Source organism: Rhizobium sullae (assembly GCF_025200715.1).
In the GTDB taxonomy this organism is placed as follows: domain Bacteria; phylum Pseudomonadota; class Alphaproteobacteria; order Rhizobiales; family Rhizobiaceae; genus Rhizobium; species Rhizobium sullae.
Genome location: NZ_CP104144.1, coordinates 567087 through 624622 on the forward strand (window position 1 = coordinate 567087; position 57536 = coordinate 624622).

Genomic DNA, 57536 nt, shown 5'->3' on the forward strand with positions numbered 1-57536 from the left:
ACATGGGCTGGATGCACGACACGCTGCATTATATGCAGGCGGATCCAGTCTACCGCAAATACGATCATGTGGCGATGACGTTTGGCATGATCTATGCTTATTCCGAACGCTTCATGCTGCCGCTTTCCCATGACGAGGTGGTGCACGGCAAGGGTTCGCTGCTCGCAAAGATGCCCGGCGATCATTGGCAGCGGCTTGCCAATCTGCGCGCCTATTACGGGTTCATGTGGGGTCATCCAGGCAAGAAACTCCTTTTCATGGGTTGCGAGCTTGCCCAGGAGAGCGAATGGAGCCACGATGGTTCCGTTCATTGGGACCTGCTCGACAACCCAGCTCATGCAGGTATCCAGCGGTTGATCGGCGACCTCAACAGGCTTTATGCGCGAGAGCCGGCGCTGCAGTTCGGTGACGTTCATGCCTCTGGCTTCGAATGGGCGGCCGCCGACGATGCGGAAAACTCCGTCTACGGCATGCTTCGCAGTTCGCGCGACCGCTCGTCGCTGATGCTGATTATGTCCAATCTCACGCCTGTTCCGCGGGACGGCTATCGTGTCGGCGTGCCGAGGGAGGGGCGCTGGGAGGTGGTGCTCAATACGGATGCGGCAATCTATGGGGGATCCAATCTCGGCCAGACAGAGGTCTGGGCAGAACGCCAGCCAAGAAACGGCAAGGGGTATTCTATCCTTCTCCTACTACCGCCGCTCGCGACGGTCTTCCTGCGGCAGAAGGAGTAGATTGCTTCCGTCTGGCGCTTTGACGTGGCGGCGGACATATAGGCGGCCGGGCTCAGGGGTCATGCCTTGCAGGGATCTTACGGCCGAACGGGTTCATCGCGGTGGTCAGCGGGACTGGGTGGTGAGCGTTCAAGCAAGAGCTTCTCAACGTGGCTGAGTGGCAGAGGTTTTCCGAAGAAATATCCCTGAATTTCAGTGCAACCATGCTCCCTCACTCGATCGAGCTGGTTGGTCGTTTCGACACCTTCTGCCGTGGTCGTAATGCCGAGACTTGATCCTAGATCGACCACCGCCTTCACGATGGCGGCGCAATCCTTGGACTCCCCAAGCTCACGGATGAACGATTGATCGATCTTGATCTTATCAAACGGGAAAAGCCTCAGATAACTCAAGGAAGAATATCCGGTGCCGAAGTCATCCATCGCGATCCGTACGCCAAGTCCCCTTATGTGGTGCAGGGTCGCCAAGGCCGTCTCACTGTCGGTGAGGAGGACGGATTCCGTGATTTCGAGTTCAAGCCGAAAGGCTGACAGGCCGGAATCGGCAAGGGCAGAAATAACAATATGGGTAAGCGACGGGCTTCGGAACTGGAGTGGGGAAAGGTTTACCGCAACCCTCACATCTCCCGGCCAGTTTGCGGCATCCTTGCAGGCCCTGCGCAACACCCATTCGCCGAGCGGCACGATTAAGCCGGTTTCCTCTGCGAGAGGGATGAACTCGGCGGGTGAAACCAATCCCCGCTCAGGATGGTGCCAACGCAAGAGTGCCTCGAAACCGACGATCTCTTCGGTTCCTGCGTTGACCTGCGGCTGATAATAGATTTCGAACTGGTTGCCTGCGATAGCCTGCCGAAGATCGATTTCGAGTTTGCGCCGCTGCTGAATGCCGGCGTCCATCGCAGGCTCAAAGAAGCAATACGTGCTTCTGCCGTTCGATTTTGCCTTGTAGAGAGCGGTATCGGCATTCCTCAAAACACTATCGGCTGTGTCGCCGTCGTCAGGAGCGATCGCAATACCGATGCTGACGCCGATGTGAACAGGCTGCCCCTCTATGTCGAACATTTCGCCGATAGCGTCGACAAGTCTTTGCGCCAGGGCCGAGGCCGTTTCATTCGTTCGAGCGTCCCCGTGAAAGATGACGAATTCGTCACCGCCCAGCCGTGCGATGCTGTCGCCCTCAGCCAGGCAATTCTTCAGTCTGTCCGTCACTGCCTTTAGCAGAAGGTCGCCGACGGCATGCCCCAACGTATCGTTCGCCTCTTTGAAGTGGTCGAGATCGAGGCATAGCAGCGCGCTGCGTTTTCCACCGCTACGAAAGGATAGTTCCTTTTCAAGCTTGTCACGCAAAAGCGTACGATTGGGCAAACCAGTCAACGGATCGTGACCAGCCATATGTTTTATCTGCTCTTCTGCACGCACGGATTCGGTAACGTCTTCATGGGTCGCGACGTAGCCGCCGTTGTCCATTGGATTATGCGTGATTTTTATCACCCTGCCATCCATCAGGACTACATTTTCGCTTGCGGCGGAACCCTTTAGCGCGGCTTCGACGACGACATCGAAATATGCCTCCCGCTGAGCAGGCGCGTTTCCGGCCGTTTGCCGATAGTCGAGGATTTGCCAAAGAGGCGTCCCGGGCCGCGTCAACGATTCGGGCAGCTCGTACAAGCGGCAATAGGCTGCGTTGCAAAGTAATAGTTTTTTCTCGGCATCGAACATGCACAGTCCGTGCGGCATGTTTGCTAGCGCCGCATCGAAGCGCCGGTTCTGATCGGCCAGATCCTTTTTTATGCTGGCGAGCGCGGATATGTCATCACAGCCGATCAACCATCCCCCGTCATCCACTGGCGTGGAGGTCAGTGAAACGATCCGGCCACTGACTGAGATCTCCTGACGCAACAAGGTCGAACGCGTGAGGAGGTGCGTCAGCCAGCTCTCTTGATTGTTGTCGGCTTGCTGCGACTGACCTAGGATCGGAATCTGCGCAGCCATCCTTGTCGCACTGACACCGAATTCGATAGCGCCTTTGGGGGCCTGCAAGAGTTTCCCCATCTGATCGTTGAATATCACAACGCGCAAGTCTGCATCCAGCAGCATGACGCCCTGCTGCATGTTCTCCAGAATACGGAAGGAACTGAGCATATTCCACCTTTGCTAGGCGACGATACACGCAACTGTAGAGTGCGCTCGAGGCGATCACAATACTTTCCTTCCAGGTTCCTCAACCAGATCACATCGGCGGTCGCCTCTGCGCGGGAATGGCCGACGGCGAAACGGTGGGCGCGGGAGCGCCCGGACCGTTAGTGCCGTCTCGCCGGGTGCCGATCAGTGCGTCCGTTTCCAAGTCAGGCCTCGTTACGCAACAACTGACACAAGCGTTAGGCGAGGCCATCATCCGCACACCGCCACGGTTCCAAAGACAACGCTTGAAAGGCCGCCTATTGGCCGTCGATTGTCGCCAGGAGAATGATGATGGTCACCGGACATCGTTCGGGAGCGGCGTAGTGACGCTTGATCGATACTACCGCACTCCGTGCGGGGCAGGATGCGCGCAAAAGCAGGGCGCCGCCGTTTGTGCTGGTGTCCGGCGTTGAACCCTGCGGTCTGATCTCGCTTCCGTAGGCATCAGCGCTCGGGGACGCGCCAAATGTTGTTTTTAATCATGCGCAGTGATAGTATTCGCCAGCGGTGCCGCACTTTTTCAGCGCGGGCTGCGTGCTTTGTCTGTGAGTTGCTTCTGATCAAGCAGAAGAATCTCTCGCGCTTGAGGGACATACTCAGAAGCATATTTTCGTCCGACGCCAACTCAATGGCGCCTCCGCCGGTCTATCTTGAACGCGAACGGAAATACTTGGAGGAAAAAATGACCAAGTGCACGATAAGTCTTACTCTCTTAGGCTGCCTTGCGTTGTCTGGCTGCCAGTCTGCTGCAACGTCGCAAGGAGGACGCAGTAGCGAGTTCGGCTGCATCGCCGGTACGGTTGGCGGCGCGGTCGTCGGCGGTCTGCTCGGCGCGACCATTGGCTCGGGAACCGGGCAATTGTGGGCTGTTGGCGGCGGAGCCACGCTGGGCGCTGCGGGCGGCAATGCCTTGACCTGCTATTGATGCGAAGGGCCGGGATGATGAAAAGAGTAGTCCTACTGACAGGATTCGTTTTTTTCACCGCCATTGCGGCGGCCGCGCAGAATCAGCCGACGGCCCTGAACCAGGGTCAAATGGATCGGCTGGATCGCGACAGGAACGGAGCGGTCGACCGATCCGAATATCAGGCCTTCATGACGACGGCTTTCGTGAGCCTCGACAAGAACAAGGACGGAAGCCTGAACTCCGGCGAAGTTGCCCAAGTTCTGAATGTCCAGCAATTCGCGGCCATCGACGCCAACGGCGACGGCAAGGCCAGCCAGAACGAGTTCCTGAACAGGGTGATGGCGGACTTCAAGACCGCCGACCGCGGCGGTGACGGACGCCTGCAGTAGTGCAAGACGCAGCAGCGATCCGAGCCGCCTTGGCGGCGCGCTTCCGCTCGTCTCTTCTCTACTCGGTGACGACGCCAGGTCAGTTTGTCCTGCTGAATTGCCGGCAGGCTTCCCTTAGGCGACCCTCACATAGCTTATTATGGTTCCTGAGGCTCAAGCATGTGGCAATGGGGCCGTCCAGTTGCCCCGGATTGTCGGCGACGAAGGCGATGCGGGCGCTGGCGTTCGGGAACAGCATCGCTTCGCGCGCATCGGTTATGGCTCAGCGAGGACGTTCAGCGTCGCATGAACTGCGGCTTGGCACCACCCCAATATGGCGAGATATAGGTTCCTGAGCCGAGACGCTCTTTGCAAATCGTCTCCACAAGCTGCTGCAGGTCCTTCGCGCGCGACGAGCCGCTGCAACTCCTCATCGCTGATTGCGTAGTTCGACGAGCATCGCGCCTCGACGTAAGTCCGCGACAACAGTTCGAAGCAGTGGCGGCCAAAGCGTGTGTCGCGTGGCCAGGCGGCAACCAGCCGCGCTCGGCACTTTCGGCTTGCGAGCGCAGCACTTTGGTACGGTGCGACTTCGGGGTCAGTGTAAGTAGAAGGCTATGATAAAGGCGCCTTCGGCGAGCTTGGTGAGATAACTGACGATGCGGGGCTTCCGCAATTCTATAGGCGGTGATCCAGAACCGCCCGACTGTAAATTCCATGATCGGAGGTTTTGTATCAATACCTGGGGTTCTGTCGAAAGCGAGTTTTGGCCGGCTCATCAACCACTCGGCGAGCGTTCGAAGTCGAAAATGTTCTGCGTCGCGAGTGCGGCAGCGCCCCGTGCCCATGAACTCGGGACCCAGTCGGCGACGAGTTCCGGCTTGGTGAAGAATGCGAACTCCTCCAGTGTTTCGCGGATCGGGGCGAGAAGCGCTTCACCGAATTGCACGGCTTCGCCGCCCACGACGATGATCTCCGGGTCGAACAGATTGACCATGTCAGCCAAATGCCGCCCGATCCGCGACCCACAGTCCGAAAGAATGGAGAGCGCCAGGTCATCTTGATGTTCGATGGACCTGGCAAACTCATCACGGCTTATCGCGAAGCCCGTACGGCCTTGCCATTCGTCCAGCATATAGGGCTCGGCTGCATGTGCCATCAGGCATCCACGCCGGCCGCATTCACACAAGCGGCCGTTCGGAACGGAGATCGTATGACCCAGTTTGCCGGCGGCACTGTGGCTTCCGTGATAGACCTCGCCCTTGATCACAAGCGAACAGCCGATACCTGCGCCTATTGCAAGCGCCGCGAAGTTCCGGTGATCGCGGCCGACGCCGAACAGTTTTTGCGCGACAGCGAAAGCGTTTACGTCGTCATCGATCCAGACTGGAACATGGACGCGTTTGGCGAGCAGCTCCGCGAATGGCAGGTTCTTCCAGCCGAAGCGGGGGCTCTGGATGCACATGCCCGTCGATGGATTGATCTCCCCCGGAATCGAAACGCCGATTCCCATGATTTCCCCTTCTCGCCGATTGGCCTGCCCGAGCAGCTTCGCGATCGTGGCGGCAACGGTTTCGATCATGCCCTCCGGGCTCGTGTCGGCGACCTCCGCTTCGAGCGATGCAAGGGGGGTTGTGGCCAGATCGGTCAGCACGCAGTCGATGCTGTATCTGTTGAGCTTGAAACCAAGCGCAAGATGCGCTTCATAGTTGATATCGACCGGTATGGGGCGCCGGCCGGTCGTTCCAGCAACCGTTTCGCGTTCCACGACCAGTGCCGCCTCCATCAATTCCGCGACAACGAACGTGACGGCCGCAGGGCTCAATCCCGTAATTTGCGCCATTTCGGCGCGGGAGATAGGTCCGCGGTTCCTTAGCAAGTTCAAGATAAGGCGCCGGTTCAAGGCTCGTGACGTACTGGCATTTCCTCTCACTTCGCTTCCTCATTAATTTATTTCGTAAATTAACTATTGTCCCGGCTCCAAAGCTAGGCTAACTTCGCACCGTTGGCAATCGAGGAGGAGTTCGCCTGCCGCCAAATCACACTGCATGGCGACGCTTGGTACATTCATAGAACTTGGCCTGCCCGAGCGAACGCGCTCGGCAATGCCGAAGCTTTGTCTCGGGAGGAGAAAATGGCAATGAAAGATCTAACATCGCTGATTTCAGGGGCTGCCCCGTCGCGGCGGCAGTTCATGATCGGTACGGGAACAGCGCTTGCAGGTGTGGCGCTCGGTTGCCCGGCGTTGGCGCAGAGCAAGGAACTGGTGATCATTTCCAATATTGGCAACGCGGCGCAGCGCGAGGTGTTGCAGCGTATTGCCAGCGAATACGAAAAAAACAGCGGCGCAAAAGTCACCATCAACAATATGGATCACGAAGCCCACAAGACCGCGATCCGCAGTTACCTCGTGGTCGGCGCGCCCGATATCTGCTTCTGGTTCTCCGGCAATCGCATGAAGGCCTTTGTTAAGCGCGGCCTGTTCGACGACATTTCGGACCTGTTCGAGCGCGAAAATTACAAGAGCGTGCTTGGTCCTGCGACCGGTGCCGTCACCGTGGACGGCAAGCAGTACGGCCTGCCACTCGGCGGTCTGCTTTGGGGCCTCTTCTATCGCAAGGACGTTTTTGCCGAGAAGGGCTGGACGCCGCCCAAGACGATCGTCGACTTGCTCGCCCTGGGTGAGCACGCGAAATCGGCGGGCATGATTCCTATCAGCATGGGTACCAAGGAGATGTGGCCGGCGGCCGGCTGGTTCGACCACATGAACCTGCGCATCAACGGCCTCGATAAGCATATCGAACTCATGGATGGCAAGATGCCCTACACGGACGCCGCACTGAAACCGGTATTCGACAAATGGGGAGAATTGGTCAAGGCGGATCTCTTCAGTCCGAACCACACGTCTTTCGGGTGGGAGCAGGCATCGGCTGCGCTTGCACAGAAGAAGGCCGCGATGATGGACCTGGCCGGCTTCATCAAATATGGCTTCCCCGAGGACCAGGTCGGTCAGATCGCGTTTTCGCCATTCCCGGAAATCACCGCTGGGATAGGGCGCTACGAAGACTTCGCTTTGAACTCCGTCCACGTACCGAAGAACGCGAAGAACAAGGAAGGGGCGCGCGATTTCCTCGCCTATTTCTATAAGCCCGAAAACCTTTCAGCCTTCCTGGAAACGGAAAGCGCGGTGCCACCGCGCAGCGACTGCCCGCCGAGCAAGGACCCCTTGGTCAACGCTGCTGTCGAGCAGCTCAAGACCGTTGCCGGCTCGGCACAGTATTACGACCGCGACACTGATCCCGACATGGCGCTAGAGGGGCTGAAGGGCTTCCAGGAATTCATGGCCAAGCCGGAACGCCGCGACCAGATTCTGGAGCGCCTCGAGGCGACCCGCAAGCGCATTTTCAAGACGTGACGGTCGGCAGCGGTCGCGGCACCTCCCTAAGCGCACCGCACTCCGGGCGGGAACAGCGACAAGCCTTGGCTCCTGCCCGGAACGATCTTTCGAGAGTATAAAACGATGTCCAGCTTTTGGCGGCGCCACCGGAATTGGATGGCCCCAACTTTCTTTATCCTGCCCGGAGGCCTTTTGTTCGGGATCGTCATCATCATGGCTTCGATTCAGACGATCTGGGTTTCCTTCTTCGATTGGGATGGCGTCGGCGCAATGCAATGGGTGGGGCTGTCGAACTACACCCAGCTTTTCGAAGATCACCAGTTCTATCTCTCTCTCAAAAACAACCTGATCTGGCTGGGCATGTTCATGCTGGCGCCACCCTTGGGACTGGCGCTTGCGCTGTTGCTCAATCAACCGATCAAGGGCATGCGCATCATGAAGTCGCTGTTCTTCGTGCCGCTGGTGCTCGCTTCCGTGACGGTGGGCGTCGTTTTCACCTGGGTCTACGATCCGAGTTTCGGTCTGTTGTCGCTGATCTTCAGCTATTTCGGAGCCACGGCGCCCGCGCTGCTTTCCGACGAACATTTCGTCACCTTCGCCGTCGTCGGCGCAGCACTCTGGCCGCAGATCGCCTTCTGTCTGGTCCTGTTCCTTGCGGGCCTCAACAACCTGAGCGAGGATCTGATCGGCGCTGGCCGCGTGGACGGCGCGCGCGGCTTGCCGATGCTCTGGCACGTCGTGCTGCCGCAATTGCGCGAGGTCAGCTTCATCGCGCTCGCCGTAACCGTGATCGGTGCGCTACGCTCCTTCGACATGGTGGCGGTCATGACGTCCGGGGGTCCGTTCGGCTCGTCCACCGTGCTCGCCTATCAGATGTACGAGCAATCCATCTTTTCCTATCGCTTTGGATATGGAGCAGCCATCGCCACCGTGCTTTTCGTCATCATGGCGCTCTTTATCGTCTGGTACCTGCGCACGCTGCTCAAGCCGGAACAGGAGAGCATCTGATGTATCCGCGTCCGATTTCCGAAGACTCTCCCTGGCGTCGCGCTGCTTATGTCGGCATGACCGCGCTTGTCCTGATCCTCTGGCTCGTGCCGCTGATTGCCGTGATGGCTACCGCCCTGCGGTCTTTCGAGGAAGTAATGGCCGGCAACTACTGGGGCTGGCCGAAGAGCTTCAACTTCGTCGAAAACTACGCCGCCGTCTTCACCCAGACGGCCATGACCCGATACTTCCTCAACAGCCTGATCCTCACCCTGCCGTCGGTGCTAGGTGTGCTTATACTGTCGACACTTACCGGCTACGTGCTGTCGCGTTACCGTTTCCGCGGCGCCAACCTGATATTCGCGCTGTTCGTCGGCGGCAATTTCCTGCCGGCACAGATCATGATGATCCCGGTGCGCAACCTGATGGTATCGATCGGCCTCTATGACACCTACTATGCGCTGATCGTCTTCCACATCGCCTTCCAGACCGGCTTTGCGACGCTCTTCATGCGCAACTTCATCGCCGCGCTGCCTGATGAGCTGTTTCAGGCAGCGCGGGCGGAGGGGGCATCGCCGGGCCAAACGCTGATCCATGTCGTGCTGCCGCTCATCCGCCCGGCACTGGCAGCGCTTGCGATTCTGACCTTCACCTTCGTATGGAACGACTATTTCTGGGCAATCGTGCTGACGCAGAGCGATGCGGTGAAGCCGGTGACGGCGGGCCTCAGCAACCTGCGCGGTGAATGGGTGTCGGCATGGAACCTCGTGGCGGCCGCCACGATCATGGTCGCTGTCCCGCCCGTCGTGATGTTCTTCCTCATGCAACGCCACTTCATCGCCGGCCTCACGGTCGGAGCGGTGAAGGGCTGATGCGAAAGATTAAAAGGATGGTTCGAATGACCAGCGTTGAAATCCAGAATGTTCAGAAACACTATGGCAGCTTCCATGCGCTGAACGATATCAACCTTTCCATCGAAGAGGGCGAGTTCGTCGTCATGGTCGGCCCATCAGGCTGCGGTAAGTCAACGCTTCTGAAGGCGATTGCGGGTCTCGAGTCGGTGACCTCGGGCCAGCTCATGATCAAGGGGCGGGATGTAACCAAGGTGGAGCCTGGTGAGCGCGGTATCGCGATGGTCTTCCAGTCCTATGCGCTTTATCCGCACATGACCGTCGCCCAGAACATGGGCTTCGGTCTCCGCATGGCAGGGCGTTCCAAGGCGGAAATTGATGTGGCAGTTGCGCGTGCGGCAAAGATCCTGCGGCTCGAGGAGCAACTCGGCAAGCGTCCCAAGCAGTTGTCCGGTGGCCAGCGCCAGCGAGTCGCGATTGGCCGGGCCATCACCCGCTCGCCTGACGTCTTCCTGTTTGACGAGCCCCTGTCCAACCTCGATGCCGCGCTGCGTACGCAGATGCGGGTCGAGCTTTCGACGCTGCATGCCCAGCTCGGCTCGACCATGATTTACGTGACACACGACCAGGTCGAGGCAATGACCATGGCGAGCCGCATCGTGGTGCTCAATCGTGGACGCATCGAGCAGGTCGGCGCACCGCTCGACCTCTACAGCAACCCGGCCAATCTGTTCGTCGCTGGCTTCCTAGGTGCGCCGCGCATGAACTTCGTTGCCGGCACGGTCGTGGAGGCGCAGGGCCACGGCGCACGCGTCGCCTGTGCCGCCGGACTGAGCGTGGCATTCGACGATCTCGTTGTGCCGGCTGCCAAGGGCGACATGGTTACACTAGGCATTCGCCCGGAAAAGCTCCGCATCGATGATGCAGTTTCCGCCATCTCCTTCAGCGGGCAGGTGCGGCTGACCGAATATCTCGGCCGCGAGACCATCGTCTATGTCGATGCCGGCGAACTCTCGACCGTCGGCTCCGACAGCGGCACGAGTGTCTTTACTGCCCAGATCGGTGACATCAGACCCTTTCAAGCAGCGTCCACCGTATCGATCACCTTCGACGCGCGCGATGCCTACCTATTTGCCGTCGACGGCCGAACCATCAGCGCCGACAAGCCCGTCGCAAGTCTCTGAACAAGGATAAGTACGACATGAAGCGTAAAGCTCCTGCGCCCCTTTCTGTGTGGCGCACCCTCAATCTTGACGAGTTTCTGCTAGGCGTGCCGCATTATCCGGAGCATGTCGACGAAAGCTACTGGAAGCGCGACGCGGAGCGCATGGCCGCCGCGGGCTTCAACGTCTCGCGGCTGGGCGAATTCGCATGGCACATCATGGAGCCGCGCGAAGGCGTGTTCGATTTCTCGCTATTTGACCAGGCGATCGAGGTGCTTGGCTCCCACGGCATCAAAACGATCTTCTGCACGCCCACCGCCACGCCACCGCGCTGGCTTACGGCCACTTATCCGGAAGTGCTTCGCGTCGATGAAAACGGAAAAACGGCCACCCATGGCTCGCGCCAGCACGCCGACACCAACAGCCCAGTCTATCGCATGCATAGCCGCCGGATCACCCAGGCACTTGCGGAACATTACCGGGACAACAAGCATATCGTCGGCTGGCAGACTGACAATGAGCTCAACACGACCTCGTCGACCTCCCATTCCGAAGCAACCGAGCGCGAGTTCCGCCGCTACCTGCACGATCGCTACCAGACGATCGATGCGCTGAACTTTGCCTGGGGCGGCAATTTCTGGGCGACAGCCTATGACAACTTCGACCAGATCACGGTGCCGCGTGCGCATAATCCCGGGTTTCCGAGCCCGGGCCATTTTCAGGACTATCATCGGTTCCTGGCGCATGCGACGGCGGCCTTCCAGCGTGATCAGGTAGAAATCTTGCGCAGGGCCAATCCGGTCTGGTTCATCTTCCACAATCTCGGCCGTCTGGAAGACATCGACTTTCGCGGCCAATTCGGTCATGACCTCGACTTTCTGGGTTTCGATATCTATCCGATGCTCTACGACGAAATGCGCCGCACTGGCGGGCATGCCGCGACGCAGGCACTGCATTTGGACGTCTGCCGCGCCTATAGCGGCAACTTCATCGTTCCGGAACAGGCATCAGGCTTCGGCAGCCAGCCAGGCTTCTCGACCATGACACCCGAACCTGGCGAAATGCGCCGCATGGCGCTGAGTTCGGTGGCGCGCGGCGCCGATGGACTGATGTTCTTCCGTTGGCGCCCGGCGCATTATGGTGCCGAAATTTACTGGATGGGCATTCTCGACCACGACGACGTGCCGCGGCGCCGCTACCGGGAAGCGATGGAATTTGCCCGCGACATTGCCAAAATCAAGAAGGATTTGCTGGGTACCACTGTTCGGATGGATGTCGCTATCGCCGGCGCCGATTTCGATAATCAGGAAGCCTACAAAGCCTACCCTATGGGGATGCCCAGCCCGGTTGAAGACGCTGTGCATCTGCATCGCTATTGCTATTCCAAGGGCATCGCCTGCGGCTTCATACATCCCGAAGACGACCTTTCGCGGATCAAGTTACTCTATGTGCCGCATTGGGTCATGTGGAAGCCCGAATGGAATGGCAACGTCGAAGCCTTCGTCAAGAACGGCGGCACGCTGGTGATCGGGGCGATGACCGGAACGCGGAACGTGCACAACCATATCCCCACGGTTCTGGCACCCGGGCGAGGCCTCTCCGAGCTCTGCGGCGTTCGCGTCGAGGAATTCGGACGCGTCGCTGAGTCGGGCGCCGATGGCCTGTTCGGCCTGCAGGGAACTGAATTTGGCCTGCACCATCCGGCCAGGCGACTGCCGGCCAGCTCGGCCGCGCGGCGCTACAAGTTCGTGGTCGGCAATCAGGAGCATGAAGCCGCCCATCTTTATGAACTGCTCGACGTGGATGCGGAGGTCGAGGTGATTGGGCGGTGGAACAACCGCTTTACCAGCGGGCGGGCGGCGATTACCAGCCGCAAAGTGGGCAAGGGCAGTGCCATCTACATTGGCACATATCTTACGGGATCCCTGGTCGAAGGCCTGGCTGACCAGCTCTTCGCACACACCGGTATTGCGCCGCTGGTCGCCAACCTTCCCGCGAATGTGGAAGTGACGGTCCGCGAAGCTGCGGGCAGGAAACTCCTGTTCGTGCTCAATACGGAGGAAGATACAGTCGAGGTCTCGTCGCTGCCGACCGGCGTCGACTTGCTCACCGGTAAGGAGGTGAGCGGTTGCCTTTCACTTGGGCCGCATGAAAGTGCGGTCATTCGCTTTTGAGCAATTCACGTCTGACCAGGACGGGCCGGCAAAGATGCATGGCAGCGACAGATTGTTAGGCGGCGCGGATCAAACCGGCTGGTTCATTGCGTCCCGCAGGGTATCGTTGATGCGATCCTGCCAACCCGGACCCTCTGCCTGGAAATATGCCAGAACGTCACTATCGATCTTGATCGAAACCTGTTCTTTTGTGTTCGGGATCGCGGGGCGCTCGACCGCTGGCGCTGCTACCTTCTTGGCCGGCTTGAAAAGCGCTTCTGCCGCGTCAAGGGGATTGACGGATCGACGAGGTGGGCGGTTCATGTTCATCTCCATTGTTCGGACGAGGGATATATCCTCCGCCGGTCTTCGTTGGTCGGGTTGCCGGTCGCACTCTCGTTCTCACCCGGTGATGTGTCTCGTTTGCCTCGAAGCAGGTGACATATCAAGCGGTTTGACCTTCGCCACTTGAAAGCGCCCCTCAAGCGCCACATTTGTCGTCCACTACCCCTATTAATGGAGCCTTGTTATTGGGGTTGAAAGGCCGCTCTCCGAAAAGATCAAGTGCGCTTTCCAATTTCGCGGCTATCGCCAATGCCGTGCTGCAATTGCAATTGTCCTATTGAATACCCATATTTTTAAAGTGTTCCCCAATTTCAACCAAAAGCTTTGGTTTCGTCTGGCGTCTTTTTCAGCCGTCCGCGAGTTGGCGACCGCCTGCCCTCCGGGTATCCCGTGACGGGCAACCCCGCAACAACTGATGATGCCTACCCATTGGGTCGGCAAAGGAAATCTATTGGACAATACACATACCGCCGCCGCGCCCGTGGTGGTGAAGCTGCGTGAGCGCGGTGAGGCCGTAGTGCGGCCCGACAAGAGCTGGAAGCCGTACCCCTGCCTCCTCACACGTCGTGAGCTGCAGGAATTGATCGCCAATCAGCTCGGCTGAGCGGCAACGCCTCCAATAAAAGAACAAGGAGAACAGAATGCAGGTACTCGTCAGAGACAACAATGTCGACCAGGCCCTAAGGGTTCTGAGGAAGAAAATGCAGCGCGAAGGTCTGTTTCGGGAAATGAAGGAGCGGCGCGCCTATGAGAAGCCATCCGAACGCCGCGTTCGTGAAAAGGCGCAGGCCATCAGCCGCCATCGAAAGGCCGCTCGCAAGCAGCTTCAGCGTGAAGGATTGATCGCGGGGCCAAAGCGCGCGGCCCCCGCTCGATAGCCCCGAATGCCGCCGGTACGCCGCGCGTGGCCGATCGGATTCCTACGAAAAGGATGGACGAATGGAAGAGCTAGACAGCATAACGATTTCCGAAGAGCGCCTCGAGGATTGCCGTGACGTCATAGAGCCGGAGTTGCAGGATCTGATTCAGAGCGCGCTTAAATCAGGCTTCTCGCGTGAAGAGATCCTGATCGCCGTTAGCGAACTGGTCGCCGAAGACTTCGCGACCGTGATGAAAACTCCCAGCGTCCATTGAGGCTATCGGAGGGGTCAATTCCTCGCCTCGCTTGAAAGGCGACGACCGGCCGAGCTTTTCGATCCCTTCCGTCTACCACTCTCTGTAAGGGGATGACATTACAGGCACCGGTCAAGATTCAGCCAGTCTGGGAGGGTTGCTTTAACCCATGTAACCTCCTGCGCTTTCGCGGCGCACTGTCGGAGCCGGCAAAGGATGACCCTGAGAACCTTGCCGGGCACCTTCTTTCCGGACAGCCTGGTGGCACGGAACAGCTCGACCTCGAAAAACAGGATCTGCAGAACACGGGCAAGCTCTCGGCGCTTCTTGTCGGCAGATTGGTCGAGATGGTCTGTCGGGGTCACTGCCGCGTCAAAGCCTTCGGTGGGAATCGTATCCATCGTAGCGGCTCGTCGGTTGTTGCGCATATAAACTCATTACGCGCACATTTCTGGACTGCAACCAGTTTTAGCTGGACAGAAAGAGCGCCAAACGAAGGGAGGTCGAGCCAGCGGGCTGTTCTAAAATTGGAGTTCCGCTGGCGGATTCGTGTCCCCGAGCTAATGCAAAAGGCTGAATTGCAATCAGGTGCGATCGGTCGCCTCATTGAGATGGGGAATCTTGAACTTCATCGCCAAGGCGGGTCTGCTTACGGTCCGCTTCCGCGGCTTTGTGGCGGTTTCAGACATGCGCCTGATTGTTGTGAATGACGTTTCCGTTGTCCGGGGTGGTGCCACGAAAGTAGCGATCCAGTGTCTGCAGGCCTGTGTCCGGGCCGTCGTCGATTGCACGTTCTTCGTTGGCGATGACGGGGCCGGCCTGAAGGAGTACGGACTGCACATCCCCACTGTCGCGCTTGGCGAGAAGCCGCTTCGAGATGGGCCAGACATCACCAATATCTTCGACCGTCACTTTAACAAGAGGGCCTATGAGGCGCTGTCGAAGCTGCTGTGGGAATCGTCTGAGGAAACGGTCGTCCATGTGCACGGCTGGAATCAGATCCTCTCGCCATCCATCTTCCATGCGTTGGCACAGAGCCGGGCGCGGGTGATCATCACGGCCCACGACTTTTTTCTGAACTGCCCGAATGGCGGCCGGCTCAACTACAAGAGCGGCGAAATCTGCCCCGTAAAACCGATGTCATTCGAGTGCCTGGCAACCAACTGCGATAAGCGCAACTATCTGCACAAGCTCTGGCGCTTCCGGCGTATGCTCGGGCAGATCGGCGTGGGCAACGCCTTCTGGGAGCGCATCGAGGTGATCCTCGTGCATGAGAAAATGGAGGCCTATCTGACCCCGGGGCCAATCGGGAACTTCCAGACCTTGCGCACACCCACCGAGCCTCTTACGTGGCGGCCAACCGAACCTTGGCGGCGCGAGCGCATCATGTTCCTCGGCCGCATGACCTGGGAAAAGGGCGTGCGTACGCTGGGCGAAGCGCTACGCATGACCGGCGAGCCGGCAACCCTGATCGGCCGCGGGCCGCTTCTCGAAGAAATGCAGGTGATGCTTCCCCATTGCTGGGTACCCGGCTGGCTCGATGATGCAACCGTCTCCGAGCTTGCCGACCAGGCACGAATATTCGTGATGCCGTCTCGGATGCCCGAGCCTTACGGGCTGGTGGCCGCCGAGGCGATCATGAGCGGAATCCCGGTAATCATAAGCAGCAATGCCCTCATTGCTGAGGAGATTGAGGAAAACGGCGCAGGGCTCGTGTTCAAAAGCGGCGATGCCGCCTCACTGGCGGAAGCGCTATTGAAGGTCAAAAACGACGGGCTTGTGCAAAAGCTTGCCGAAGGCGCCCGCGCCTTCGCCGACAAGATTGCGCCCAGCCGCCCAGAATGGGAACGCCGGATGATCGCGATCTATGCAGGGAAGACTGCATTTCTCGCTGCTTAGGAGGGATCATGACCCGTGCACTCGTGACTGACGGATGCGGCTTTGTCGGCCGGCCACTCCGCGACCGGCTTTTGGCCGAGGGCTTCGATGTGGTCTGCGTCGATTTGATGAAACCGGGAACAGGTGCAAGGCCACCTGTTTCAAGCCAGCGCTTGCATCGGCAGTTCACCTTGAATCAGCAGGACTGTCGGGCTTTCTTTGAAAGCTCCATAGTGCACTTCACCTATATGTTTCACCTCACGGCGCGCTTCGGCGGGCGCATGACGCTCGAGAACCAGAGGCCGCTTGTTGCCGAAGATCTGGCCGTCGACGCAGCGCTCTGGCGATGGGCAGGCGAACGCAGCCCCGGAATCGTCGTCTATTTCAGCTCCAGCGCGGCCCATCGCGTGTCACTTCAAACTGAGGCGACGCAGACGAGGTTCTCCGAAGACGTGATTTCTTTCGAGCGCCCGATCGGCGTGCCCGACCTCGGTTACGGCTGGACCAAGCTCACCGGCGAATATCTGATGAAGGTCTACGTCGAGCGCTATGGCGGCCGGGCCGTTGCTACCGGCCGTTCAGCGGTACGGCGAGGACCAGGACCTGGCTTATCCCTTCCCGGCCATCTGCAGCAGACTTCTCAAGGAGCGCGGCGCGCCGGAAGTCTCCGTCTGGGGGTAGCGGACACCAATGCCGCGACTTCATTAACATTTCCGATTGCGTCGATTTCATCGCGGAAACGATCGACGCATTGCGCATCTTCGCGAGCCCCAACCTCTCGATGGGCAAGGCAACCGCTTTCATTGCGCTTGCCGAGCTTGTCAGATGCGGGCTCGGCTGGACACCGCAGGTGCGAGGAACGGAAAGCCGTCCCGAGGGGGGTATCCTTCCGCTGCGGCGACGTCACACTTCAAAAGGCGTTCAGGCTCACGCCGAAGATCAGCCTGCAGGACGGCGTGCGGCGTTCGCTGGAGCATCATTACCGGAGGTGCGATATCGATTACTACCAGTACCATCTATTTCAAGGTCGCGGCCATGGCGATAACCGGCTTCGGCGAAATCGTTCTTCCGGGCACGGTGGGTAAGCTGATGTCGGTCGTGACGGGATGATCGCAGGCATTTCTCTTTTCGTGCGGCTTGCCTAGATCGTCGTCCGTCCCGACAAAAATCACTTTTCCGCGTATGCAAGCGGGCTGCAGCGCCACGAGACCGACGTCATCGACTGCAGCTGGTTGCCCGCTTTCAACATGGAGTTCTTCTGCATGCTCAGCCGGCTAACCAGTCTCTTCGCCGCTGCTCCGCTTGTTGCGTTGCAAGCCCTCAGCAATCCCGCCGTCGCTCAAGAGCGGTGGTTGGCTGGTTTTTATCCGGGCTGGGAATATGAATTTTATCCACCAGAACTCATTGATTTTTCGTCCCTCACTCACGTGGTGATGTTCTCAGTGGTTCCGGAAAATGACGGATCGCTTGATACAAGTTTCTTCATGGACTCGATGACTGGTCCTCGGATCGCGCAGGAGGTTGCTATGCGGGCGCGCGCAGCGGGTCGAAAGGCGCTCCTCGCAGTTGGCGGGGGCGGACTGGTCGACCGAATGCGCCAAGCCTCAAACGACGCCAACAGGCAACGCTTCGTGGCCAATCTCGTGGATTTGGTGAGGCGGTGGAATTACGACGGTCTCGACATCGATTGGGAACCTATAGAGCCTACGGACCAGGCAAATCTGGCGGCCTTGGCCAAGGCGCTTCGCGACCAGATGCCCGACAAATTATTAACGATCGACCTGAGCTGGAAGAATTCGAATTCTTCCATTGAAAATCAGGAAGCTCGATTCTTGATGCAAATCGAGCCAATCTTCGATCGGCTGAACGTGATGACGTACGATATGGCTGATAACTGGGAGGATTGGCTGTCGTGGCACAATTCTCCGCTTTACGGTGACTCCAACAGCACTCCTGCTTCGGTCGCCAGCAGCATCAAGGCTTATATTGGAGTGGGCATCCCCGCCGGGAAGCTTGGTCTTGGCGTGGCATTCTACGGGAGCTGCTGGAACGCGCCGGTTTCGGCTCCGCGGCAGGCTGCTGGAACCGCCCAAGTGATCGCCGGCGATCAAGACATGAGCTATAGGAATATCATGACGTACTATTACGACCCTAGCTACGCCGAGTACGACACAACCGCTCAGGCGCCGTATCTGTCTCCATCGAAGGAGATCGGCCCGTTCGGATGTACGTTCGTTTCATACGAGGACGAGCGTTCTATCGCGGCCAAGGGGGAATTCGCCCGGCAGAATGGCCTGGGTGGGGCAATCATCTGGTCTCTGGGTGAGGGATACATGCCGACGGCGACAAACCCGAGCGGCCTTCTGCAGGCCGCTCGTAAGGCGATTCTCGATTGAGCTGAAGGACAATCGCGGTGCTGGCGGTTCCCCACTTGCGAGGAGTGAGACCGGTTGAGAAGACCGGGCGAAGCGCTCGGGGGTGCTTCGATCGCCTCAACAGGTTCTCAACCATTTCGGCAGGACGCGCCAGCGCGGCGGCAGCGCTTGCAGAGTGCTGGCGACAAGCCCGGGAAAGAACACGGCGACGATCCCGATGTACAGTGCAAGCGATGTCGCGAACGAGGTCACGCTGAACCAGTCGGAGACGAGCGCGCGCCGAAACAGAAAGAGCACTGCAAGCGACACCTCCACCATGGCCACAAGGGCGATCGCCTCGCGGATCAGCTGTGCGTCGACGCGAGCGGATCGGGCAAGAGAGCGCGACCAAAGCATGCCGGCCCCCAGGCATATAGAGAGCACGAAGCCGAAGGATGCCAGCGCGACATCCCACAATGCCCCGATTGCAACCAAGGCTATGCCCGCCAGCAACTGGACCGCAGAACACTGGAGCAGCGTTCGGGCTTGCTGGGTGGCGATCATGAAGGAAGGCACGGAAGCTACGAGGGCCAGGACGGGCAAGGCCAGCGCGAAAATCATCATGATGTCGGCCACCTGGATCCAAGCAGACCCCAACGCAATCCCGACGATCTGGGCTGAGAAAATGGAAAATCCGAACGCCGGGACGCAGAACAGCACGAGGCTTCCAAGCGAGATATTCAGTATAAAGCTCTCGAGCTTTTGGGGGTCGCCGGACATTCGGGCGAATATCGGAAGGAGGCCTGCCGAAATCGGATAGAACAGCACGCTCGTCACCAGATCGAGGAGCGCCTTCGCCGAGCGGAACATGCCCGCAGCAGCCGGTCCTGCAAGGAGCCCTAGCGTGACTTCCGGCAGGCGTTGGCCTGCCGCATCGAGCACGAGCCGACCCATCAGCTTGGCGACGCTTGAGGAAGCGCTCTGCCAGTCCGACTTGGAAAAGCGGGATCTCGGAAAGGCCGGCAGGGCGGCCAAGCACACGAGGGACCCCGTCGCCGCCGCGAGAATGGTCTGCGCAATGATGCTCCAGGCTCCGCCGCCGAAATAGGCAAGGGCGATCGACAGCGCACCTCCCGTGAGGATCGCCAAGGGACGCCGGATCGCCAGCACCGAAAAGGCGAATTTTCTAGCAAGCAGCCCTTCTGAGACCAGTCCGATCCCGGTCAGTGCTGGAGCGAGCGCCGAAGCCCGCATCAGATCGTCGATCAAGGGATCGCCGACGGCGGATGATAGGATCGGTGCGGCTGCGACGATGAGCATCGCCATCAGCAGGCTGCTACCGATCGCGCAGACAAAACACGCGCTCAGATAACCCGGCCCAGCATCCTCCCGCTGTATGACGGTCTGCGTGACCCCCTGCAATGCATGGTTCGCAATCAGCGCTGGAGCAACGGCCATGGCTGCCATGCCCAAGTCGGTCGGGCCGAGCAGTCTCGCAGTAATCAAGAAGACGCTGGCTTGAGTGGCCCGCTCAGCGCAGATTTGCACCAAAGACCACGCAGCACCCCGTATTGCGGTGGCGCGCATCTTATTGCTTGCAAGTTCTTGCGTGGCCGTTGATGCCTGCAGGTTTTGGATTTCGACGCCGGACTCGTTTCGGTTTTCGGGGCTCATTGGTAACCCGTTACCGCCGGGGCGCCGCTGAGGGTCCGGTCCGAAAGCGAGCCTGTCGTGTGGCGTGAGACCTTGATCACGTCTCCCGGTCTGACCGGGCTCGTTTCGGCCGTTACCTCCTCGACCAACTGTCCATCTCGCTCCCTGAGGATCGAATATGTAATCTCGATCTCTTCGTCGTGACCTGCAGCAGGCGCTCCGTCTATCTGCAATTGCTGGATCAAGTCCTCGGCGGTGCCAAGCTTGCCTGTCACGCTCTCGAGTTCGCCGTCCACGCCGTTGAGCTCGACAAGTAACTCACTGCCGTCCGCGTCCTGCAGTCGCCTTATTGAGGCCTCAGTGCTCGCGACGCGCTCGCTAACCTTGAGCATTTCGGTCTGCACCTCTTTGCGCTTGCTGTCGACGGCCAAGGCGGTCCGCTCAAGCGCATATACACGTGCCGAAGGAACCAAGCCCTGGGATTCGAGCTTCCGCACCTGGACAAGTTCGCGGTCTACGCTGCTGCTCTGCGCGTTCTGGGTCTCGATCTGGTTCTGCAAAGTACTCATCTGCCCGCGGAGCAGTGAAAGCTGTTCGTTATAGTTACCTAACTCGCGAGCGCGTGTCTTGCGCCGCTGATCAAAAACGAGCTGCTCTCGCGTAATCACATCTTGGACATTCGGCTCGCTTGCGCGCAGTCTCAGTCTCGCGGGAAATTCGATTTTATCTTTGCCTCCGACTGTCGCTTCCAGCCGGGCACGTCGAGCCTCAAGCCTGTTCCTTTGCGCCCTCAAGACGTTCAGTTCGCCATTGGCCTGAACCATATCGCGTTCGAAACGGGTTTCTCCTAACGCCGGGGCCCTTGCCATGCCACCTGCCACACTGAGCGCATGGATCACTCTCATGCCTGGCCTGAAGGGGTACTCTCCCGGTTTCTCGACCGCACCGATGATGTAGAATGGACGATGTTGCACTATTTCGACGGCAGTGACGGGAGGATTGACCAGCCGCACCTTCGCTTGAAACTGCGATGCGATCGAGGTCGCGAATTTGGAAGCGCTCATCCCGGCCGCCTTGATGTTGCCAAGCAGCGGTATTGCAACGTCGCCTGCCGCATCCACCGTGAATTCGCCATTCAACCGAGGTCGGATCTCGCCGCTCGCCGAAGAGATTTCCGTCACGCTGATCCTGAGTTTATCCTGGGAGCCTAGCATATATTCATCCGATGCATTGCCGGCTGTTGCTCCCGCCGAGAACAGGAGCACCAGCGCCAGTGCGCCATTTTGCGCCGCGCCTGGCACGTTAAGACGAGCCATGATCACACTCCCTCCACCGCTTCTGCCGGACCGCCTGCCCGCGCTAGCTCTTGGAAAATGCTGAGCTTGCCAGCGTTTGAACCAGAGCCCAGCCCACGTCGTGCGCACAAATACACTCTTTTCCATCATTCCATCAGCGTCATCTTCCGCCGGGCAACCTTGTTCAGCACGACTCCGAGTACCTTCAGCCGCTGCGGCTCGAGCATCTTCAATGCTAGGCCGAGAGCAGACTTGTCAGTCTTGTTCCACTCCGCCAATATCACGAGATGATCCAACAAGCTGACCATCGCCAGGGCATCTCCGCATCTGGCCAATGCCGGCATGTCCACGCAAATCCAGTCGAAATCCTTACGATGAGTTGCGATTATGCGGCCGACCCAATCCGGTCGGTTCATGAGCTTCTCGTCCACAGCTGGCCCGAGCAGAGGAGCGAACTTCAGGGCAATGCCGGGAAGGCACCGGACTTCGGAGCTCTCGGCGTCAGCGTCCGACCCGTCTGACGACAAGTACGTCAGTGGGGCAAGCGTCTGGGTAAGCTGCCGGGTCTGAAAATCGGCATCGATGAGCAGGACCTTGTCGCCCGCGCGAGCGAGAAGCTGAGCGAAATTGGCGATCAGCGTCGAACGACCTTCGGATCCACACGCAGAGACAACGCCGACGACGATGGCCCGGTGGCCGCTGGCTGCGACCACCAACTGGGACCTGAGTAGGCGAAGCGCCTCGCAAAACAGGGAGGTCGGGAAGTCCGCCGCATAAGACAGTGCGGAAGACGATAAGGGCTTCCTGTAGGACCTTCGCAACCATCGAGGCAAGAGCCGCGAGAACGGATTGGGCCTCAACGCGCGCACCGATGGAACGAGTCCCAAGCATCGGATGGAAAGTTCGTCCTCGAGATCGCTCCTTTCCCCGACCGTACGCTTCATCACGACACGGGCGGCGGCGGTGCAGATTCCGAACCCCAATCCGGCAAAGAGGCCGAGCACCAGCAGCACCGGCGTCCTAACGCCGGTGCGCTCCACAAGCGGACTTGCCGGCGTCAAGATCCGGGCCAGGGGCGCGCTCTCCCGCTCGGTAGCCTCCATCCTGAATTTCCACTGATGATCCGCATAGGTTCTCGCAATGGCATTCGCGACGAGCGCTGACTTCTCAGAGCTGCTTGCTGTGACTTCGATTTCGGCGACGTACGATCGCGCGGCCCGGCTGGCCCGCATCGCTGACCAAAGTTGTCTGGCGGCGATCTGCCGAAGTTCGTCATCAGGTCTCGCCTCCGCGCTTAACGTCGCGTCCTGCGTCGGCATCCGTGCCTCGAAGATCATTCGTTCAAGGCTCGACCGCCAAGCAGCCAACTTGGAGGAGAGGCCGGATTTGACGGAAACGAATTCGGGATCTTTATGAAGTGCGAGCTCATCAACCACCTCAAGGAGCACGTCATTCGACTCGATAATCTTGATCTGTGTATCGATATAGGCGGAGTCCGCAGAGTCGCTGGGGACCTGCCCGTCAGACACCGGTAAGCGGTAATCGAGAATAATGACCGCCCGCGCCCGATACGTCGGCTCGGCACGCATGGCGTAGGTTCCCGTCAGTGACATACCTATGACGGCCCAAAGTGCGAGCCAAAGCCAGTTGGCCGATAAGAACGACAGAATAGGACCAAGGAGGAGCGGGCGCGGACCATCATCTGAGGTCAATGCCGAGACCTTCGACCAACGTGCTGCTTGGTGATGTTCATAACGCATAAACTTACCCATGATACAGATGAGGACGGCCGTTACTTCTTTCGTTCGCTATTTCCTCTGAAACTATCGTGCTCAAGATCTTTGCCCCATTGTCGATCGTATAGGGGGCGATGCTGGCTTCGCCCTTTTCGCGGAGGAATGCTATTTCGGCCTGGGGCAGGGAAAGAAGCGTTCTCAGGCAGTCTTCTATGTCGCGAACTCGGGGCTCGAAGACGAGACGCGGATCGATCGATCGGGCTAATTCTGCGCTGCCGCACGCTGTGCTGACCGCACATAGGCATCCGCGTTGCAGGGCCTCGTTGACGACCAGTCCCCACGGGTCTGCCAATGACGGAAGGACCATCACGTCGATCGAGCGATAGAATTCCTCCCGCAGCTCGCCGTCAACGTATCCCCACCATCGAATTCGTTCTGCCGCTCCGACGGACATCGGAACCATTCCGGCCATGTGAAGCGACACGTCGGCTTCTCCCAGTGCCGCGAATGCCTCGATGAGGGCCGTCACGTTCTTTCGATTCGAGCCCGCTCCGATATAGCCGAACGATCTGATCGGGCCGCTCCGCCGAACCAAGGGGCCGCTGGCGTCGGGCACAACACAGATCATTCGCTTGGTGGGGATCTCGGTCGGCAAGCTGCGCAGGTATGCCTTGGTCATGTCGGAAAAAACGATCGCTGTGTCGCAAATTGCACACAATATCTTTGAACAAATTCGCTGATAGAGTTGTTTGACGCGTGGCTTGAAATGATCTGGAATGTGCTTTTCCCAAAGCAATAAACGCTTTCCTTCCAATTTTAGAACGAAGGCCCAAAAGAGCATGCAGAGGTTCGTTGGATTGTTGTCCAATAGGACGACGGTCTGCGGTTCCGGTCGAAGCCAGAAGAACACAAGTGGACCGACGGCAAAACTGGGACACCTGACGACTGTGTACGTGGTCTTATGACAGGCGCCGCCCCATCTTCGCCCCTCGTCCTCCGGGCTCTGCAGATAAAAAACTATCAGGTCCGTGCCTGAACGCGCCATTTGCTCAAAGATGGCGTGCTGGTGTGGCGAATAGTAGTTCTGCACAAAGGCAATCGTCCCACTTGCCTTATCCGGCTGTTTGCTTGCTGCCCTCTTGAAGAGGACGTTCTGAGCGTCCGTCATGGTACACCTCTGCTAATGATGGGTTGCCCGCCTAGCGAGGTCACTCGCCAGGATGGCGATGAAACGGGAATTGGTTGTAAGATTGCGCTTCCACAGCTTCCGCGGTTCCAAGCAAAGCCGCCAGGCCCATTCGAGCCCGGCATTCTGTAAGAGGACCGGGGCCCGGGGCAGAAACCCGGCGGCGACATCGAACGCTCCGCCCACGCCCAAGACAGCCGGGATCTGCAAGGCGGAGCGCTGTTGCTCACACCAGATCTCCTTAAACGGCGCGGGCATTGCCACCAAGAGCAGATCTGCGCCGCTGTTGTTGATCTCTGTTGTGATGTCAGCGTACTCGTTCTTCGAGAAGAAGCCGTTTCGCGCGCCGGCAATTCGTATGCCTGGATATCTCGACGCGACGACTTCCATGAACCGTTGCAGTCGCTGCTGGGTCGTCCCGAGCAAATACACGCTCAACCCTTCGGTCGACCCTCTCTCTAATAGTGCTTCCATTAGATCGATTCCGGTCACTCGTTCGGGAACCGGGGTGCCGAGCAACCTACTGGCCCACACCAGGGGCATTCCATCGGTCACGACGAGATCTGCCTTCCCGACAGCCGCCGAAAGCGTCGAATCGGTCCGCATCGTCACAAGAAGAGAAACATTGGCAGTGATTATGATGTGTGTTTGCCGAACAGGTTCGGCCCGCCAATGCAAGACGAGACTTACAACATCGTCAGCAGGTATGGCGTGGAAACGGGTATTCAGAAATTCCACAACTGGAATTTTGTCAAAGCTGTTCATACAATGTGCCTCCCCCTGTTCCCGGCCTGATCGAGGCTGGCTGCATAGAGGCACCATCCCCACTCATAGGGCCGTATCTCGTGATTGATGCATAGTGCCATTGAAGGGGCTGCGCTTCCGCGGTGACGTCCGGCCAGCGCGAGCAGTTTGTTGCCCAAGGATGCGATTGGGGGCTCGCTCCGTTCGATATTCCTCCAGATTGCAGTCGCCTCCTCGTCGATGAGGCTGACACCCAGCTCGTTTTCGAGAACCCAGCGTTGGCTACGTTCGATTGCTTGCGAGTAATCCCCTCCACCCGCTGCCCGCAGGATCATCAAAGCCATCGGCGCCATTGCATGCTGATGAACCGAATAAACGGGATAGCCCTCCGCAACCCGTCCCGAGGACACGTCGTAGTGCCACCACCACTGGCCCTGGCTGCCTTGTAGCTCGGTCAGCCGCCCGGCTATCCGTTCCGCCAACCGAAGGGCTCGCTCGTCGTAGAGCACGATCGCGGCAAAGGCCAAGGCCTGGACGGCGTAAATTTGGTCGGCGAAGTTCGCAAGCTGTCGACGTAGTCGATGTCGGAGCGGGGCTGCGGCACTGGCGTGGCTGACCAAACGAGCGTTCTCGTCATAGCGTGACCACAATACCGAAACAGCCGAACGAGCCAGATCGAACATGCGGGCGTTGCGCACCCGCCCCAGTTCATGAAGCAGGCCGCTGGCAAGCCACGCGACCTCCATCGTGGTCAGCCGATCGGCCCATTCCCGCCGGTCATTCAATGACACGCCGATACGATCGAGGAGGTCTCCCAAGGCAAGGCCGTCGAGGACTGCGTTCGCCCAGATGGCAAGGCCGGTTGCACCAAGCGCTCGCTCTCGGCCGATACGGTCGAGGGCCGCAGATAACGCCTTCTGGGATGGTAGTCCAATCTGACTGGGAGCGATGCCGGCTCTGTCGAGACCTATCAGGCAGATGAGCGTGCTCGTAATATTCTCTGTCCCTCGGGTGGGCTGACCGGATTTGCGGTCCCTGATCTGCAGGTCGAAGAGGCCTGTCTCAGGATTGGCGGCCGCTCGCAAGCCGGAGGCGCAAAGCGGCAACAGACGTGCATATGCGTCAGGAACGGCGGGTGAGAATTCCGGGCCTGTTTCGAAATTTATAATAGTTGGCATCGGAGCCTCTCCATCGTCCCGTGGTGTGTCTGACGCCCATAAAGTCAGCAGATAATCGCCTGCGCTTTCGTCGTACCTGCAACCCTTTCGCGCAGCTTCTCAATCATTCGAGCGCTGGCCAAGCCATCGCCGTAGGGGCTTTTGTGAATGGTCATCGTGGGGAGGCGGCTGGTGCTCAGTGCGCCGATAGCCTCCTCCACAATCCGGGTCCGGTCGGTGCCGATCAGCTTGGCAACCCCTGCTTCGATGCCCTCTGGACGCTCGGTATGCTGCCGGGTGATCAGGACTGGCACACCCAGCGAGGGAGCCTCCTCTTGAATGCCGCCCGAGTCGGTAATGATGAGATGAGCCCTAGCCATCAGATAGACGAAGGAGACATAGTCGACGGGCGCTATCAGATGTATTCGTTCACGCAACTCCGGATGTGCGCACCCGAGAATGGCGTTGACAGGCTCCTGCACGTTTGGATTCAGATGAACTGGATACAGTATCTCGACATCCGACAATTCCCCAACTAAGTCGACGAGCGCTTCACACGTCCTGCGGATAGGGTTGCCAAAGCTTTCGCGGCGATGCCCTGTGACCAAAACTAGGCGTCTGTACGGCTTCAAAAATGAGAATCGATCGTCCAGCTGTTCTCGCAATACACTGTTCGACTTTATAAGATTGATCACCCACACCAACGCATCGATGACGCTGTTCCCGGTCACGAATACCGAATTCTCTGGATGGCCTTCCTGCAGCAAGTTGCCGCTGGCCCAAGAGGTGGGCGCGAAATGGAGGTCCGCTATGGTGCTGATGAAGCGCCGGTTGGCTTCTTCAGGATAAGGAGAATACTTGTCGGATGTGCGAAGCCCGGCTTCCACGTGCGCAATTGAGACCTTTTCGTAAAATGCGGCCAAGCTCGACGCGAACGCCGTTGTCGTATCACCTTGGACGATAACCCACTCCGGTCGCGCCTCCCGGATTACATTCGCGACCTCTACAACAATTCGTGACGTAACCTCGGCAAGGCTCTGCGCGGGTTTCATCAAGTTCAGATCGTAGTCAGGCTTGATGCCGAATACATCGAGCACCTGATCTAACATGAAGCGGTGCTGTCCGGTTACGCAGACCCGAATATCGAATGACGGATCAGCAGCTGCCGCCTTGACAAGAGGAGCAAGTTTTATTGCTTCTGGCCTTGTGCCCAAGACAGCTAATATCGTTGCTCCTGAGGAACTCATTGGCTAAAGACCGCCCATCTATAAATAGTGCAATAGAAATAATGTACGATGGCTATAATAAAACAAGAGATCATAAGGAGTATAATTCGTTGGTATTAGCTAATAAGTCTGGCCCATGACAAACAACTTGCTTGGAAAAGTGCAAGATTTGATCTGGATATGAGAGTTTTTACGATCATGAGTTGTTCGAATGGCGGAGCCTGTGAGGGATCACATGCCCCGTGCGGTCAGATCTGGGGCGCTGGGTGTCTCCAGACGACCGGGTTCACGATCAACTGCGGATCCCAACCAGCTCACGGAAAGGGCAACGGCATTGCGATGATTCCGTTAGCAGTTCCTCCTCGCGGGCGATGCGGCAGCTGAAGTCGTGGATGATACGGCCCAGATAAATTTCCGATACCTGCTGCGCAGGGCGTGCGCATTGCGCGTCTGACGTCTGATCAGCGCCACTTGCCGAGGCGCTGCACGGTTTGGTGCAGTGACGCCCGTCTTTGTCGCAAGCTTCGCTTGCTGCTTCCTGGCCGACGGTGAGCTTCGCTTCGACCGGGAACGTCACGGTTTTTGCTGGAGGGCGGTGTCCGCCCTCACTTGGCGCGTATCCTGCAGCTTCATCGCCGCGGTCTTAACCGCAATTCTGACGCCTTGCTGCATGGAAGCTTGCGTTTGCCGATGGAACTACCTGTCGGGCGAAGGAAAGAGCTCGGTTCTCATTGCGAGGTGGTAAGCCACCAGTCCGATCCATTCATGAGCAGCCAGATCGGCGAGGTACAAACCCATAGAGACGGAACGTGTCGGGCGTCCCACATCGGAGGGCCGAGCCCGATAGCCTACGGGGTATGGGATGACCGGAAAATCGGCCGCGCGAAAGCAGGCGACGGCCCTCGGCATGTGAAAGGCAGATGTGACGAGCAGCCACGACTCCCCCGGCTTGGGACTTGCAACAGCCTTGCTCTCGACCGCATTCTCGCAGGTGTTTCGCGAGCGCCCTTCAAGTTCGATCCGTTTTTCCGGAACACCGATTTCGACAAGAAGGTCGCGCGCGACTGCCGCCTCCGACTTCTCCTCGGCAGACAGTAAATTTGCCGTCCCGCCTGAAAGGAGAATTCTCGCATTGGGGTAGAGCAGGCTGAGCGCGGCCGTCTTGGTGAGCCGCTCGCCTGCATCGGTCAAGGTGATCGTCTGGCGTTCGGTCGAGATATCAGTGTCAATTTCCCCGCCGAGGACAACAATACCCGTCACATTGTCCTGGATGGCAGGTTGCGGGAACCGGTCCTCCAGTACGAGAAGTCCTGCACTTCCAACGGGGAACCACCCGACGATCAGCAAAAGTACGGTTGACACGATGAGGAGAATGCGCGCTGCTCTGAACCGACGCATAGCAAGGGCCACGATCCCTACGAATGCCATCAATCCAATCAGATTCGACAGTACTAGAAATGCTGCCAAAAGCTTCGAAAGAACGAAGAACACTTGCGGCTCCTGAGATCGCTCTGAATATACGTGGAGCAAACAATACACTGCATTTGGAAAGAAGAAGAACCATCCAACGTAGTCCTTTTTGGTCAGCTGACGGGCGGCGAGTTCGACGGCGTACACGGCGCTCGAGGATCGGCGTTGCCTCGAGATGCCCCTTCACCTGCCCGCTTGCCGTTGGCGCTGCTGGCGCCGGCGGCACAATCACGTGAGGAGGGGAGGGGGCTCGTCTGGAAGCTTATCGAGACTCTATGCAGACCTGACCGGGCGTTAAAGCTTGAGGAGCGGATCGTAATGGTGGTGTGCGAGCTCGCCGGGGTTTGGTACGAACTATGCGCGCGTGCTGGCGCTGAAGCTCAAGGGAATCTGCGACATCGAGGCCGAAGGCAAGGCAGCGCGGGAGCTGAAGCGCGGGTCCGGCCCCTGATCACGAGACGTACCGGTCGAAGCGTCGAAGCCGTCGTTCTGCCCGACGTGCCCGAGTTGATCGCGCTGATGATCGATTTGCTACCTGTCCGGCTGCTTGCCTGCTTCACGGCAGACTTTATGCGTGTTCATATCGATTTGGCGCGCAAATCTCGCGAAATCTGCGATGACGGCATGACGCAGCGCCTGCGGTTCCAGCAAATGTTGGATCAGTTGGCGAATGCCAGAGCAGCCAGTGCCGCGCCTAGTGCGCGGCTTGCGGATGCGCTGTTTGCCGACCCGCATCAACCGTCCTGCATCAGGTTCATCTTGATCCATTCTGCGCCGGCATTGGCGTCGTCGTATTCCATGCCGATCACCACCGCGTCGTTGATCAATGTAGACAATGCAACAAAGCCCTTTGCAGTTAGCCATTGGCTGGCGTTCATCGCCTCATTGAGCAGGGACACCAATGCATTAAGCTTCCGCACATGTGTGATCCGCAACGGTGTCACGATCGAATATCGCGGGAAAATGATGGCGGTGATGGCGCCCGCCTGTTCGGATGATCGAACAGGCGGGATGTATTTCACAGTTCGTCCATCCGGACGCCGATACTTAGGAAGGCGGTCCAAGTTCGGAAACCGAGTCCGAAGGAGCTCCCAACTGCCGGGCTTGGCCGCAAAGGCGAAGGCCAGTCCGCGAAGGCCCGGGGGCTGCGCGGTGACAAGAGCAACGTCGTCGGCAATGGCAGACATGCCCGACGCGCTTAGCAGCGCCGCCAGTGTGGTTTTGCCTTGACCGGAAGAGCCGGCCAACGCTATTGCGCCCGACGCGGAGGAAAGGACCGCTGCGTGGAGGGCGATCCAGTCGGGCCTAGGCCCAAGCACGGCATGGAGGACAGCCTCTTTCAGGCCGACAGCGAGAGCCGCTGGATCGCAGAAGCTCGCCCGTTCTCCAGGCTGGTGGGCAATCCAGTAGCCGTCTTCGCATGCTCCCACCGTAATTTCGGTTTCGGCAACGCCGGTATGGTCATGGCGCAGATGACCGGCAAGGTCATTCCAAGCCCGTTTTGCGTTGGAATCTGGGAAAGAGATGGCAATCATTGCGCCAGCGACGCGGTAGATTTCTCTGGTGGCGGAAATTGACTCTGGGCTTTCGTCGCTTCTAGATTTCGGTCGAATGGGTTGGATCAGCTCTTGCTTGAGAAGGGCAAGTTTTTCCCATTCGGCCAGGCAAGACGCGATGTAGTCACTCGCCTCGTCCAGACGACATCCCGTCTCATTGGCGAGGAACCGCGCGATCCTGCTTGGTGGTTCGCCTGCAGAAACGCCAAGCCAAATTGAACCAGATATGGGGCTCAACTGATAGACGCGTTGCTGGGGTTCGGAGAAAAGAGCGTAATCGTCGTCAAGAGCGCAGAGCACAACACCGTCGCCTGGCCATAGTTCCATTGGTCCGGTTCTCGCCGGGTTGTCCGGGTGCAGGCGCCGGGTCATCGTCGATTCGCCGCGACAATTTTAAACGGCTTCCAGATCGCGCGTAGCAAGGAAAGCCCGAAATCGTCCAAATGCTTGTAAGCGGCGTATTCCTGCCGTGCGATTTGACGGCTAAATAGGAGGTCCGGCAGCACCCCTGCGGGGCTGCCGCCGATCTTGACGCCGGCCAGGCGTTGCAGATTCAGGAAGAACAAATCCCGTGCCAGTGCCAGTCGACCTGACGGCAACCTGGCACGGATCGCATCCCAGTCGATGTCGTACCCCAAGTCGAAGATCTCGCGGCAGTCGAGAAGATGCCGCAGTTCGACATCGCCCGTGCGCAGCCGGCTGTCCAATATCATGTCGTGAACGATTAGGTGGACCACCCACTCCACTGGCGTGGGGATACTAATCCGAACCCCCATCACTTCGAGGCGTATGCTGTGGAGCGGTTCGCTCTCTGTGTATAAAATAGCTGGGCCGGGCGGCCTCAGATGCAAGTCCAGGGAACCAACATCGGCAGGCCGATAGAATTTCCCGTATGCGTGTGGACCAGGGTCTTCTGGAAGGGGTTGGTAGCCAATGCCGAGAAGTCGCCCCACGCTTCGCTCGACATTGTTCTCGTCGATCACCAGATCCAGGTCGCTGATCATCCGGCTGCCCAGACGATGTTCTGGCATAATCATCAGGAGGGCCGACCCTTTGATAAGCAACGGTTCGATCCCCGCTTCGTTCAATACACGCAGGGTCTCGACCGACTGTCGGCGCAGTCGTCGATTTCGCTCTTCATTCAAATCATACAAAAAGCGCAGATAGTTTTCGACTTCCCCAGGAATGCTGATAAGTAACCCCCGATGGCGAAGCCATGCATACAATGCGGGGCCAACTAGGTGCCGATTGGCCTCCTGTACGACTTTGTCCCAGTGATCCTCAGCGGTATTGATCCCGTTCAACAACGCTGCCAGCATTTGGAAGCCGGATTCAGAGCCTCCCGATCTCATGCAACCCCTCCCGCAACATTGGTCCTTGCAGCTGACAACAAGAACGGCTTTCAAGCCGTCTTTCGAATGCTGAAGAGCTTGTCGTCTTGTGCAACTGATTGGGGATGCAGGGTGAATAACCTGATTGGACCATCACGACGCCAACAACACTGCGGAACGGTTCACGATGACATTGGTCGAGGGAACTCAGTTCCATGACAGCTGACAACTCAATACCAACGAGCGCTGATGATGACCGATGGGCCCCAGCCTCGGAGACCGTGGACATGATCTTCGACGGCACATCGGCTAGATTGTTTGCCGCGGTAACGGTTTGGTTCAATTCCACCACGTGCGAGGGCGGCGTCGAACAGGACCCGTATGCACATGGTTCTTATTGTTCTTATTGCCGTATCCCCAGCCGGGCCGACCGCCAGAGGCAGCGACAGCGGGCGAGTTCATGGAGAGGTCAAGCAGCACCGTCACTGCGGGGGGCGTCAGGGCAGCGAATTTCCCAAGCCCCTTGATGAAATCACGCCGTTCCATTGTTGGACTTGCATCATTTTGTTCTTTGGTTTCACGCTCCGTTGCCATCGGGTTACCTCACGTGCTCGATTTTATAACTTTATAGCATTAACCTCATGGTGAAAAGTCAGGCATAAGTATTATGCGAGAACTCGAATAACCTGAACGAATACGCGAATCGAGTTTCCTCGGACCCTTTGAAAATCTCGAGAGCGTCGCAATCCTTTCCTAGACACGCCATGGCGCTCTGATGAAGCGGCTCCAGGCGTCGGCCGTGCACGAGCGCAAACCCTTTTGAACGACGAAGCCCTCATAGCTCTATTTGATGACCTTCTAGTGAGATTATCGGAATGACACTCGGCCGGCTCCCTGGTGAATGATGTCTGGCTCTATGAGCCGGGCCTGGAGACGACACATGTGCAGAAGTGTGAGCACTGGCCCGAACCAGTGCCGCGGAGACGCTAAAGCATGCCATGGTTGTGATCGTTTCGGTTGTTGCCCGACGCCACCGCCTTCTGATTGATCTCTCGATACCGATAAACAGTTCGAGACTCGCAGATGAGCCGCTGCGCAACTCGTAGGCACTTGCGATAGAGTTACACGGCAAAGCCGCAGCATAAAACATATTAAAACGGAACAGTAACATTCAGATAACCCGACAATACCTAAATATCATTACTAATATATTCCTTTCAATTTAGTAACTTTGCATATATACATAGATATAGCGAAAGCAATAGCTCTGCGCCGGGGCGGCGGAAGAAATATACGCAATATATATCTTCGTGACGTTTTGAATGTTGGGGGGAGTTATGTCTATATGGTATGCGCACCGTCACATCTCGTCGCTGCACTTTCGCGAGAGCCCAAAATGCGAGCGACTGCCGCTGCACCTCGCCGATCCCGGCCATATAGATGCAGCAGTCGGCCGGTCAACGAGGTATCTTTTCGTCAGGCGCATGTTCGATATCGCGTTTGTCCTGGCGAGTGCGCCGGCTAGCGTCCTGCTGGTAGGCGTCGCCGCGGCGGCAGTGCTGGTAACGATGGGTCGTCCAGTCTTTCTCGCCCAAGAGCGCGTTGGTTACAGGGGACGGACATTCCGAGCACTGAAACTTCGGAGCATGCGCACATCCGATGGCGCTCCCCGGCCAACCAGTCTGGATGATGACAGAATTACGCCTCTCGGTGCGTTCCTCCGACAATCGCATCTCGACGAACTGCCGCAGCTCTGGAATGTCCTCGTCGGCCAGATGAGCCTTATCGGCCCCAGGCCAGAGTGGGTCCCTCTGGCTCGCCGGTACGAATGCGCTTTCCCGGAGTATAAACTGCGCTACTGCGCACCTCCAGGTTTGACGGGCTTGGCCCAAGTCAAGCAAGGATATGTTTCGACAATTGAGGAAGTTAAAGCAAAAGTTGAGTATGATATATACTATATACTAAATATATCAGTCGCCATGGATTTCAAGATACTTCTTCTAACGTCGAAGACAATATTTAACAGTGCGCTATCGCGATAAGAATCAATTGTCGAGTTGCGTCGTACTACGCACTCGATTCTTTGGAAGGGGGATTTGCATTGAGCGATCAGAACAATGTATTGGTCACAGGAGGTTGCGGTTTCTTGGGCCGCCACGTCGTCTCGAGGCTTGCGGCCCAGGGGTGCCATGTAACAATTCTGGACGACTTGTCCGCCGGCACCCCGCTAGACACGGCGGACGCGTCGATCAAATTCGTCAATGGAGACATCGCCGATCCAGGCACCATCCTGGCGGTTCTCGGCGAGCGGCCTTTCGACCATGTCATCCACCTTGCAGCCATACATTTCATTCCTCGCTGTGAAGCGGATCCGGGGGCCGCATTCATGGCGAACGTGGTCGGAACAAGGAATCTGGTTGAAGCGCTCGTACCGTCCTCGTCGCTGAAGTCTTTGGTCTTCGCATCCAGCGTCGCAGTCTACGCGCCATCTGTAGAGGTCCTGTCTGAGGATGCCGATACAGTGCCGATGGATATCTACGGCTGGAGCAAACTTGTCTGCGAAGATCTTGTTCGGAGCGCTTCGGTTCGAGGAGGATGGCGAGCCGTCTGCTGCCGTCTTTCCAACTTGATCGGGCCGGGCGAGACGAATCCGCACCTCTTTCCTGAGATCGGCAGGCAGATTGCAAGAGGAGAAGCGCTGATAGAGGTTGGGAATACCACGCCAAGGAGAAACTATCTGCATGTTATGGACGCAGCCGACCTGTTCGTTCGATGCCTTGGACTGTCAGGAAGCGACGTCCACACGATAAACTTTGGCTCAGGTGAGGAGTACTCGGTCGCGGATATATTGAGCCTGTTCCAGAAAGCCGCGCAGAGACCAATCAAATTCGTTGAAACAGCAGCGCGCAAGCGCAAGGTCGATCGGCCTAGGCTTCAGCCAAACACCACCGTCATGCGGGGGCTAATCGGAGAGCCGCAGCGCTCGGCCGAGGATGCGATCAAGGCCGTTTTGATGGAATTTGCTCTCGAAACACAAACGAAATGGTCAATTACCGGGTAGGGTGGCATGCGCGTCATAATGGCAAATAGATATTTCCTGGGTTATCTCGGAGGGGTCGAGCGCTACATCGCGTCCCTTGCTGCCGAACTGGGGAGGCTGGGCGTAGACGTCGTGGTATGCGCGGCCGGCAGTGACGCGCTCGTCCAGTTCGAGGGGCTCGCAGTCAAGACGGTGCCGTCGCAGGCCCAACTGCGCGCCTTCGTTAACCGTGGAGCCGATGTCGTCCACGCGCACCTGCCGCGCAATCCCTTCTCTTTCGCGGCCATGCGGGCGGGCCACAAGGCTGGCATGCGCACCGTGTTCACGCCGCATGCCTTCTATCCCGATGGATCCGCCCTCAAGAAGCTCGCGAAAGCGGTGACTGACCTCACCATGACGCGCCATACAATGAAGATCTGCGACACCGTCGTGAACTTGACCCCGCAGGATCAGGCAGACTCCATACGCAATGGATTGCACAGGGAAAAGTCGGTCATAATCCCGAACTCTGTATCAATCCGCGAGCTGATTGAACTCGAGGACAAATCGCGTGACATACTTCCTCCATTTGAGCAGCCATATGTCCTGCACGTCGGGCGTTTTCACCGCGTGAAGAACATCCCGTTTCTAGTCAGGGCGCATCGCAGGATCCCCGACCATCATCTGGTCCTCATCGGTCAGGACGACGGTGAGTTGCCCGCCGTCAGAGAACTCGTCTCGCAACTTCAGCTCGAAGGACGGGTCCATATCCTGGAACGTGCTGATCGGGCCCTGGTCATGGCTGCCTATATGAACGCCTCTGCGGTAGTGCTGAGTTCGCGCTGGGAGGGCCTCCCCACAGTTCTGCTCGAGGCGATGTTCTTCGGAAAGCCCTTTGTCGCCTCCGACGTGGGTGGAAACGGCTGGCTGGTAGAACGCGGTGCTCCCGGGATGATATTCAAGCTGGACGATGAAGATGGTTATGTCTCGTCACTTGCTGCCGCCTGCAGGATTCCTGCAAGTGCACTTGCCGGCGGCAGAGCCCTCGTCGCCGATGAATTCTCATGGGAAGTTAATGCCCGGCGCCTCCTGAACATCTACGCTAAGAGTAACTAATCACCTGAATTCGACGTTTGTCATCGACCTCTGACAAAAGCGTTTGACGGATGCGCCGAATGTCATCTGCGGATTTTGGCCCGCTATAAGGCTCGAATGTCGGGTTTGAACCGCATTGTCGAGGTATGTTCGTCTCGACGGAGCTGCTTTCGGGTCAGTTCCGCAAACCAGCGTTCGGCCATGACGCCAAGTTCGGGGTGATGTGCACGCGGTAGCGTGGCTGGCACATCAGCGAGTTTTTGATCGACGCAGTTTTGTGGGTCGCATAGTTATCCATCACGATATGAACGTCCAAATCGGACGGTACGCTCGCATCGATTTGCTTCAGGAAGTCCAGGAATACGGTGGCCCGAATGCGCTTGTCCCATTTGCCGATGACGAAGCGGGAGGCGACATCTAGAGCTGCAAACAACGTGGTTGTGCCGTATCGAACATAAGAATGGGCAGGCCGTTCAGGCACGCCGGGCATCATCGGCAGTGGTGCGCCGCCTGCCGACAAGCGTATGACCTTCACGCGGACGTCACGACCTGCGCCGAGGCAGAATCCTCCCGCGCATCGCCACGCAAGGTTGAGCTATCCGGCAGGAGTCGAACGAGCGATCGCTTAGGTGCCGGGCCAGTTGCGCATGCGCACGCAGTCCTTCGAGCTCGTCGTCTGCAATCGGCGGGAAGAGCGTATTCATCCGGCCGGATGAGAACGACCATTGCGCCGTCACTCTAATCCATGCATCGTCCCGGGCGTAGAATATGCACCTTAGCAATCAAGTGCGTGCGCCGTTCGACATGCGGCACGACAAGGCTCAGGTCATGGGAACGTACTGGCTCCTAATTGCGTCCTGCATTGGTGGGATTATCGCTGCGGTTCTTGGGCTCTCAGCGATGTCCTGCGTGAACATCGCTACGGTTTTGCTTCTGGGGAGTATAGCGCACTTGCTTTTCAGCGGTTATGGTCTCAACATCATCATCACATCCATTGGAGCACCTGCCGTTCTGCTTGTTTCGTTCTTTTTCAGCGGGTGGGCGCTCAGTGCAATTCGGAAGGCCGACAAGAACGATTAACCGTCGCGTGAGCCAATCTGGCTGTCACGGAGCTTTATACAATGAGTGGCATGCCGGCTGCTGATCGGAAAGGCACCTTGGCTCGGTGGGATGGCGATTTTCTTCCGCTCGCTCTCGTAGCCTTTTGTACGGTCATGAATTTCGGGCTAGCACTCGTCAATAATCTCGTCACAAATATTCAGGAGATTCACGTCGTTGCCGTGCAGCTCGTTGTGACCCTTTGTGCTGCCGCATTGGTCGTGTTGCGCCGACCTCGTTTGACGGCCGATCAAGTCATATTGTTGGTTATGCTAGTATCGTGCGTTGTAATATCGACAATATATCACGGTCAGACCGATGTAAAAATTCTGTATGACATGTCGGTGATTCCGCTTTTCGTTGTTTTAGGTTCGACCATCAAGCGAGTACCGAGATGGTGTATGCATATGCTATTTATCATAGTATTGATTACGGTGGCATTTGAGACTGTCATGCCTGATGCTTACGCCAAGATTGTCAATCCCCTGAGATACTATGCGAACACAAGAAGCTGGGTCGCGGACAAGATGGATGACCAGGCCGATGACTCAGGGTTCTATTTCGGTGCCCAGCGAGCCGGACAGGGCGACGCTACGCATCGCGCGAGCGGCCTCTTTCTCGAGCCTCTGTCCCTAGGTTACTTCGCTTGTATTGCCGCAATTTTCTATATGAATGAATACAGATATCAAGCCGGCAGGAAAATACTTGCTGTCTCGGGCTGTTCCTTGCTCATAATATTGTCCGACGTTCGAGCCGCCTTGGGAGTGCTTTTCGTCATTGCGATAGGGGCGCCGCTCCTCGCGCGATTGCCGCGCTTGGCAGGTCTTGCGTTGCCATTCGTTGTGATCGCAGGTGGAGCGGTTTTGCATTATTCCACGGCTGGTGATCAGCACATCGCCGACTTGGCGGGACGGTTGTCCTGGACCTTTGAGGAACTCAGGGAAGCCGACTTGACGACACTGCTATTCGGAGGATTCGATCAAACCCATGCCAATGACAGCGCAATTCTCTACTTTGCAGAGGTTTCTGGAATATTGGGGTACGTCCTTCTATTGTACATATCCGCGGGCGTCTCGTCCTTGAATGAGCGCCCATTGATCACGAATGCCGCGTTGATATACTTGGCCAGTACGAGTCTGTTCGGGCACGCTTATGCTTCGATCAAGACCGGAGCACTTCTCGGCTTTGTCGTGGGCAGCCAAAAGCGCAATCAAGAGACACCAAACGTTAAGTATCTGCCCCAGAAAGCAGTTGAGTGATGTCATATCCTTGATTGTTCGGTGTTGAGAAGAATCGACAGAAACGCATCATTCCGATCAACGTTTCGAACACGACCAATCGGAGCTCACCCTGCGGTTGGAGCGCGCCGGCCGCGGCCATTAGGGCGACGATCTCGCCGTCGGCATAGATATGGCGCGTCAATGTCCGCCGCGACTTGTCGAATATCGCGTTTCCGGAGGCTCTATCGCCGGAGCCAGGCGCGTCATGTAGGCCGCAAACGGCTCCAGGACTACCAGCCGTCCAAGCCAGGTGAAGGATGGACTGATGCGCGACCGGTCCTTTGCCGCCGACAATTAGCCTGGCTGCCTTGCGGCGCGCGTGCTCCTGTCTGCACAAAGATAACTAGGATACCCAAACACCGCTCGGATCAATTCAAGCGAAGCGCTTCTTCAGGAAGTAGCGCGCAATCGCCCCCGGTCCGCTTTCCAGTTGCCCGAAGATTTCGTAACCGAGTTTCTCGTAGAACGGCCTTGCCTGAAATTCGAACGTATCGAGCCAGACGCCGATATATCCGCGCTCCCGGGCGATGGTTTCCGCCTCGACCATCAAGCGTGTGCCTAGGCCTGTGCCGCGGTAGGCTGAAGGAATCGCGAGATACTTAATGAAAGCCCAGCCGTAGCCGTCGACTGCATAGAGCCCGCCGAGAACATCCCGGGTGTGCGGATCGCGAACGAGAATCGCAAAATCGGGCTTGTCCTGGATGTCCCCGACGTTGGCATCATTGTATTCACGCAGCGTCCTGGTGATGGCGGCGCAATGTTCACTGCTGGGATGATCGGTGATGATCTCGACGATCGGAATATCGACAGGTTCCATGGGCGCGATGCTCGCACAACGGCCATTCGATTGAAAGCGAAACGGTTTGCTAGTAGGGAAGCCCCACATAGTTCTCCGCAAGCGCAGTCGCCGCTGCCCGGGAATGCGTCAGATAGTCGAGTTCAGCCTCCTGGATCTTCTGGTCGAAATCGCTGGTATCGGGGAACCGGTGCATCATCATCGTCATCCACCAGGAGAAGCGGACGGCTTTCCAGACTCGTGAGAGCGCGCGGTCGGAATAGGCATCGATGCCATTGTTCGAGCGATCCTGATAGTGCTCGATAAGGCCGCTGAAAAGGTAGTGCACGTCGCTGGCGGCGAGGTTGAGGCCCTTGGCGCCCGTCGGGGGCACGATATGGGCGGCGTCGCCGACGAGGAAGAGACGGCCGAAACGCATAGGCTCGGCAACGAAGGAGCGGAGAGGCGCGATGGATTTCTCGAAAGGCGGCGCGGTGATCATCTTTTCGGCATGATGAGCTGGGAGGCGGCGGCGCAGCTCGTCCCAGAAACGGTCATCGCTCCAGTCCTCGATCTTCTCGTCAAAAGGACACTGGATGTAATAGCGGCTGCGGGTCTGCGAGCGCATCGAACAGAGCGCGAAGCCGCGCGGATGGTTGGCATAGATCAGCTCATGGCTGACGGGCGCAACATCGGCAAGGATGCCGAGCCAACCGAAGGGATAAACCTTCTCGAAAGTGCGGATTGATCGTTCCGGCACCGCCTTGCGGCTTGCACCGTGGAAGCCGTCACAGCCGGCGATGAAATCGCAATCGATGCGATGCGTGATGCCGCCCTTGTCATAGGTGACGTAAGGCAACTGGCCGTCGAATTCATGCGGCTGGACGTCGGCCGCATCGTAGATCGTCAAGGCGCCGCTTTTTTCACGATGATCCATCAGATCGTGCGTGAGTTCCGTCTGGCCGTAGACCATGACACGCTTGCCTCCGGTAAGCCCAAAGAGATCGATGCGGTGATCGCGGCCGTCGAAAGCAAGCGAGAAGCCGTCATGCGGCAACCCCTCGGCATGCATTCGAGCGCCGGATTTCGCCTGGTCCATAAGGCCAACCGTGCCTTCCTCTAAGACGCCGGCCCGGACGCGTCCAAGAATGTACTCCTTCCCGACACGATCCAAGATGACGTTTTCAATGCCGGCCTCTGTCAAAAGCTGGCCGAGCAGGAGCCCGGCTGGCCCGGAACCGACGATCGCGACCTGCGTGCGCATGTTTCCTCCCGCACTGTCTATCGCCAAATTCTCCTCCTCGTGCGCGGCCGCGGCAATGGACATTTCACGCGAGAAATTGAACAAATCGAACATAGAGGGATTTGCGCGCGATGACGAAATTCGTTCCAACCTATGAGCTCTATGGCGAGAGTGCCGGCAAAAAGCCGGATTTCTGGCTGCATTGCGAGACAATTCCATCGCGCAGTAGCCTCCATCACTGGGAAATCCGGCTGCATCGGCATGAAAACTTCCTTCAGATCTTGTACATCGATGCCGGATCGGGAGATGCGATCTTCGGCCAGGAGCAGCACGTAATCCATCCGCGCACCGTGATCACCGTACCGCCGGGCCTGAAGCACGGCTTCCGCTTTTCGAAAGATATCGACGGCTTTGTTATCACGGTGCTCGCCTCTAATCTGAAAGCCACACCTGGCGATCGCAGTCGTCTCGGGGAATGGCTGGCCGAACCGCACCTGACTGAGCTCGATATGCAAAACGAGGATGCCGCTTACGTGGCGCAGACGCTGACGCGGTTGGGAGAAGAATTTTCATGCCGGCGAAGCGGCCGGAACGATCTGCTGGATGCCTATGTGACTTCGGCACTGCAACTGACGGCACGGATTTCAGAAGGTGCCGAAAGTGAAGCGGCCGATGAGAATAGCCGGCGCATGGAGGTCCTAAGCGGCCTGATTCAGCAGCACCTAAGGGGACATAGGCCGGCTGCCTTCTACGCTCGCGAGCTCGGCATCTCGCCGACGCATCTGAACCGCATCGTCAAGGCTTCAACGGGACATAGCATGCACGAACTCATCGCCCGCAAGCTGACGGACGAGGCAAAACGTGAACTGGTCTTCACCTTCGGCAGCGTACAGGAGATCGGCTACCGGTTGGGCTTTGGCGATCCAGCCTACTTCTCGCGCTTTTTTCTGAAGCAAACGGGCGAGACGCCGCGCGCATGGCGCATGGCCGAACGAACAAGGCTCGGCGTATGATTCCGCTTCTGCTTGCGGGGGAGGGATCACCGCACCGCTATCGCAAAACCAGCCGCAAGGCCCTTTGCGTCTCCCGCAAAAGCGGCAGATAGCGCTCGGCCATTTCCGATGCAGGGGCGTGGACTGCCGGCGCCCCGATGTTGATGGCTGCAACCGTCTGGCCTCGATCGTTTTCGACCGGAACGGCGATGGAGCAAAGGCCGATTTCAAGCTCCTGATCGATAATGGCATAGCCTTGCGAGCGGACGCGGCGGAATTCGGCAATCAGTTCTTCCGGTTCCGTCTTGGTTTTCGGCGTGTTCTGCCTCAACACCGTCCGGCCAAGGATAGCACGGGCTTCGCTTTCCGGTAGCGCCGCGAGCAGCACGCGGCCCATCGAGGCGCAATAGGCGGGCAGGCGGCTGCCGGGCATCAGATTGATCGACATGACGCGGCGCTGCGAGGCGCGGGCGATATAGACGATCTCGGTGCCGTCGAGAACCGAGGCAGAGGCGCTCTGCCCGGCCTTGTCGGACAATTGGTCGAGATGCGGCTGGATCTGCACGGGCAGCGGTGTTGCCGAGAGATAGGCATGGCCGAGGCGCAGGATCTTCGGCGTCAATGTGAAGAACTTGCCGTCGTAATCCGCATAGCCGAGTTCTGCGAGCGTCAGCAGCGAGCGGCGGACAGTGGCGCGGTCAAGACCGGCGAGCTTTGAAACCTCTGCGATCGACAGGCGCTGGTGCATCTCGCCGAAGACCTCGATGACTTTCAAGCCGCGGGCAAAGCCGCTGACGAAATCAGTTTCCCGCATTCCGACCTCCAATCAAGGTGTCACAATGTGCGCTATACGAACAAATGTCAAATATCGCACAAAGTGCCTTGCCGCCGATTTTGTCTAGCCCTATTCGTGTTCATGAGGCGTGGAGGAACGTACCCCCACCACATCCGGCAAGGAGAGATCCCGCATGGACAAGGCAATCAGGAACGCGGCGGAAGCCGTCTCCGAAATCAGTCACGGCGCCACCGTCATGATCGGCGGTTTCGGCGGATCAGGTGCGCCGATCGAGCTTATCCACGCCTTGATCGACAAGGGGCCGAAGGACCTTACCGTCATCAACAATAACGCCGGCAACGGCCGGATCGGCATCGCTGCGATGATCGACGCCGGCATGGTGCGGAAGATGATCTGCTCTTTTCCGCGTTCCTCGGATCCGCGCGCCTTCACGGAAAGATATCTTGCCGGGGAGATCGAGCTGGAACTCGTGCCGCAGGGAACACTTGCCGAACGCATCCGCGCCGGCGGGGCCGGTATTCCTGCATTCTACACGCCGACGGGCTATGGCACCGAGCTTGGCGAAGGCAAGGTGATCGCCGAGTTCGATGGCAGGCACTATGTCCAGGAGCGCTGGCTGAAGGCCGATTTCGCGATCGTGAAGGCGCATGTCGGCGACGCGCACGGAAACCTCACCTATAACAAGGCCGGCCGCAACTTTAACCCGCTGATGTGCATGGCGGCTGCAAAGACGATCGTGCAGGTCTCGAAGATCGTGCCGGCGGGCGGCATCGATCCCGAACATGTCGTTACGCCTGGCATCTTCATCGACCGCGTCGTCGAGATATCCAATCCGCAGCAGGAAGAAGAGCTCGTTCGAGCCGGAGTGGCCTACGCATGACCATCGATACCCGCCCCCGCGACACGCGCGAAGATGTTAAGCTTTCCAATGCCCAGATCGCCTGGCGCGCGGCTCAGGACATCGCCGACGGCGCCTATGTGAACCTCGGCATCGGCTTTCCCGAAATGGTCGCCCGCTACCAGCCGCCGGGCCGGCAGGCGATCTTCCATACGGAAAACGGCATCCTGAATTTCGGCGAGGCGCCGCCGGCCGGCGAAGAGGACTGGGACCTGATCAACGCCGGCAAGAGGCCTGTGACGCTGAAGCCCGGCGCTTCCTTCTTCCACCACGCCGACAGTTTTGCCATGGTGCGCGGCGGCCATCTCGACGTCGCCATCCTCGGCGCCTACCAGGTTGCGCAGAACGGCGATCTGGCCAACTGGCGCGTGGGCAACAAGGGTGTGCCGGCGGTCGGCGGCGCCATGGATCTCGTACACGGCGCCAAGCAGGTCTTTGTCATTACCGAACACGTCACCAAGAACGGTGAGCCGAAACTGGTCGAAAGATGCACTTTCCCGCTGACCGGCGTCGGTTGCATCACGCGCGTCTATACGAGCCATGCCGTCGTTGACATTGTGAAGAGCCGCTTCGTGCTGCGCGAGAAGCTGGCGGCTATCTCAATGGAGGAACTGCAGGCTATGACCGGCGCGCCGCTCGATACGGACGGCCCCGTTGCCGACCTTCTCGTGCCGGAGCTTTGAGGAAGAGACCATGACCGAAGCCTATATCTGCGACTACATCCGCACACCGATCGGGCGCTTCGGTGGCTCGTTGTCGTCGGTGCGCGCGGACGATCTCGGAACGGTACCCCTGAAAGCACTGATGGAGCGCAACGCTTCGGTCGATTGGGAAGCCGTCGACGACGTCATCTTCGGCTGTGCCAACCAGGCGGGCGAGGACAACCGCAATGTGGCACGCATGTCGCTGCTGCTTGCCGGCCTGCCGGTGTCAGTCCCGGGTACGACGATCAACCGGCTTTGCGGCTCGGGTATGGATGCGGTGATCACCGCCGCGCGCGCCATTCGCGCCGGCGAGGCGGAACTGATGATCGCCGGCGGCGTGGAGAGCATGTCGCGTGCGCCCTTCGTGATGCCGAAGGCGGACACGGCCTTTTCGCGCAATGCCGAAATCTACGATACGACGATCGGGTGGCGCTTCATCAATCCCGTGATGAAGAAGCAATACGGCGTAGACTCCATGCCGGAGACCGGCGAGAACGTTGCGGAAGATTACACGGTCAACCGCGAGGACCAGGATGCCTTCGCGCTGCGCTCGCAGGTGAAGGCCGCTGCCGCTCAGGCAAACGGCCGGTTGGCAAAGGAAATTATCCCAGTCGTGATCCCGCAGCGCAAGGGCGATCCCGTGGTAGTCGAGAAGGACGAGCATCCGCGCGCAACGACGATGGAAGCGCTGGCGAAGCTCGGAACGCCCTTCAAGAAGGAAGGCGGCTCAGTCACAGCCGGCAATGCCTCGGGCGTCAACGATGGCGCTGCGGCATTGATCATTGCTTCGGAGGCGGCGGCGAGGAAATATAGTCTGAGGCCGATCGCCCGTATCCTGGGCGGTGCGGCCGCCGGCGTGCCGCCGCGCGTCATGGGTATCGGACCAGTTCCGGCGTCGCGCAAGCTGATGGCACGGCTCGGCATGACCAAGGATCAATTCGATGTCATCGAACTGAACGAAGCTTTCGCTTCGCAGGGGCTGGCAGTGCTGCGCGAACTCGCGATTGCCGACGACGATCCGCGCGTCAACCGCAATGGCGGCGCCATCGCGCTTGGCCATCCGCTTGGCATGTCGGGCGCGCGCATTACCGGAACGGCTGCGCTGGAACTTATCGAAACGGGCGGGCGCTATTCGCTCTCGATGATGTGCATCGGCGTCGGCCAGGGGGTTGCAATAGCCCTCGCAAGAGTCTGACGGCGCCAGGCACCCGCCGGCTCTCTCTTTCGTGCATTGTCCATTCTACATTCCGCCTGATAAGACTCTCGTCAAATCCATTTCACTATCTATTTCATTGGTTTTCGGAGGCTGTTTCTGGCATGACGGATCTTGCTCAATCACTCGCGTCCATCAAAATACCTGACCTGAACGGCAAGGCGGTGCTGATTACGGGCGCATCGACCGGCATCGGTGCGGCTCTCGCGCGTGCATTCGCAGCGCAGGGCATGAAAGTTGGCGTCCACTATAATGCGAGCCGCGAGCCGGCAGAATTGCTCGCCGATGAGATCAAGGCGACCGGTGCCACCGTGCATCTGGTGCAGGGCGATGTCTCACGGGAAGGCGAGACTGAACGCGTTGTCGAGGAAACCGCTAAGACCTTCGGCCATCTCGACGGCCTGATCAACAATGCCGGCGGCATGCTTGGCCGCAGGCCGACCGCTGAATATACTGACGAGCATTATGCCAAGGTTATGGACCTGAACGCCCGCTCAGTCCTCGCTGCAACGCGTGCCGCGCATCCGTGGCTGAAGAAGCAGGGCGGCTTCATCATCAATACGACCTCGATCGCCGCGCGAAACGGCGGCGGCAACGGTGCGATCCTTTATGCCGCCTCCAAGGGCTTCGTCTCGACGATCACGCGGGGCCATGCCAAGGAGTTCGTGGCCGACCGTATCCGCGTCAATGCCGTGGCGCCGGGCGTCATCGCGACGCCGTTTCACGAGCGCTATACCAATGACGAACAGATGGAGATGCAGCGCAGGACCATTCCGATGGGTTTCGTCGGCACACCGGAAGACTGCGTCGGGGCCTATCTGTTCCTCGCTTCGCCGACGCTTTCAGGCTACATCACCGGCCAGATCATCGAGGTGAACGGCGGCCAGTTGATGCCGTAGCGCCCTTAGAGCCGATCCAGGGAACTTTCGCACTGCGGTAACGTTTCCCGCTTGGCCATCCACCAAGCGGAGACACTATGAGTTTTTCCTTTTCCGAACTCGATTTCATGAAGCCGGAACTCGGCGCTGAATATACCGGGACTGGTACGCATTTCGCTGTCTATTCCGCTCACGCCGAGCAGGTCGACCTATGTCTCTTTTCCGACGACGGCAGGACGGAAATGGCACGCATGCCGTTGCCTAAGCGCGAGGGCGATATCTGGTCAGGCTATATTGGCGGGCTGAAGCCGGGCGCCGTCTACGGCTATCGCGCAAGCGGACCCTATGATCCAAAAAACGGGCATCGCTTCAATCCCAACAAGCTTCTACTCGATCCCTATGCCAAGCAGGTTGTTGGCGATCTCAAATGGAACGATGCGCTCTACGGCTACACGATTGGCAAGGACGATCTCTCCTTCGACGAGCGTGACAGCGCGCCTTTCACGGTGAAAGGCATGGTGCAGGATCCGGATTTCGACTGGGACGGCGATGAGGCGATCCGCCGCCCGTGGACGGAAACGGTCATCTATGAGACGCATGTGCGCGGCATGACGATGACGCATCCGAAGGTGCCAAATAAATTACGCGGCACGTTTCTCGGCATGTGCAGCGATCCGATTATCGACCATCTGACGAAGCTTGGCATTTCGGCCGTCGAATTGCTGCCGATCCAGTATTTTCCGAACGACCGGTATCTGGAGGAAAAGCACCTCACCAATTACTGGGGCTACCAGACGCTCGGCTTCTTCGCACCGCAATCGCGCTATATGTCGACCGACAAGATCACCGAATTCAAGACCATGGTGAAGAAGTTCCATGCCTCCGGCATCGAGGTGATCATGGATGTGGTCTATAACCACACGGCTGAAGGCAGCGAAAAGGGTCCGACGCTTTCCTTTCGTGGCCTCGACAATGCGAGCTACTACATCCTCTCGCCGGACGATCCTCGTCACACTTTCGACACGACAGGTACCGGCAACACGCTGAATGTCGCCAATCCGATGGTCATGCGTATGGTGCTGGACAGCCTGCGCTACTGGGTCGGCGCGATGCATATCGACGGCTTCCGCTTCGATCTCGCGAGCACGCTCGGCCGTCAGGATATGGAATTCGACCGTCAGGGTATCTTTTTCAGCGCGATCCGGCAGGATCCGATGCTTGCTGGTGTGAAGCTGATCGCCGAGCCGTGGGACGTCGGCGAAGGCGGTTATCAAGTCGGCGGATTTCCGCACCCCTTTCGTGAATGGAACGACAAGTTCCGTGACGATGTTCGCCGCTTTTGGAAAGGCGATGGCGGACTGGTGTCGGAGATGGCGGAGCGCGTCACCGGCTCGGCGCGGCAGTTCAACCATTCTGACCGCGGCTCGACATCATCCATTAATCTTCTTGCGGCTCATGACGGCTTCACATTGATGGACACGGTCTCCTTTGACGGCAAGCACAATGAAGCGAACGGCGAGGACAATCGGGACGGCCACTCCGACAATCACTCGGACAATATGGGTGCGGAGGGCGCAACCGACGACTCCGGTATCAATGACGCGCGCCGTAGACGGCGGCGCAACATGATGGCCACGCTGCTGCTCAGCCAGGGCGTGCCAATGATCCTTGCAGGCGACGAGGTGGGCAACAGCCAGGGCGGCAACAACAATGCCTATTGCCAGGACAACGAGATTGGCTGGATCGACTGGAACGGGCTAGACGATCCGTTTCTAACCTTCTGCCAGAAGATGATCGCTTTCCGCAAGGCGCAGCCGGAGCTTCGGCAGGAGCGGTTCCTGACAGGCGAAACCGCAGAGGACGGACGGATTGAAGTCGCCTGGTACAAGCCGGATGGCCATTTCATGGACGACGGCGCGTGGAATGACAACGAATTGCGGGTGCTCAGTGTTTACGTGTCCCGGAGTGTTCACACATCGGACGCGGAAAAGATGGACGGCCTCTTCATGGTGTTCAATGCTGGTGGGGATTGTGAGGTGACGCTTCCGGAGGTCAACGGCATCAAGTCCTGGCAACGAGTCGTCGAGACTGGAGCCGACGACCCCTTTACGGCATTCGATCCGGAAAACCCGGTGATGGTCTACCGCGAAAGTATTGCCGTTTTCGCGCCGAAAGGTGCCACAGAACCGCCGAAGAAGGCCACGAAGACCGAAGGTCCGCGATGGTTCCACTTCGGTCGCAAGAACCGATAACAATCGAAACAAAGCGATGAATGCGGAAGACCTACGTGAAGTTGGCCTGGTCTATGTAAGCGATACCGAACCCGGTATCCGCAGGCAGAAAAAGGGCAGGGGCTTCTGTTACCGGTTGCCAGACGGTTCGCTGGTCAGGGAGCCGCAGCAGAAGCACCGTATCGCCGCGCTTGGATTGCCTCCCGCATACGAAAACGTCTGGATATGTCTGAAGGAAAACGGCCACCTGCAGGCGACTGGTTTTGACGCGCGCGGACGAAAGCAATATCGCTATCACAATGATTGGCAGTCCTTTCGCAGCATCGCAAAATTCGATCAGCTGATCGCTTTTGCCCAGGCTTTGCCTAGGATACGGCGGCAGGTGCAGCGCGATCTTGAGACCGGCGCTGAAGATGTCCGTGGCGTTCTTGCGGCTCTGACGACATTGCTCGATCAAGCACATCTTCGCGTCGGTAACCAAGCCTATCTTAAGGAAAATGGCACTTATGGCGCAACGACGCTTTTGAAGCGGCACATCACGATAACGGAGGGCCGGATCGAGTTGAAGTTTCGTTCCAAGGGCGGAAAGCGTGTTCGGCGCAGCCTCCGGCATCCCCGGCTGCAAAAGATGCTGGAAGAGATCGCCGACCTCCCCGGCCGCCAGCTTTTCGTTTGGAAGGATGAGACCGGTACGTTGAAGCCGATCGAATCCGGACGATTGAACAGTTATCTGGCGGAAATTTCCGGTACTGCGATCACCGCGAAAACCTTTCGGACGTGGGCCGGTTCGCTCGCGGCCTTCGCCGTTGCGCGGAGCGCATTCGAAGGCGGAAAGCGCCCGACCGTGAAGGATATGGCGGAGGCGTCAGCTGCCGTGTTGCATAACACGCCCGCCATCTCGCGCTCAAGCTACATTCACCCTTCGATCATTGCTCTTGCCGACAAGGACTATGTTTGTCCGGAGGGGACGTTCCCGCTGGTTGTGCCGCTGTGGGGGTTGCGGGCGGAAGAGAACCGGCTGCTCGATTTCCTTTCCCGCGATCGGCGGGCAGCAGAGGCGACTGTACGTAAAGCCTCATAAAGAAACGCCCGCACAGGGGGCGCGCGGGCTCAAGTGAACAGGAGGTCCTATCAAGCGGCTCGCTTCTCGTGGCGGCCTTCCTCGATCTCTTCGACGACCTTCGTGACGAATGCGTCCAGATCGTCTGGCGAACGGGAGGTAATGATGCCCTGGTCGGTTACTACCTTTTCATCTTTCCAGGTGGCGCCGGCGTTCTTTACGTCGGTCTTGATTGAGCGGTATGAGGTTGCCTGTCGGCCGCGCAACGCATCGGCTTCGATAAGCAGCCATGGTGCATGGCATATGGCGGCCACAACCTTGCCGGATTTCACGAACTCGCGAACGACGCGCATGGCGTTCTCGTCGGCGCGCAGCTTGTCAGGATTGATCTGGCCGCCGGGCAGGACGATGGCATCGAAATCGTCGACCTTCACGTCCTTCGCCTGCAGGTCGACGCCGATGCTGTCGCCCCAATCGCCCTTGTGCCAGCTCTTAATGCTGCCCTCCTTGATGGAGGCAATCTTGACCGTGGCCCCGCGCTTTTTTAGCTCCTCGTGCGGTACCCGCAGCTCAGAGCGCTCGTAGCCGTCAGTCGCTAGGATAAGAACTTTTGCAGAGTTGATGGAAGGCATGGACATGTCCTTTCCTTCTTCTGTTGAACTCGGGATGCCTATGCACAACTACGCCAAGCGCCGTTGGTTCCGAGATAGCAAGCGGAACCGCTAAAGGTCGAAGCTGTTATCGTTGTAGCGGATGAGGAGGCGAACTGATGGAACCCGAAGCAATCCGGCTGGAGCCTAGCGAATTCGTTCCCAACAATCCCGCGTTTCCGCTGTTGTTTTATCGAGGCGTGCTGAAGGATGGGAATCTGGCGGAGGGCTTTGAAGGCCTGTTCAGACGAAACGGCTGGGGCAATATGTGGCGGAACGGCGTCTATCCGTTTCATCACTATCATTCGAAAACCCATGAGGCCTTGGGTTTTGCCGCGGGCAGCGCGACGTTGATGCTTGGTGGACCGACAGGCCCTAAGATCGAAGTTCATGCTGGCGATGCAGCGATATTGCCCGCGGGAACCGGCCATTGTCGTCTTTCCGCAAGCAGCGATTTCCTGGTGATCGGCGCCTATCCGCCCGGGAGCGACTACGATCTCTGTCGTGAAGCGGCAACGCCGGAACAATTGAGGCGTATCCGAGACCTCTCCGCACCACGAACCGATCCGGTTACCGGCGGAAATGGCGGACTTATTGCACTTTGGCGCTGAAATACTGGACATGGCAAGCTGGTGATGTTCAAGCCACCTGTTTCCCAGATGAGTGTCGTGTGATCGGGCTTGAAACCTGGAACTGAAGCCTCAAGGCACGCACAATGATGTAGTTAAACTTGACGCTAATTCCCCGTGGGTTTGCGAGGGCAGGTGCGGTTCCGGTCGCTTGCGAAATAGTCAAATAAATCGTATAAGTCGATTTATCTGAAGGAGGCTGTCCGATGCAGAAATTTACCACCGTCGATTTGCTGCGCGACATCAAGACCGTCACTATGGCGGCCGATCGTCAGCCGGTTGCGATTACCCAGCACCGCAAACCGAGATACGTCCTCATGACCTACGACGAGTTCGAGGCCATGAAAAGCAAGGGCGACCCTCGAAGAGTCTATGGCGCCAACGAAGCTCCGCAGGACCTGGTGGACATTATTTTGCCCGAACTGGACCGTTTGATCGAAGAAGGCCGGGAAGCCGATGGCTGATATTCCGGCCAACGGCAGCTGAAAGCCACCGATCCGATCAGAACCGCCCGCAGCCGAAACAAGCCAGCTTCGGCAAGAGCTTTCGTGATGTCGCCCGCGAAGGCATCTGGTCCTTCCAGTCCGCCGCTGCGCTTAAGGACGCCGACGAGGCGGCGTCGCTCGCGGAGATCGTCCTTGATCTCCTTGTGGGCGTTCACCCGCGCCGTGATCTCCCTGCGCTATGCGGGCCGACATAGCGCCGCTTGTCGCCTTCGGGAGTAGGGAGATCGAAGCAATCGAGAGGGAACAGCGCGGTCCCGCTGTCCGGACACCTACGGCATTCGGATCAGTGCATGGCCTCGATAAAGGCGCGGCGATAGAATGCGGCAAGTTCGATCCGTTCTGCAGCGACCGCCGCAAGCTTCTTTTGGAGACGGCGCTCGCATTCTCGTGATTGTGCTGCCGGCGGCCTACCGTGTGGCGTTGTGGGCTTTAGCCTGATCCGTGGGCCGAGGTTGTCGCAATATTGGGCAAGCGTCATTCCGGCTTTGATCAGAAGAGCCCTGATATGCGGACGGTGCTCGGCGGCAATGACGAGGCCAAACGACTTGATCAGAACAGGCTTCGGGACTGGCAGCTCGATTTCGTCGACTAAGTCGTTACCTACGTGTTCTTCCTCCGAGAACACGAGGTACTGGTCCACCAGATTATGAGCGGCCTCGAGAATCTCGGTGTCCGGGCTGTACCGGCACCAGGTTTCAGCAAAAGTACTCAGCGATCCGTATGACATCGAGAGCTCCTTTGCCCCTTTAATGGAACGCGTGAACTGGCCGGTTGTTCACAAGGAAGTACATTGTGGCTCGGCGAGGCACTGCGTTATGCGGGCTGTGGGCGCCGCTTCCGTTGCCCGATCCTGGCGCGGCTCTTTCTGTACGCAAGCACGTCAGCACTTTTGAAATGCAGCTAGTTCACCTGGCACGTGCGATGGGGCTGTGCACTCTCCTCAGGATGGTCTCCGGAAGCCACCCCGGCGCCGGTGGCCAGACATTGAAGCCGCCGCTCGCAGGAACGAGCCGGAGGAGAGGCGCCGCAAGCTGCGGTCGGCCGAGCGAAGCGCCGCCGCTATCCGCTTAGATGCAATGACCTGTCGCTGCTGGGGCGCTGGGTCGGTACCTCCTATGGGATTGTCGTCTTCACGGAAACAACTGGCGAACTCGTCGATCGAGAAACCTTGGAGGAACTGGTTCGCGCCTGGCCGATGAAAGAGGCTAAGACGGAAGGCCGCGAATGGTGGCATCCGATGATCGAGGAGTTGAGGCTGGCCAGACGAGCAGCGAGATCGCGTGAAGCGCGAAAGGGCGCGACGACGATACGATTTCCGCTGGGTGGCTGATCTTGAACAGTTGGCGACCGCCCACAATATCATCCGTCAGGATCATTGGTGGCATGGAAAGGAGGACGAGATGCCGCTGAACGATGTTCCATGGACAAGGCCGGTGAGGATCCGGCTGCAGTGCGGATTGGACCGTACTTTCACAGGTGTCTACGACGCCCTGGATTTTCTCGAAAACGAATGGCCGTTGCGTCACGGTGAGCGCCATCAACGAGCGGTGAAGACGTGCCGCGGCGCTCTCAGCGGGACCATTCCCGCCGTGATCGCGCGCGAGGCATTCGTCGCGGCTTGTCTCGAAGCCGGCATGCCTGCCGTCATGGCCCCGTGCAGGAGAAAGCCCACCGTTCATCCGCGCCGGCCAGCACACGCAGCTGTCATCTAGCCGTGCATCAACGATGGTCTCGCCTCCAAGGAGGCGAGACTCGCATGAGCTTCGTTGTTTCCGAAGGGCGCTTGGAGGAGCGCCGTCAGTCGGCTCGACACGCCCCTTGAGACTGTTGACGTGCTTCGACAACTGGACGGTGGGCGGATAGTTCACCAGCAGATGGACGTGATCGTCTTCGCCGTCGCACGATACGCGTTCTGCATCGACGTCGGACCATAGCTTCGCGATGATGCGCGACAGGTCGGCCACGGCGCGTTCCGACTCACATCCCGCCTGTACCTGGTGACGAAGACCAAATGAACGTGCAACGCAAAGACACGATATCTTCCCGTGCGATAATCGATATTGCAATGCCTACGGGCCAATTGATACAACCATAGCATGACGAACCGCGCGTACAAGTACAGGATTGACGCTGACCCGCCGACGGCGGAATTCTTCGCCCGCTGCTGCGGCGTCGTGCGCCTCGTCTACAACATCGCCCTTGAGCAGCGATCCTCCTTCTGGCGGCAGTTCAAGAAGGCCGAGGGAAAAAACATCTCCTACCCGTCCCAGGCGCGCGAGCTGACGGCGATCCGCGCCGAGGTGCCGTGCACAATGCCCGATCGACGCGCAGCAACAGGCGCTGCGTGACCTTGACCAGGCGTTCCAGAATTTCTTTGCCGGACGGGCGGGCTACCCGAAGCCGAGGCGCAAGTTCGTCAACGACGCGTTGCGCTTCCCGTCGAGCCGCGTCGGCGCAATCGCGGTGCTGAACGCGAAGTGGGCGCGGGTGCGGCTCCCGAAAATCGGCGCCGTAAAGTTCCGCTACACCCGCCCGATCAGGGGCGCGGTCGGCAACGTCACGGTCGTGCGCGAGGCCAACGGATGGCACATCGCCTTTTCCTGCGCGTTCGAACACGAGACGCCGGTAAACGACAATCCGCCCGTCGGCATCGACCGCGGCATCGTCAACACCTTCGCGCTCGCCACGGGCGAGATGCACGCGATGCCGCCATCCAACCTCAACGACCGCCACAAGCAGTGGCAGCGGACAGCCGCACGGCGCAAGAGCCGTTCGAAGCGCCAGGCCAAGGCGAGACGCCACGCCGCGCGGATCGCGGCGAAGGCGGCGCGCCAACGGCTGCACTGGCAACACGTGACGACGACGCGCATCGCGAAGCGCTTCGGGGCGGCCGTCCTCGAGGACCTGAAGATCCGGAACATGAGCGCCTCGGCGAAAGGGACCGTCGAAGAGCCGGGCAAGAACGTCGCCCGGAAGGCTGGCCTCAATCGCTCGATCCTCGCGGCGGCGTGGTACCGCTTCGAGCTGTTGCTGACTTACAAGCTTGCCTTCCGCGGCGGAACCGTCGTGAAGGTCGATCCGAGATACACGTCCGTGACCTGCTCAAAGTGTGGGTCGAGAGACAAGGCAAACCGCGAAAACCAAGCGAAGTTCCTCTGCCTCTCCTGCGGACACGCAGACCACGCCGACGTCAACGCGGCGGTCAACATACTCCTGGCCGGAACACGGCCATCGGCGGCGTCGGAGACTTCCGGCGGGAGCCGAGGACTCGAAAGGGCGGCCTAAAGCCGCCCCTGAAAATCCCCATCCTTCACGGCGGGGAAGATGTTAAGGAACTTCCGGCTGCCAGCCAGCATTCCGATATGGATGCTACTTCCGGGAATGACCATGGCCAGTGACAAACTATCAACCTATCGATCGAAGCGCGATTTCCGAAAAACGGCTGAGCCGGCGGGTGAAAGGCCCATTGCGCGCAGCAATCGCCCTCGTTTCGTCATCCAAAAACATGACGCGACACGGCTTCACTACGATCTGCGGCTCGAGCTCGATGGCGTTTTCAAATCCTGGGCTGTCACGAAGGGCCCATCCCTCGACCCGCATGACAAGCGGTTGGCGGTCGAGGTGGAGGACCATCCGTTGGATTATGGCGATTTCGAAGGGACGATCCCGAAGGGCCAGTATGGCGGCGGTACTGTGATGCTATGGGACCGCGGCTATTGGAAACCGGAAGGAAAAAAGAACCCGAAGCAAGCTCTGGCAAAGGGCGATTTTAAGTTCACCCTGGAAGGCAAACGGCTGAACGGCGGTTTCGTGCTGGTGCGCATGGGCGATGATCGCGAACGTGGCAAGCGAAACAACTGGCTGCTGATCAAGCACCATGACGCGTTTTCGGTCGGGGAGGACGGCGCGGCGATCCTGGAGGAGAATGACACATCGGTCGCCTCCGGCCGAACGATGGAGATGATCGCCGCTGGCAAAGGGCGCAAGCCCAAACCATTCATCGTCACGGGAGGCAATGTCCAGGCAGACGCGGTCTGGGACAGCCATCAAGGGCTGGCCGCCGAAGAGCGAAAATCGGATGTGCGAGCCGGCAAGACGTCGGTCACTCCTGAAGACCTGCCTGACTTCATCGCGCCGCAGCTCTGCCAGACCCTGGAGCGTCCTCCGGCAGGCGCTGGTTGGATTCACGAGATAAAGTTCGATGGCTACAGGATCCAGATGCGAGTGCTGAATGGCGACGCGACACTTAAGACCCGCAAGGGCCTCGACTGGACAGCGAGATATCGCGAAATCGCCGAGGCGGCATCTGCGCTGCCGGACTCGATTATCGATGGTGAGATCTGCGCCCTCGACGAAAATGGTGCGCCCGATTTTGCTGCCCTGCAGGCGGCGCTGTCGGAGGGCAAGACCGGCAATCTCGTCTACTTTGCATTCGATCTTCTTTACGATGGCGGCGAGGATTTGCGATCCCTGCCACTCGTCGATCGCAAGGTGCGGCTCCAGAACCTGTTGTCCGATGCCGGCAACGATCCGCGCATCCGTTTCGTCGAGTACTTCGAGACCGGAGGCGACGCGGTCCTTCGATCCGCCTGCAAGCTGTCGCTGGAAGGCATCATCTCGAAGCAGGTGGACGCGCCGTACCAATCCGGCCGAAGGGGGACATGGGCCAAGTCCAAATGCCGGGTCGGCCACGAGGTTGTGATCGGTGCTTATGCCAAGGCCAATGGCAGGTTCAGGTCCCTGTTGGTCGGTGTCTACCACGACGACCACTTTGTCTATGTCGGTCGCGTCGGCACCGGGTTTGGGGCGAAGAAAGTGGAAACGCTGCTTCCGAGTTTGAAGGCGCTCGAGAGGGCGAAATCGCCCTTCGCCGGCATCGGCGCGCCGAAGAAGGAAGCGGAGGTCACGTGGCTGAAGCCCGAGCTCGTGGCGGAAATCGAATTCGCAGGCTGGACCGCCGACGGCCTTGTGCGGCAGGCCGCCTTCAAGGGACTGCGGGCGGACAAGCCAGCTAGGGAGGTCGAGGCCGAACGGCCGGCGAAGCCCTCGAAGGCAGACCTTCCTGAGCCAGCGCCGACAACTGCGGCGGAGAGGACAGCGCGGCGGAAGGGTGTTAAACCGAACGTGATGGGGGTGCTGATCTCCAACCCGGACAAGCCGCTTTGGCCGGATGCCAATGACGGGGAACCCGTCACCAAGGAAAAGCTTGCCCGCTACTACGAAGCCGTCGGCTCCTGGATGATAGAGCATATCAGGGGACGGCCCTGCTCCATTATCCGCGCACCCGACGGGATCGGTGGTGAGCAGTTCTTCCAGCGCCACGCGATGCCCGGCACGTCGAACCTTCTCGAACTGGTGAAGGTGTTCGGCGACAAGAAGCCCTACCTGCAGATCGACCGCGTCGAGGGCCTCGCAGCCGTCGCACAGGCCGGCGCCGTCGAGCTGCATCCCTGGAACTGCGAACCGGGTCACCCGGAAGTGCCGGGACGGCTCGTCTTCGACCTCGATCCTGGTCCGGACGTAGCCTTCTCCGCAGTCGTTGCAGCGGCCCGCGAGATGCGGGACAGGCTTGCGGAATTCGGCCTAATCAGTTTCTGCAAGACCACTGGCGGCAAGGGACTGCACGTTGTCACTCCGCTGGCGGTCAGCAAGCGCAAGCCGCTCTCCTGGGCGGAGGCGAAAAGGTTTGCGCAAGCCGTCTGCCAGCAGATGGCCTCCGACAATCCCGGGCTCTATCTGATCAAGATGACGAAGAGCCTGAGGAACGGCCGCATCTTCCTCGATTATTTGCGCAATGACCGCATGGCGACGGCGGTCGCACCCTTGTCACCGCGTGCCCGGCCGGGTGCCACCATCTCGATGCCGCTGACCTGGACGCAGGTCAAATCCGGCCTCGACCCGAAGCGCTTCACCATTCGCACCGTGCCGGCGCTGCTAATGAAGTCTTCCGCCTGGGAAGACTACTGCAATGGCCAGCGGCCGCTGGAGCAGGCGATCAAACGTCTCGGCAAGGCAAGGGTCGCCGCATGAGGGCGGAAGAACCATGGACGCCGGATTGGGAGTTGGCGGTTCGCGTCGCCATCCCATCCCAATATGGCGCGATTTACCTGCAGGTCCTTGCGCCGCTGCGCGACATGAGTGAGCAGCGAACGCGGAATACCGACTTTCCCGAGTACCAGATCTATTATTTCGAGAGCGGCAACGGCATATCAGGAAAAGATAGCCGAGAGACCTTACCGTCCTTGCTGCCAAGCCGACTGCGCTTTGCCGGAGCTCGCTTCCACCTATGCCTCTGGCCAAGTAAGCCCGCGCACGTCGTTCGATGGGTGTTGCATGTCGTTGCCGCCGGCCAGTACGGGACAGAAATGATGGACGGGCTTCACAGGTCATTCTCCTGGCGGGGATCAAGCAGGTCAATGAGCCGCGCAATCCGTCCCGTCGGCAATGGGCGGCCTTCATTCGTCAGCGCTTCGTCGGCGTTGACCCAAGCCCAGGCTTCGGCAAGCTCTTTTGCCGAAGCACCTGTCGCCAAGATGTCTGCAAGCATGACCTCATCGACCGGGCCGACGATCGCCCTTATTTCTCCTGAAGATAGCGTCATATCAACGACCTCTCACTTTTGGAACTTCATGGAGTTGACGGCAGCGCGGCAATACACTCGCTGCTGCTGCGCACAAGCGCGACG

General features: G+C 58.7%; 51 protein-coding genes and 5 pseudogenes (1 of these 56 only partly in view). 33 read left to right on the top strand and 23 right to left on the bottom strand.

From position 1 onward, the window contains the following. A protein-coding gene (gene glgB, locus N2599_RS23335; RefSeq protein WP_027511151.1) for a 1,4-alpha-glucan branching protein GlgB crosses the window boundary here: on the top strand, positions 1-734 show its 3' portion. The gene continues 1474 nt to the left of window position 1, outside the view; 734 of the gene's 2208 nt are visible here — the last part of the coding sequence; its start codon lies off the left edge, out of view; it ends in the stop codon at positions 732-734. Between the two features lie 77 nt (positions 735-811). On the opposite strand, the gene N2599_RS23340 is transcribed toward glgB, so the two are convergent. Further along, a complete protein-coding gene (locus N2599_RS23340; RefSeq protein WP_051336633.1) occupies positions 812-2845 on the bottom strand; it encodes a putative bifunctional diguanylate cyclase/phosphodiesterase in 2034 nt (677 codons plus the stop codon). Positions 2846-3596: 751 nt separating this feature from the next. Between N2599_RS23340 and N2599_RS23345 the strand changes: the two genes are divergently transcribed. Further along, positions 3597-3839 carry a glycine zipper 2TM domain-containing protein gene (locus tag N2599_RS23345; RefSeq protein ID WP_027511152.1) on the top strand — a complete coding sequence of 81 codons (243 nt, stop codon included), beginning with the start codon at positions 3597-3599 and terminating at the stop codon, positions 3837-3839. A 17-nt stretch (positions 3840-3856) separates the two neighbouring features. Beyond that, entirely contained in the window at positions 3857-4210 is a 354-nt protein-coding gene (locus tag N2599_RS23350; RefSeq protein ID WP_027511153.1) for an EF-hand domain-containing protein, read from the top strand. A gap of 757 nt (positions 4211-4967) precedes the next feature. On the opposite strand, the gene N2599_RS23360 is transcribed toward N2599_RS23350, so the two are convergent. Further along, positions 4968-6122 (bottom strand): ROK family protein, encoded by a 1155-nt coding sequence (locus N2599_RS23360; protein ID WP_027511154.1) that lies wholly within the window; start codon positions 6120-6122, stop codon positions 4968-4970. 207 nt (positions 6123-6329) lie between these two features. On the opposite strand from N2599_RS23360, the gene N2599_RS23365 reads away from it, so the two are divergent. From N2599_RS23365 to N2599_RS23385, 5 genes are all read left to right on the top strand, one after another. Further along, positions 6330-7604 (top strand): ABC transporter substrate-binding protein, encoded by a 1275-nt coding sequence (locus N2599_RS23365; protein ID WP_027511155.1) that lies wholly within the window; start codon positions 6330-6332, stop codon positions 7602-7604. A 105-nt stretch (positions 7605-7709) separates the two neighbouring features. Continuing rightward, positions 7710-8594 carry a carbohydrate ABC transporter permease gene (locus tag N2599_RS23370; RefSeq protein ID WP_027511156.1) on the top strand — a complete coding sequence of 295 codons (885 nt, stop codon included), beginning with the start codon at positions 7710-7712 and terminating at the stop codon, positions 8592-8594. Then, the gene (locus N2599_RS23375; RefSeq protein WP_027511157.1) at positions 8594-9445 is read left to right on the top strand and encodes a carbohydrate ABC transporter permease; all 852 of its coding nucleotides are present in this window, start codon (positions 8594-8596) and stop codon (positions 9443-9445) included. The genes N2599_RS23370 and N2599_RS23375 overlap by 1 nt, the downstream gene beginning before the upstream one ends. 26 nt (positions 9446-9471) lie before the next feature. Beyond that, complete coding sequence (locus N2599_RS23380; RefSeq protein WP_027511158.1) at positions 9472-10608, top strand: ABC transporter ATP-binding protein; 1137 nt, start codon at positions 9472-9474, stop codon at positions 10606-10608. Positions 10609-10625: 17 nt separating this feature from the next. Beyond that, positions 10626-12761, top strand: a complete 2136-nt coding sequence (locus N2599_RS23385; protein ID WP_027511159.1) for a beta-galactosidase — start codon at positions 10626-10628, stop codon at positions 12759-12761. A gap of 69 nt (positions 12762-12830) precedes the next feature. Here N2599_RS23385 and N2599_RS23390 read toward each other — a convergent pair whose 3' ends face one another. Next, complete coding sequence (locus tag N2599_RS23390; protein ID WP_027511160.1) at positions 12831-13064, bottom strand: BrnA antitoxin family protein; 234 nt, start codon at positions 13062-13064, stop codon at positions 12831-12833. A 472-nt stretch (positions 13065-13536) separates the two neighbouring features. Here N2599_RS23390 and N2599_RS23395 point away from each other — a divergent pair, with 472 nt between their 5' ends. The 3 genes from N2599_RS23395 (at position 13537) to N2599_RS23405 (ending at position 14219) form a co-directional block, all read left to right on the top strand. After that, the gene (locus N2599_RS23395; protein ID WP_165928240.1) at positions 13537-13689 is read left to right on the top strand and encodes a hypothetical protein; all 153 of its coding nucleotides are present in this window, start codon (positions 13537-13539) and stop codon (positions 13687-13689) included. Between the two features lie 37 nt (positions 13690-13726). Continuing rightward, positions 13727-13963, top strand: coding sequence for a 30S ribosomal protein S21 (gene rpsU, locus N2599_RS23400; RefSeq protein WP_027511161.1), 237 nt, complete (start codon positions 13727-13729; stop codon positions 13961-13963). Between the two features lie 61 nt (positions 13964-14024). Beyond that, complete coding sequence (locus N2599_RS23405) at positions 14025-14219, top strand: hypothetical protein (RefSeq protein WP_027511162.1); 195 nt, start codon at positions 14025-14027, stop codon at positions 14217-14219. A gap of 98 nt (positions 14220-14317) precedes the next feature. Here N2599_RS23405 and N2599_RS23410 read toward each other — a convergent pair whose 3' ends face one another. Further along, on the bottom strand, positions 14318-14599 hold the full coding sequence (locus N2599_RS23410) for a hypothetical protein (protein WP_027511163.1): 282 nt from the start codon (positions 14597-14599) through the stop codon (positions 14318-14320). A gap of 220 nt (positions 14600-14819) precedes the next feature. On the opposite strand from N2599_RS23410, the gene N2599_RS23415 reads away from it, so the two are divergent. The 4 genes and pseudogenes from N2599_RS23415 to N2599_RS23430 all read left to right on the top strand — a co-directional run bounded on the left by N2599_RS23415 (position 14820) and on the right by N2599_RS23430 (position 18472). Further along, positions 14820-16097, top strand: coding sequence for a glycosyltransferase family 4 protein (locus N2599_RS23415; protein ID WP_244914933.1), 1278 nt, complete (start codon positions 14820-14822; stop codon positions 16095-16097). Between the two features lie 8 nt (positions 16098-16105). After that, positions 16106-17161 (top strand): NAD-dependent epimerase/dehydratase family protein, encoded by a 1056-nt coding sequence (locus N2599_RS23420; protein WP_260308587.1) that lies wholly within the window; start codon positions 16106-16108, stop codon positions 17159-17161. Beyond that, positions 17091-17302: pseudogene (locus tag N2599_RS23425) on the top strand (ion transporter); the annotation flags it as partial. The gene N2599_RS23420 and the pseudogene N2599_RS23425, both read left to right, overlap by 71 nt. 36 nt (positions 17303-17338) lie before the next feature. Next, positions 17339-18472 (top strand): glycoside hydrolase family 18 protein, encoded by a 1134-nt coding sequence (locus N2599_RS23430; protein ID WP_051336635.1) that lies wholly within the window; start codon positions 17339-17341, stop codon positions 18470-18472. 96 nt (positions 18473-18568) lie between these two features. Here N2599_RS23430 and N2599_RS23435 read toward each other — a convergent pair whose 3' ends face one another. The 10 genes from N2599_RS23435 to N2599_RS23480 all read right to left on the bottom strand — a co-directional run bounded on the left by N2599_RS23435 (position 18569) and on the right by N2599_RS23480 (position 31805). Next, positions 18569-20104 (bottom strand): oligosaccharide flippase family protein, encoded by a 1536-nt coding sequence (locus N2599_RS23435; RefSeq protein ID WP_027511168.1) that lies wholly within the window; start codon positions 20102-20104, stop codon positions 18569-18571. Next, positions 20101-21399: a polysaccharide biosynthesis/export family protein gene (locus tag N2599_RS23440; protein WP_167333914.1), complete on the bottom strand. Its 1299-nt coding sequence runs from the start codon at positions 21397-21399 to the stop codon at positions 20101-20103. The genes N2599_RS23435 and N2599_RS23440 overlap by 4 nt, the downstream gene beginning before the upstream one ends. Before the next feature lie 125 nt (positions 21400-21524). Next, the gene (locus N2599_RS23445; RefSeq protein ID WP_027511170.1) at positions 21525-23150 is read right to left on the bottom strand and encodes a tyrosine-protein kinase domain-containing protein; all 1626 of its coding nucleotides are present in this window, start codon (positions 23148-23150) and stop codon (positions 21525-21527) included. Then, positions 23143-24282, bottom strand: coding sequence for a glycosyltransferase family 4 protein (locus N2599_RS23450; RefSeq protein ID WP_027511171.1), 1140 nt, complete (start codon positions 24280-24282; stop codon positions 23143-23145). Before N2599_RS23450 ends, N2599_RS23445 begins: the two co-directional genes overlap by 8 nt. Positions 24283-24294: 12 nt before the next feature. After that, the gene (locus tag N2599_RS23455; RefSeq protein WP_051336636.1) at positions 24295-25065 is read right to left on the bottom strand and encodes a WecB/TagA/CpsF family glycosyltransferase; all 771 of its coding nucleotides are present in this window, start codon (positions 25063-25065) and stop codon (positions 24295-24297) included. After that, positions 25062-26222 (bottom strand): hypothetical protein, encoded by a 1161-nt coding sequence (locus N2599_RS23460; RefSeq protein ID WP_051336637.1) that lies wholly within the window; start codon positions 26220-26222, stop codon positions 25062-25064. The genes N2599_RS23455 and N2599_RS23460 overlap by 4 nt, the downstream gene beginning before the upstream one ends. A 44-nt stretch (positions 26223-26266) precedes the next feature. Beyond that, positions 26267-27448, bottom strand: coding sequence for a non-hydrolyzing UDP-N-acetylglucosamine 2-epimerase (gene wecB / locus N2599_RS23465; RefSeq protein WP_037142418.1), 1182 nt, complete (start codon positions 27446-27448; stop codon positions 26267-26269). Between the two features lie 675 nt (positions 27449-28123). Further along, a complete protein-coding gene (locus tag N2599_RS23470; protein ID WP_051336638.1) occupies positions 28124-29044 on the bottom strand; it encodes a YdcF family protein in 921 nt (306 codons plus the stop codon). 587 nt (positions 29045-29631) lie between these two features. Next, positions 29632-30825: a hypothetical protein gene (locus tag N2599_RS23475; protein ID WP_100771671.1), complete on the bottom strand. Its 1194-nt coding sequence runs from the start codon at positions 30823-30825 to the stop codon at positions 29632-29634. Next, positions 30822-31805, bottom strand: coding sequence for a nucleotidyltransferase family protein (locus N2599_RS23480; protein ID WP_027511178.1), 984 nt, complete (start codon positions 31803-31805; stop codon positions 30822-30824). The genes N2599_RS23475 and N2599_RS23480 overlap by 4 nt, the downstream gene beginning before the upstream one ends. A gap of 1463 nt (positions 31806-33268) precedes the next feature. On the opposite strand from N2599_RS23480, the gene N2599_RS37895 reads away from it, so the two are divergent. The 3 genes from N2599_RS37895 to N2599_RS23490 are packed head-to-tail and all read left to right on the top strand — an operon-like array spanning position 33269 to position 35919. After that, positions 33269-33826 (top strand): sugar transferase, encoded by a 558-nt coding sequence (locus N2599_RS37895; RefSeq protein ID WP_157814350.1) that lies wholly within the window; start codon positions 33269-33271, stop codon positions 33824-33826. Between the two features lie 59 nt (positions 33827-33885). Then, positions 33886-34845, top strand: a complete 960-nt coding sequence (locus N2599_RS23485; protein ID WP_209444074.1) for an NAD-dependent epimerase/dehydratase family protein — start codon at positions 33886-33888, stop codon at positions 34843-34845. 18 nt (positions 34846-34863) lie between these two features. After that, positions 34864-35919, top strand: a complete 1056-nt coding sequence (locus N2599_RS23490) for a glycosyltransferase family 4 protein (RefSeq protein ID WP_167333916.1) — start codon at positions 34864-34866, stop codon at positions 35917-35919. On the opposite strand, the pseudogene N2599_RS23495 reads toward N2599_RS23490, so the two are convergent. Then, positions 35920-36397, bottom strand: a pseudogene (locus N2599_RS23495) (transposase); the annotation flags it as partial. Positions 36398-37019: 622 nt separating this feature from the next. Between N2599_RS23495 and N2599_RS23500 the strand changes: the two are divergent. Continuing rightward, complete coding sequence (locus tag N2599_RS23500; protein ID WP_027511182.1) at positions 37020-38255, top strand: hypothetical protein; 1236 nt, start codon at positions 37020-37022, stop codon at positions 38253-38255. Between the two features lie 394 nt (positions 38256-38649). On the opposite strand, the gene N2599_RS23505 is transcribed toward N2599_RS23500, so the two are convergent. Next, positions 38650-39093, bottom strand: coding sequence for a GNAT family N-acetyltransferase (locus N2599_RS23505; RefSeq protein WP_027511183.1), 444 nt, complete (start codon positions 39091-39093; stop codon positions 38650-38652). 49 nt (positions 39094-39142) lie between these two features. Further along, entirely contained in the window at positions 39143-40315 is a 1173-nt protein-coding gene (gene pobA / locus N2599_RS23510) for a 4-hydroxybenzoate 3-monooxygenase (RefSeq protein WP_027511184.1), read from the bottom strand. 110 nt (positions 40316-40425) lie between these two features. Here pobA and N2599_RS23515 point away from each other — a divergent pair, with 110 nt between their 5' ends. Further along, complete coding sequence (locus tag N2599_RS23515) at positions 40426-41307, top strand: helix-turn-helix domain-containing protein (RefSeq protein WP_027511185.1); 882 nt, start codon at positions 40426-40428, stop codon at positions 41305-41307. 37 nt (positions 41308-41344) lie between these two features. Here N2599_RS23515 and N2599_RS23520 read toward each other — a convergent pair whose 3' ends face one another. Continuing rightward, entirely contained in the window at positions 41345-42100 is a 756-nt protein-coding gene (locus tag N2599_RS23520; protein ID WP_027511186.1) for an IclR family transcriptional regulator, read from the bottom strand. 154 nt (positions 42101-42254) lie between these two features. On the opposite strand from N2599_RS23520, the gene N2599_RS23525 reads away from it, so the two are divergent. The 6 genes from N2599_RS23525 (at position 42255) to N2599_RS23550 (ending at position 49087) form a co-directional block, all read left to right on the top strand. Next, positions 42255-42962: a 3-oxoacid CoA-transferase subunit A gene (locus N2599_RS23525; protein ID WP_027511187.1), complete on the top strand. Its 708-nt coding sequence runs from the start codon at positions 42255-42257 to the stop codon at positions 42960-42962. Beyond that, entirely contained in the window at positions 42959-43663 is a 705-nt protein-coding gene (locus N2599_RS23530) for a CoA transferase subunit B (RefSeq protein ID WP_027511188.1), read from the top strand. The genes N2599_RS23525 and N2599_RS23530 overlap by 4 nt, the downstream gene beginning before the upstream one ends. Positions 43664-43673: 10 nt before the next feature. Then, positions 43674-44879, top strand: coding sequence for a 3-oxoadipyl-CoA thiolase (gene pcaF / locus N2599_RS23535; RefSeq protein ID WP_027511189.1), 1206 nt, complete (start codon positions 43674-43676; stop codon positions 44877-44879). 122 nt (positions 44880-45001) lie between these two features. Beyond that, positions 45002-45796: an SDR family NAD(P)-dependent oxidoreductase gene (locus tag N2599_RS23540; RefSeq protein WP_027511190.1), complete on the top strand. Its 795-nt coding sequence runs from the start codon at positions 45002-45004 to the stop codon at positions 45794-45796. Positions 45797-45873: 77 nt separating this feature from the next. Continuing rightward, positions 45874-48027 carry a glycogen debranching protein GlgX gene (gene glgX, locus N2599_RS23545; protein ID WP_027511191.1) on the top strand — a complete coding sequence of 718 codons (2154 nt, stop codon included), beginning with the start codon at positions 45874-45876 and terminating at the stop codon, positions 48025-48027. A 16-nt stretch (positions 48028-48043) separates the two neighbouring features. Next, entirely contained in the window at positions 48044-49087 is a 1044-nt protein-coding gene (locus tag N2599_RS23550; RefSeq protein ID WP_027511192.1) for a DNA topoisomerase IB, read from the top strand. A gap of 50 nt (positions 49088-49137) precedes the next feature. Here N2599_RS23550 and N2599_RS23555 read toward each other — a convergent pair whose 3' ends face one another. Beyond that, positions 49138-49698, bottom strand: a complete 561-nt coding sequence (locus N2599_RS23555) for a DJ-1/PfpI/YhbO family deglycase/protease (RefSeq protein WP_027511193.1) — start codon at positions 49696-49698, stop codon at positions 49138-49140. Between the two features lie 137 nt (positions 49699-49835). Between N2599_RS23555 and N2599_RS23560 the strand changes: the two genes are divergently transcribed. After that, positions 49836-50327, top strand: coding sequence for a cupin (locus N2599_RS23560; RefSeq protein WP_037142433.1), 492 nt, complete (start codon positions 49836-49838; stop codon positions 50325-50327). A gap of 224 nt (positions 50328-50551) precedes the next feature. Then, the gene (locus N2599_RS23565) at positions 50552-50809 is read left to right on the top strand and encodes a type II toxin-antitoxin system Phd/YefM family antitoxin (RefSeq protein ID WP_027511194.1); all 258 of its coding nucleotides are present in this window, start codon (positions 50552-50554) and stop codon (positions 50807-50809) included. Positions 50810-50826: 17 nt separating this feature from the next. Here the strand turns inward: N2599_RS23565 and N2599_RS23570 are convergent. Continuing rightward, positions 50827-51080, bottom strand: a pseudogene (locus N2599_RS23570) (nucleotidyltransferase family protein); the annotation flags it as partial. Positions 51081-51134: 54 nt separating this feature from the next. Further along, complete coding sequence (locus tag N2599_RS23575) at positions 51135-51578, bottom strand: hypothetical protein (RefSeq protein WP_027511195.1); 444 nt, start codon at positions 51576-51578, stop codon at positions 51135-51137. Positions 51579-51816: 238 nt separating this feature from the next. Here N2599_RS23575 and N2599_RS23580 point away from each other — a divergent pair. Both N2599_RS23580 and N2599_RS23585 read left to right on the top strand, forming a co-directional pair. Beyond that, positions 51817-52181: pseudogene (locus tag N2599_RS23580) on the top strand (hypothetical protein); the annotation flags it as partial. Between the two features lie 70 nt (positions 52182-52251). After that, positions 52252-52563: a DUF982 domain-containing protein gene (locus N2599_RS23585; protein WP_084606517.1), complete on the top strand. Its 312-nt coding sequence runs from the start codon at positions 52252-52254 to the stop codon at positions 52561-52563. Between the two features lie 102 nt (positions 52564-52665). Here the strand turns inward: N2599_RS23585 and N2599_RS37900 are convergent. After that, positions 52666-52758, bottom strand: a pseudogene (locus tag N2599_RS37900) (transposase); the annotation flags it as partial. A gap of 189 nt (positions 52759-52947) precedes the next feature. Here N2599_RS37900 and N2599_RS23595 point away from each other — a divergent pair. From N2599_RS23595 to ligD, 3 genes are all read left to right on the top strand, one after another. Further along, positions 52948-53199: a helix-turn-helix domain-containing protein gene (locus N2599_RS23595; RefSeq protein WP_260308573.1), complete on the top strand. Its 252-nt coding sequence runs from the start codon at positions 52948-52950 to the stop codon at positions 53197-53199. Beyond that, positions 53192-54136 (top strand): RNA-guided endonuclease InsQ/TnpB family protein, encoded by a 945-nt coding sequence (locus N2599_RS23600; RefSeq protein WP_260308588.1) that lies wholly within the window; start codon positions 53192-53194, stop codon positions 54134-54136. Before N2599_RS23595 ends, N2599_RS23600 begins: the two co-directional genes overlap by 8 nt. 102 nt (positions 54137-54238) lie before the next feature. After that, entirely contained in the window at positions 54239-56881 is a 2643-nt protein-coding gene (gene ligD / locus N2599_RS23605; RefSeq protein ID WP_027513927.1) for a DNA ligase D, read from the top strand. A gap of 349 nt (positions 56882-57230) precedes the next feature. Here ligD and N2599_RS23610 read toward each other — a convergent pair whose 3' ends face one another. Then, positions 57231-57452, bottom strand: a complete 222-nt coding sequence (locus N2599_RS23610) for a hypothetical protein (RefSeq protein WP_027513926.1) — start codon at positions 57450-57452, stop codon at positions 57231-57233. Between the last annotated feature and the right edge of the window lie 84 nt (positions 57453-57536).

Coding starts and splice junctions, on each gene's coding strand:
- N2599_RS23490 (WP_167333916.1), top strand. CDS start 34,864: ATGGCAAATAGATATTTCCTGGGTTATCTCGGAGGGGTCGAGCGCTAC.
- N2599_RS23525 (WP_027511187.1), top strand. CDS start 42,255: ATGGACAAGGCAATCAGGAACGCGGCGGAAGCCGTCTCCGAAATCAGT.
- N2599_RS23585 (WP_084606517.1), top strand. CDS start 52,252: ATGCCGCTGAACGATGTTCCATGGACAAGGCCGGTGAGGATCCGGCTG.
- ligD (WP_027513927.1), top strand. CDS start 54,239: ATGGCCAGTGACAAACTATCAACCTATCGATCGAAGCGCGATTTCCGA.
- N2599_RS23550 (WP_027511192.1), top strand. CDS start 48,044: ATGAATGCGGAAGACCTACGTGAAGTTGGCCTGGTCTATGTAAGCGAT.
- N2599_RS23420 (WP_260308587.1), top strand. CDS start 16,106: ATGACCCGTGCACTCGTGACTGACGGATGCGGCTTTGTCGGCCGGCCA.
- N2599_RS23440 (WP_167333914.1), bottom strand. CDS start 21,399: ATGGCTCGTCTTAACGTGCCAGGCGCGGCGCAAAATGGCGCACTGGCG.
- pobA (WP_027511184.1), bottom strand. CDS start 40,315: ATGCGCACGCAGGTCGCGATCGTCGGTTCCGGGCCAGCCGGGCTCCTG.
- N2599_RS23595 (WP_260308573.1), top strand. CDS start 52,948: ATGACGAACCGCGCGTACAAGTACAGGATTGACGCTGACCCGCCGACG.
- wecB (WP_037142418.1), bottom strand. CDS start 27,448: ATGAGTTCCTCAGGAGCAACGATATTAGCTGTCTTGGGCACAAGGCCA.
- N2599_RS23385 (WP_027511159.1), top strand. CDS start 10,626: ATGAAGCGTAAAGCTCCTGCGCCCCTTTCTGTGTGGCGCACCCTCAAT.
- N2599_RS23560 (WP_037142433.1), top strand. CDS start 49,836: ATGGAACCCGAAGCAATCCGGCTGGAGCCTAGCGAATTCGTTCCCAAC.
- N2599_RS23365 (WP_027511155.1), top strand. CDS start 6,330: ATGAAAGATCTAACATCGCTGATTTCAGGGGCTGCCCCGTCGCGGCGG.
- N2599_RS23480 (WP_027511178.1), bottom strand. CDS start 31,805: ATGAGATCGGGAGGCTCTGAATCCGGCTTCCAAATGCTGGCAGCGTTG.
- N2599_RS23410 (WP_027511163.1), bottom strand. CDS start 14,599: ATGGATACGATTCCCACCGAAGGCTTTGACGCGGCAGTGACCCCGACA.
- N2599_RS23555 (WP_027511193.1), bottom strand. CDS start 49,698: ATGCCTTCCATCAACTCTGCAAAAGTTCTTATCCTAGCGACTGACGGC.
- N2599_RS23445 (WP_027511170.1), bottom strand. CDS start 23,150: ATGGGTAAGTTTATGCGTTATGAACATCACCAAGCAGCACGTTGGTCG.
- N2599_RS23455 (WP_051336636.1), bottom strand. CDS start 25,065: ATGAACAGCTTTGACAAAATTCCAGTTGTGGAATTTCTGAATACCCGT.
- N2599_RS23500 (WP_027511182.1), top strand. CDS start 37,020: ATGAGTGGCATGCCGGCTGCTGATCGGAAAGGCACCTTGGCTCGGTGG.
- N2599_RS23520 (WP_027511186.1), bottom strand. CDS start 42,100: ATGCGGGAAACTGATTTCGTCAGCGGCTTTGCCCGCGGCTTGAAAGTC.
- N2599_RS23350 (WP_027511153.1), top strand. CDS start 3,857: ATGAAAAGAGTAGTCCTACTGACAGGATTCGTTTTTTTCACCGCCATT.
- N2599_RS23515 (WP_027511185.1), top strand. CDS start 40,426: ATGACGAAATTCGTTCCAACCTATGAGCTCTATGGCGAGAGTGCCGGC.
- N2599_RS37895 (WP_157814350.1), top strand. CDS start 33,269: ATGTTCGATATCGCGTTTGTCCTGGCGAGTGCGCCGGCTAGCGTCCTG.
- N2599_RS23340 (WP_051336633.1), bottom strand. CDS start 2,845: ATGCAGCAGGGCGTCATGCTGCTGGATGCAGACTTGCGCGTTGTGATA.
- glgX (WP_027511191.1), top strand. CDS start 45,874: ATGAGTTTTTCCTTTTCCGAACTCGATTTCATGAAGCCGGAACTCGGC.
- N2599_RS23475 (WP_100771671.1), bottom strand. CDS start 30,825: ATGACCCGGCGCCTGCACCCGGACAACCCGGCGAGAACCGGACCAATG.
- N2599_RS23460 (WP_051336637.1), bottom strand. CDS start 26,222: ATGCCAACTATTATAAATTTCGAAACAGGCCCGGAATTCTCACCCGCC.
- N2599_RS23530 (WP_027511188.1), top strand. CDS start 42,959: ATGACCATCGATACCCGCCCCCGCGACACGCGCGAAGATGTTAAGCTT.
- N2599_RS23430 (WP_051336635.1), top strand. CDS start 17,339: ATGCTCAGCCGGCTAACCAGTCTCTTCGCCGCTGCTCCGCTTGTTGCG.
- N2599_RS23375 (WP_027511157.1), top strand. CDS start 8,594: ATGTATCCGCGTCCGATTTCCGAAGACTCTCCCTGGCGTCGCGCTGCT.
- N2599_RS23610 (WP_027513926.1), bottom strand. CDS start 57,452: ATGACGCTATCTTCAGGAGAAATAAGGGCGATCGTCGGCCCGGTCGAT.
- N2599_RS23435 (WP_027511168.1), bottom strand. CDS start 20,104: ATGAGCCCCGAAAACCGAAACGAGTCCGGCGTCGAAATCCAAAACCTG.
- N2599_RS23370 (WP_027511156.1), top strand. CDS start 7,710: ATGTCCAGCTTTTGGCGGCGCCACCGGAATTGGATGGCCCCAACTTTC.
- N2599_RS23575 (WP_027511195.1), bottom strand. CDS start 51,578: ATGTCATACGGATCGCTGAGTACTTTTGCTGAAACCTGGTGCCGGTAC.
- N2599_RS23505 (WP_027511183.1), bottom strand. CDS start 39,093: ATGGAACCTGTCGATATTCCGATCGTCGAGATCATCACCGATCATCCC.
- N2599_RS23565 (WP_027511194.1), top strand. CDS start 50,552: ATGCAGAAATTTACCACCGTCGATTTGCTGCGCGACATCAAGACCGTC.
- N2599_RS23540 (WP_027511190.1), top strand. CDS start 45,002: ATGACGGATCTTGCTCAATCACTCGCGTCCATCAAAATACCTGACCTG.
- N2599_RS23390 (WP_027511160.1), bottom strand. CDS start 13,064: ATGAACCGCCCACCTCGTCGATCCGTCAATCCCCTTGACGCGGCAGAA.
- N2599_RS23405 (WP_027511162.1), top strand. CDS start 14,025: ATGGAAGAGCTAGACAGCATAACGATTTCCGAAGAGCGCCTCGAGGAT.
- rpsU (WP_027511161.1), top strand. CDS start 13,727: ATGCAGGTACTCGTCAGAGACAACAATGTCGACCAGGCCCTAAGGGTT.
- pcaF (WP_027511189.1), top strand. CDS start 43,674: ATGACCGAAGCCTATATCTGCGACTACATCCGCACACCGATCGGGCGC.
- N2599_RS23380 (WP_027511158.1), top strand. CDS start 9,472: ATGACCAGCGTTGAAATCCAGAATGTTCAGAAACACTATGGCAGCTTC.
- N2599_RS23345 (WP_027511152.1), top strand. CDS start 3,597: ATGACCAAGTGCACGATAAGTCTTACTCTCTTAGGCTGCCTTGCGTTG.
- N2599_RS23450 (WP_027511171.1), bottom strand. CDS start 24,282: ATGACGGACGCTCAGAACGTCCTCTTCAAGAGGGCAGCAAGCAAACAG.